This is a genomic window from Allomesorhizobium camelthorni, assembly GCF_011045125.1.
Classification (GTDB): Bacteria; Pseudomonadota; Alphaproteobacteria; order Rhizobiales; family Rhizobiaceae; genus Allomesorhizobium; species Allomesorhizobium camelthorni.
Map to the genome: position 1 here is coordinate 1 of NZ_JAAKZF010000047.1, position 42,492 is coordinate 42,492.

Sequence of the window (42,492 nt, forward strand, 5' to 3'; positions counted from 1 at the left end):
GGCTCCGGATTTGCAATGCTAACGATTGCGTCATATTTTATTTTTGGAGAACCGTTCCAGCTGTCCAAATGGATTGGCCTCGGCCTTGTCTTGACCGGTATGATTTTTCTGGGGCGAGGGGGCTGAAACGGGCTTGCAGGCACCCGCTTTCATATTCGTTTGGCGGCTCAAAGCGTTTCGATCTCCGCAAGCCTTTGCATGGTCTTGATTTAGCGGGCGCGGGCGGTCCGTTGGCAAGCGCGCTCCGCGCAGACAGGCAGGTACCATCAGGTTCCGTCGTGTGCCTCTGTCGATCGATGACGCCGGTTGCATTCTACGGACAGACGGTCCTGGCGGCAGGCTGCGCGGAATCAAAAGGCTCGAACGTGAACGCAGTTTTCATCTGAGCAACGCACTGCAGCTGGAGGCGCATCTCATGATTGTGGGCTCCGGTGCGGCCGGTGCCACCAGGAAGCGCGTCAGCGGCAGTCACCTCATAATGACGCGCGGATCTGCCATCAAAAGGATCTGCCATCAAAATCTAACTGTTAGATCTGCCTTGATGCCGTTATCGCTCACGTCGCCCAAAAACTGGCCGGTGTAGGACAGGCCGAGCTTCGCGTTGGCACCGATGCCGACGTCGAAGCCTGCCTCGACGACAAGTGCATCCTTGTGATCGGCAAGCCTTCGACCATGAACGCCCGGCCGCCGGCGAAGGCGAGGATCTGTTCCGCCGTGACATCGCCGAAGGCATGACCCCATCCGCGGCGTCTTGCGCGGCTTGGGCCTGAAGATTGGCCCGACGACACCGAAGACGTTCGAGCAGCGGGCTGGCGAGCGTTGGCCCATCACCACACGCTGCAGCAGATTGCAGAGGCTCTTCTTCAAGGTCCGCGCGGTGCTGCTGGGTGACGATCGAGAAGCTTATTGTCGACCTGGCGCGGGGTAATGGGCCGGTGCGCATTCTGATGAGCGTGCCGGGTAACCGAGGCGTGCGTGTGGCGCTCTATGAGGCGGCCAAAGTAAGGCCGAGCCATTCACCGGGCGCGTCAGCATCAAACCCTACAAGTGGACCAAGTCCGCCGACGAGGTCCTCTCATCAGTCAAACGCTTCTGCCAAAGAACAGAACAGACCTCGTGGCGACCTTTAGATTCACGTGACAAGGCCAGATCACAGGTTGGCTAGCTCGATGAGCTTTCGAATGGCGTGCTTAGCGAAGTATCGTGCGCCGCTCGGGGTTAGGTGAGCCGCATCATAGAAGAGGGGGTTCTGCTTTTCATCTAGCACAACGCACTTATATTGGTCGGGGCAAACTGACGAAAAGATGTCCAGATAGCGATTGCCAAATTGCTTAGCCAGCATCTTGTTTATGGAGAGAGTTTCCGAAGGCTTGTACTGCGCAGCCAAGCTCCCGAGCCCATCCAACTTCCCGTTCATGTTAACGAAATCGATGCTGCTCTTGAGAAGGTTCTTTCTACCTAGGACATATACGCGAGATGGGCTGATTGACTCAATTTTGTCGGCGGCGGCACGCATGCGCCTCGCACCGAATCGTTCCCATAGGAACGCGACGATAACCACATCCGCCTGTTTGAGTGCGGGGCTGGAAAGGAACGCGTCGATTCTCTCTTTGCATTTCTGCTCAAGGGAAGGGTCTGATGATGTGTAGATATTTTCTTGGTTCCAATACTGCGGATTATCGGCGTATGGAGTGTTGCAGCCATAGTTGAACGCATAGGTGACTATGTCGACGTTCCGCTCATGGTTTCCTTCCAACAGGATGTTCGTAAAATCAGCTGACTGGCTGTCTCCTACGATAAGGATATGTTTTCTGCCAGGCTTAAAGGTGTTGCCGCTCAGGCGGATGTGATTCGCCCATACGTATTTCGTGAGAACATCTATATCGTAGCTGTTCACTCTGCGAAGCGTTTTTGGCAATCGCCAGGTCCAGCCTTTTGTAGCCCAGCTTTGCCATGACGGCGCAACAATCAGGGCGGCGGCCAAAGCGGATATCGTCACCAGCCGCTGGCCCTGCAAGGCATGGGAGTATCTTAGCGGACGTTCGATGAAACTATGCAGCAAATAGCCAAGGAGTATCGAAAGAGCGATGGCGGCAACGCCTTGGAACGTGTCGAGGTCGCGTCCGGTTGTATGGAGCCAAAAGACGACAATGGGCCAGTGCACGAGATAGATCGAATAGCTTGCTCGGCCAAGCAATTGCGCCGGTGCCGTTTTAAACGGCAAGGCAGCGACGGCTTTGCGCCCGCCGTAGATCATCATCGCGGCGCCTAGAGTTGGGAGCGCCGCATGCCATCCTGGGAACGACGTGCCGGCATCGAACTGAAGAACGGCGTAAAGGACTGCCAAGCCGCCGGTCGTGTACGCAATGTCGGAAGACAGACGCCTTGGCGTCTTGGCCCATACGAGGGCGGCTCCGCAGGCAAACTCAAATATGCGAAACGGTGTCAGGAAGAACGCTGCCGTCAAGTCAAAGCGCATAGCCAAAAGGCATGCCGTGAAACTGATGAGACCCAACACGGCGACGGCCAGAAGGGCCAATCGTCCCTTCCGCATCAAGGCGGAGATTATGGCCGGCCAGATCAAATAGAATTGTTCTTCAACTCCAAGCGACCAAGTGTGCAAGAGTGGCTTGGTCGTTGCGGCAGCATCGAAATAGCCGCTTTGCATCCAGAAATAGATGTTCGACAGCGACAAGATCGCCATAGCGGAAGAGCCGGAAAACCCGCGAAAGTCCTCTGGCCCTTGGATGAATGCTGCACAAACGAACGTGACAAAGATCGTGGAAAATAGCGCTGGAAAGAGCCGGCGTGCGCGTCGGGCGTAAAAGTCGGAAAAGCTGAATGTTCCGGCGCGCACCTGTTCAACAATCAGCTTTGTAATCAGATAGCCACTGATCACAAAGAAGACGTCGACGCCGACATAGCCACCGGAAAGCGTTGAGAACCCTGCGTGGAATAGGACAACAGCAGAAACCGCAAAGGCGCGAAGCCCATCAATATCGGGCCGGTAGTCGAATCGATTCATTCGTGCGTCTATGCCCGGCCTCGGTTGTGGGATCAAGGCGTTCCGCTAGCGGCCTTTGAGCAGCCTTTTTCCAGAGATTTCCTGAACTTGCCCGCTAGAGCACGTCCGGGGATTGATGAATCGATTGTGATGTGACGCGAAGCGGTTTGGCTGATTCAACGTCCACTTTCATGGAGGTGGACGATGGCGAGAGCACTTGGTGAGGATCTGCGGTCACGTGTCGTGAAGGCTGCGGGTGAAGGAGCATCGGCCCGGCAGGCAGCGGCTCGGTTCGGTGTCGGAATATCGAGCGCGATCCGCTGGATCGGCAGAGCCCGGATGGGCGAGACGACACCACGACCGCAGGGACGACGGCGCGGCTCGCGTCTCGACGCCCATGCCGACCTCATCGTCGGGATGATCGAGGAGCGCAAGGACATCACGCTGAACGAGATGGTGGAGCGGCTCTTGTCCGACAGCGGCTTGACCTGTGCTCGCAGCCGACATGCTCGCGGCCGGAGAACCTGCCCGAGCTCAAGACGGCCGCCCGGCTCGGCGATGTACTGTCGACATGTGGCTGTCGACCTAATCCCCGCGAGCGCGGCGACTTCATCCGCCTGGTGTTGATCAAGCCGCGATGGCCCCCCATGCAACCGCTGTCGCAGTCCTCCTCTCGGTTGCGGCCTCCAACGGGGTGCATGGGCTCGGCTCAGCCATCTCCGTTTTTGCCGTCAACCGACGGACCCGTTCAATTGGATTGAGGCTTAACAAAAAGACCCGGCACAATCTGGCGGGATGGGGTGCCGGGTCTTTAAGGTCACATTCGATTGGGCAGGTGCAGTGACGCTTCCCGCCTACGCCCCGCATGATTGACGAGCGGTTAACTGCGGGCATATTCTCAGCTTCTATTCGGCGATAAAGGGGCGGAAGGAGCGGGGATCCTGCGGCGTGCCTACTCACGCTTGCCCGCATCGAAGAGTGTTTCGACCAGATACTCGCAACAGCCGCGGCGATCACCGATCAGTTCGAGCAGGCGTTCCTTCTCATGGTGCAGCGTCCATATTTGCAGCCGTTCGATGACGTGAACAAACGCGTGTCGCGGCTCTCGGCGAATATCCCCCTGATCAAAGGCATTCTCTCGCCGCTCTCCTTCGAGGGCGTGTCGTGCGGCGCCTGTGCTGACGCAGTTCTGCATCAATGAACTCAACAAGACGGAGCGGCTGCGCGACGTATTTATCTGGGCGTACGAGCGTTTCGCCGCGCGTTATGCCGCCGTCCGGCAGTCGCTCGGCGAACCCGACCGCTTCAGGTTGCGGCACAGGGCGGCGCTGCGTGAAGTCGTCGGCGCGGTTGTTCGTCAAGCGGGGCCAATGCGCGGCGCCGTCATGGTCCGGACCCTGATGGACGGCCATCGGCCCGACGTCTGGTGTTCCGATCGCTATGCCGCGCAACAAGGGCACGCACATGCGCATCAGACCTGCCTGGCCCATCTGGGCCCGCGACGTCGCCTATGCTATGCGCAGACGAGGCAAGTTAGGACATGCTGCCCTCACGGCTTCTCCACCACAACGTCGTGCGATCTGGCCCGCGACACCCAAAACAAGTGCAGGCGAGCTCGCGATCAACTTTTGACCTTTGCCCAATGGCCAGGAATGGTCGACGCGACGAACAACCGATGCGAAAGGGCGCTCAGACCCGCCGTCGTTCAGCGAAGGGTCACCAACGGCTCTCGCGCCAGTGGGCCGCACAGGGCGAAGCCGACATTCGGACGTCGTCGATACCGCGCGTCCCATCCCGGGCGCGAATGTCTTCAAAATCATCCTTCAAACCGTCAGCGGCTGATATCGTGATGAGTGAACCGGCCACCCTGATCTTCCGGGTCTCTCTTCGGGCACGGCTTTATCGGGACATCGAGGTGTCGAGTTCGAGCACCCTAGCGGATCTGGCCGAGGCCATCGTAGTGGCATTTGGCTTCGACATGGACCACGCCTACGGCTTCTATTCAAAGCTGACGGGAAAGCTGTTCGATTCGCCCCGGCGGTTCGAACTCTTCGCCGACATGGAGGGGAGCGGCTCTCGCAGCGTGACAGGCACACGTGTCACCACAGCCTTCCAGAAGGTGGGCTCGGCAATGACCTTCTTGTACGACTACGGTGACGAGTGGCGCTTCCGCGCTGAAGTTATTGGAACAGGGCAGGCGCTGCCCGATGCCAATTACCCGAGGATCGTCAGCAAGATCGGCAAGGCTCCCCGGCAGTACCCGGATATCGACGACGCGTAACGACGCGCCGTGTCGCATCGAGAGGGCGAGGGGGTGGGCAATTACCTATGATGCGTCGACTGCTGTCGACCCCAGACGATCCTGCACCGGCATACGCGTCTCAGCTTGGTTGCGATTGGACGAGCCTAACAGGGCCCGGTTGCGTTGTCCGATGTCGGACATACGACATAGCAGTGTTAATGTCATCGTATTGTTTATACGCGATTTTTTCCTTTGGCACAGGGCGTGCTTGGTTATCCGCAAACGTGTCATGGACTGAGGAGAAAGGCCTTGTCGCAAAATGATCGGCAACGTCTATCCGGCATGGGTGTGCTCTCGTTTCAGGGAGCTTGCCAGTCGAAGTAGTGCATTTAAGACCTGCCGACTACCTCAGCCGGAATACTGCGATGATCACCAGGCCTGGGCTGCGGCGATATCTGCGATTCACGGTATTCTTTTCTCGTGCGACCTGCTCGGCACGAACGGGGCATTGTCCCTGCACTTCAAGAAATACGTGGATTTCACCGCTCTCGAGGCCGAATTGGAGAAAGCGCACAGCCGCGTTTCGGGCGTTTTCCGAGGATGTCGCCATGGGTGCCTATCCGGGAGCCAATCACTAGGCGGGATATGGATGATGCCGTTGGAGCGCTTCCTCACCCGTAAATATTTCGAGGTGACCTACGGCGACGGCCTCATCCCCTTCGACACGTGGTTTGGCACCTCCCACGACGGATCGGCTGAGAGCGAAACCGGATGCAGGCCCACTACGAGAAGAAGAAAACCCGCATGTACGCCAAGACGAAAGCAAAGGCGCGGACCTGGCCCCCTGCCCACAAAGAAGGGCAATCTAAATTCCCGAAAAAGGGAAGTTCCGTGCACGGCGCAGGGAGATCATTAATGAAAATCCTATTCAGTACGATGGCTGTCCCCTTGCTGGCAGCCACCGCTTTTGCTGCGGATTCGATCCCCGCAGACCTCAGAGAAACGGCATTGGCCACTTTCAAGGCTTTGCCATCCACCACGCCGGCAGTCGCTAACAACCCGATCACACTGGAGAAGATCGCCCTCGGCAAGGCACTGTTCTTCGATCCACGCGTCTCGGCGTCAGGCGTCGTCTCGTGCAACTCGTGCCACAACTTGGCCACCGGGGGCGACGACAATCTTGAAACCTCGATAGGCCATGGTTGGCAGAAGGGACCGCGCAACGCGCCGACGGTACTGAACGCCATCTTCAACATCGCGCAGTTCTGGGATGGTCGCGCCGAAGACCTGAAGGCACAGGCCAAGGGACCGGTCCAAGCGGGTGTCGAAATGGCCAACACACCGGGTCAACTCGTCGCCACGCTCAAGTCGATGCCGCAATATGTCGGCTGGTTCAATGCAGCTTTCCCGGGTGAAGCCGATCGCGTCACCTTCGACAACTTCGCCAAGGCAATTGAAGCCTTTGAGGCGACACTGGTCACGCCGGCCCCCTTCGATGCCTTCCTCAATGGCGATGACGCCGCCATGACCTCCGAACAGAAACAGGGCCTGACGCTTTTCATGGACAAAGGCTGCTCGTCCTGCCATGGCGGAACCAACGTTGGTGGGGAAGGCTATCACCCATTCGGCATTGTCAAGAAGCCCAACGCCGACATCCTGCCGGAAAAAGACAAGGGCCGCTTTGCCGTCACCCATGCAGCCGAGGATTCTTATGTTTTCCGCGCCGCGCCGCTGCGCAACGTCGCACTCACCGCGCCTTACTTTCATTCGGGCAAGGTTCGGAATCTGAAACAGGCCGTCGCCATCATGGGGACCACCCAGCTCGGCGAAGAATTGAAGGAAGAAGAAGTGGACCTGCTCGTTGCCTTCCTTAACTCGCTGACCGGAAAGCTACCGGAAGTCGCCTATCCGGTCTTACCCGCCGAAACGGCGACAACGCCTCGACCTGTGTCGCAGATATTAGGAAAATAGATGGCCGGAGCTGGTTACGGAAGGTCGCGATCAAGAATGATTGCGACGATGCCGACAAGATCTTGCCGCAGGCAGGCCTATGCATTTCCAACGGCGGTGGCAGGTGCGTCGAGCTCGGGGGATCGAGGCTTCTGTCTCCCATTTACCTGGAGCAATTCGTCACCGCGCACACGTAGGCCCTTTTTGCCGAGGCTATTTCCCGCTCCGCGGTGACTTCGCGCCTTCTGCAGGAGATTCAGGTTCAAGATCCCGCATCAGCACCGCAGAACCTCCTTTTTTCCTAGATCGGGCGCAACGAAATACATTTCGCTGCACGTGTCGCGAAAACAGAACGGACCACGCACGGCTCCCCATCCAGAGGTGGCTTAAAACGGTTCGTGTCGATCTTCTCAGCCTCGCCAAGTCACTTTGTTCGGACTGATTGCCGGTGAGCTGGTTGCTATGGAGGCTTCCGATCTCAAGCTGCGCTCCAGATGGCATATGCACCTGGATGGATGTCTGCTTTTCCGCGGATTGCGTCAACGCTGCGTGCCGCCTCGGAGGTAAGATTCATGTTTCACCACAAGCGGCACTCTACTGGGAGGTCCCGACTACATCCCCTGGTCGAGCAGCCTGTGTCGACCGGTGCTCCGCCTCAGCAAGCGGATGGCGTGGGTGGCCGCTAAGCCCTGCGGTCAACAAGGACTTACAGAACGCAGGGGTGAGCTTGCCGCGGTGGATTACGACGTTCTCATGACCGATCGCAGCCCGGGCGTCCTGCCACTGCCGATTGTGGCCGCGCTGTTCATTGGATTTGACGTGGCAAGCGGCGAAGGCGGCGTCATCCAGCGTTGCCAACTGCCCCGCATGTACCGGCCGCTTCGTATGGATGTGCACCCACATCGGATTCGGCATTGCACCATTGCGCAGCGCCTTGGGTTGCAGCCTGATCTCGAACAGCGCCCCTGGCTCCCCCTTCAACGCGCGCGGTCGATCCGCAGGCGTCAACTCCTTGGCCTCCCGCAAGTGTTCCAGGTACTTCTGCGACGGAAATGCGTAGGTCTTCATGCAATCGATCGCAACAGTGACCTTTCCCTCATTCAAAGCCTTGGCCAGTCCCCGCGCCTCGGACAACATCACCGTGAGCCGGACTGATTTGTCGTGCACTTCGCGCACCTGCGCAGGCGTGAGCAGGCCGCGTCGACGAGGCTCCTCCAACGCGTCTAGACAGGCCTGCATCTCGGCGGCCTGGGCCTGCAGGCGATCGACCACAGTGCCCACTACGTGATCGGCGTCCTCGGGTTTCATCTGGCGCGCTTGCGAGACGGTCCTTTGCTGACCAGCCAGATCGAACCGCAAAAGTTCGTCCAACCGCTTGAGCAGTGGCGTCAACGCCTGCATCGACGGCGGTGCCTGCCAGATTGCCAAGTGTGCCGCCGCCGCCGAAGCACTCGCATGCGCCTCATTCGCGCTCACGAGCTTCTTCGTACCCAGATCCGAGCGCACGAGAACCTTGGCTGCGGGCGCCGTGTCGCCGTCGTTCGCAGCGACTTGCGGCGCGGGCTGCCCGGCGGCCGAAGCCCCGGCGCCAGCGGCCGGCTTGCTCTTGCCTTTCCCTTTCCTGCGCGCTGCGGTGCCTTCGGCCATTGCAGCCTTGCCGGCAGTGTTGGCCGTTATCGCAGCGCCCGCGTCGGCCGGCGTTGCAATGATTGCGGGCGTCTTCGGCTGCAGCGCCAGGAGGCGCATGACATCGTGCGCAGTGATCCACGCGTCGTCCACGGTCTGGCCCAACAGTTCCAGTGGGAGGCCGGCACCTGTTCGGTCATCGCCTAGCTTGGCAAGCATGTCATGCAACGCCAATCCAAATTCCGAAAGCCGCTCCATGACTCCTTCCAGAACGGCGCAGTGCTCCGCGTCGAGTGGGCGCCCTTCGCGGCGAAGAACAGCGTCATACGTCGAGATAAATGCCGGAAAAACGTCGCCGATGAAGGTTCCCAGCAGACGCACCCGCCCGTTCTCACCGATGAGGGTCTCTCTCACGGCTGCTTCGAACGTGCTCGCCAGCGGCTCAATCTCGACCTCCGCGAGAGCGACACGCGATTGCAGCTGCATGACCTTCGTGTACAGTGCCCAGCCGGTGTGCAGCCGCAGCGTGGCCTCGTCGCGGCGCCGCATCTCTGCCGTTGTACTTGGTATGTTGACAGTGGCGGCGCAGGCCGACCGCGTCCATTCGCAGCGCCGAGCTTTTTTTTCCCACCACTCCATGCAGGCGACATGGTGCTTCGCCACACTGGACACCACCCGTCTCATCTGGTCGGGGGGCGTGTTGGATCGGGGAATGCGGTGGAGCACGATGGCCGCGCGCATCCTGCCCCTTTCCAAGGCGTCGATAGTGTCGGCGGCCAGTTGGTTGCATTGGTCCGCCGCATCGAGCACGACGTCGCGGTATTGACGGGCCTCATCGTCGGACAGAATGCTCCGCGCCACAGCCGGCGGCAGACTCGCGTAGTGGTCCAGAACTGTTAAGCCTGCCTTGACGAACCGATCGGCCAGCTCTTGCCCCTCCTCCGGGGTCCGGGCTTGCGCGGCCGCATCACGGCAAGCGTCAAGTTCCTCAAGCAGGCCGTGCATTCGTCGCTTGGCTACGTTGTTTTCTTCGCCTGTCAAGGAAATGGGGACTGCCACACCCGAGGTTGGCGGCTGGCTGGCGACCGGCGCCGCGTCTCCACCTTCCGACACTGAGGGAGAACCGCGCCTCCGCGCAGTGACTGCACGTGGCGCAGCGGCTGCACGTGGTGCAGCGCCCAGGTTTCGGTCTGCGCCAACGGAGGGACTGGAAGACCTGTCGCCAAGGGCATCATCGGCACCGCGCGCAATGTGAGCTGAGGACGCCCCTCTTTCTAGAGCCACAGAGCGCATCCGCTCCACGACGGAATCGAACGATTGACTACCTTCCCCAGGGGCTAGACTTGATTGCGAGCGCGAACTGTTCAGTCCCCACATGCTGTCGGCCCCACCATTCCCAGTACGCGATCTCCCAGATCGGCCAATGCCCGTCATATTCCATCTCCGATATAGGCGAGAATGCGCCGCCTATAGTGTTTGGGGGCGGCAGATGTCGCTCAGCCGTGGTATCAGGGCTTTAGCGCATAAGTGCAGTCGCCCAGATGGCGTATGGCGTCTGAGGACCCGCGGCATGTTTTCGTCAACCGTTCACGGTCGGCCCGGACCCACGACGGCGTGGCCAATCCTGGCCAAAGTACACGTCAGCAGCAGCCCAAGATCGGCCGAGACACTCGCACGCGATCGCATCACGCCGCACTCGCCGTCATCGGTTTTGCAGAGACAAAGGGGAGATTTTATTTGCAAGCTGCCATTCACCGGCACTGTTTTTCGTCCACTTACGCCGAAGATGAGCTGCGTGTGGAACCTCCTCCGGCAAAATGCATCTGGGCAAACATGTTCGCGAACCTTTGGCTTCCTGCATCCGTTTGCCCGGCGGCTCCCGACTGATTCGTATCGTCAGCCTCGCCATTGCGCGTATAGTAGACATCGGACGAGCCACCAATTCGACCATACATGATGATTCGCACTCCTGCGTTTCCATGGGTTCAGGCGGGTGAGGCGCGGCAGGCCTAGATAGACCGCTTGGCTGACGAATAGCTGACGAAGGCGTTCTCCCGGACGCACAAAGAAAATCCGGCCTGGCTCAAACGTTAACGATTAATAAAATCAGGCTGCGGCCTCCACCGACCGGCGACGGCCGCAGGTCAGGCCGCCTGGGCCTGCGGTCGGGCGCTGTCACGTCATCTGTGGAGCGTTTGAGCAAGCTGGGACGAAGAGATTACGGAAGATTGAGAAGATCGAGACGAAGCGCTGCAGGCTTCCCGGCGAACGAAAGCTTGCATCGTCCACTCCCTTTTTCGCAGCGGCACGTGGGAATTCTCGGCCCTGTTGTTGAGGCCCCTGCGCGCGCGGTGCTCGACATCCGGCATGACCTGCCGTTTCGCCGCTCCATAGGAGCGTAGCTTGTCGGTGATGATGCGCTTTGTGCCGGACCATGTTTCTTCAGCAGCCTGGTGAGCAGGCGCCTGGCGTCCTTGGTCTTGCGGCGGCTCCGGACGATCTCTTCGAGAACATATCGGTCCTGATCGCAGCCCGCCAACCAATGTTCCTTGCCGCGATGGTGATGACGACTTCGTCCAGGTGCCAAACATCATCGGGGCTGGGCCGCTTCCTGCGCAGTCGTCGAACGTACGCGGACCGAACTTCTTTCCCCACCGGCGGATCGTTTCATAGGAGACTACGATCCCACGCTCCAGAAGCATTTCCTCGGCCAGGCGCAGGCCCAAAGGGAATCGGTAATAAAGCCACACCGCATGGGCGATGATCTCGGCGCGAAAGCGGTGGCGTTAATAGCTGATGTGCATGAACCGGCGTCTACCCAGAGCCTCCTCACAAGAAGTACCGTGACAACGCCTTTGTTTCAGCGCGAGAGCAGTGCGCTCTTTTGATGCGGTCGGCTGCCGATTCCCGAATAGGCGACCCGGGTCGGCCAATACCGGTCATGATCTACCGCCGACGCAGACGAGGTGCGGTATCCTTAGTGTTGTCGGTCATCCATAGACGCTGGGTCGTCGAGCGCTCCCTGGCCTAGTATGATGAACCGCAACCGCCGCCTCTCCTCGCGGCCACCGTCGATTCCGGCGTGGCCCTCTGCCTGATGTCCACGCTCCCCATCAACGGAGCGTGAGCTTCCGAGCAGCTGACGAGTTTTAGAAGGATGGCAATGATTCATTGGAACCGCGTTTTTCTCCCCGAAGCTTCGTCGGTGCCTTCGCGCAGCTTAGACGACGCCCACCTTTCAAGGTCACGACAGTTGATCCGGCCTGCAGTAGAAGCGCACCGCCTTCACCACACCTCGCGGCGAAAATGACGCCAGGAAAGAATCTGCCTCAACAAGGGAGGTCAGATCGCCGCAACCGTGATTTTGCGACAGCGCCGTTTATTTACTGAGACTCGTCAGCTTGTCGAAAGCTGGCGGCTATAGCTTGAGGATGTGGATGCCTGCACGGCGTCACCGCCCGATGACGAAAATGAAGATAAACGCCGGAGAACCTGATGGTCGCAGCAATTGGAAGTGGAGTTGGCGGCGTCGGCGTTTCCTTGGCCCGTTCGGGGGGGCATGGACATTCGAGTGGACAACCCTCGCACGCATCCGGCAGACCTTCTGATCACAACAAGCCGGCTGATCAGAGCAAGCCGGCTGATCAGAGGAGGCCGGCTGATCAGAACGGGCCGGTTAGCAGGCGGGATCGGGCGGATATTCCGACCAATTCTGGCGATGGCTCGCAAGTCGTGTCTGAAGAAGAATACTTCCAACTGGTTCTCACTGCCGTTGCGTGCACCATTATGAGCGAAGTCATGGCTGAAACCGAGGACGCTATGGCAGAAACTGAAGAGGATGCCTGACGCTGGATGGTCCTCGTCAGGAGGTAGCGTGCCGTTGATGGCGGCACAAGTCGAACAGAAAGGGAAACAATATGCCTAATCTCATCGGTGGAGTTGGTACCGCTGCTAGTGTGGCTGGTACTGCTGCTTCGGTTGCTGGAACCGCAGTCGCCAGAGGCGCCGGGGCTGGTGCGTTCCAGTCGCAGATCGCGGATCTAGCGGCGGTTAGCGCGGAGGCCACGGCTAGGAGTATGCAGCTGCGCACCGTTACGATGCAGCTCCAGACAATCAAGAAGGCGGCCGACGAACGCGTCCAGTAATGTCGGAAGCGGGGCTCAGGTAGCCTCGATCGCGTCCCTTGGCGGCGCGATGTGGAGCCGAAATGAGCCGCACGGCAATTGCCGTGCGGCTTCTCTCCTCTGTCGGAAGATCATCCTTGAATGACGCTGTTTCCCTACATTTCGAAGTTCTGTCGGGGCTCTATTGCGGACTGACCGGTAAGGCTGCTCTAGAAACGAGCGTAATCGGTAGTGGCCTCGATGCCGATATAATTTTCGTGGAGCAAGGACTCGCGCCGCATCATCTTCGTATCACTCTTCTTGGAAATTCGATCGAGGTCGAGGCCCTTACAGCCGGCTTCGGCGTGGAGGGCAACGGCAATATTGCCGCAGGCGAGCGCGTTGTTGTTCCTCTTCCAGTCGCCATACATGTAGGCGCGATGTCCATTCTCTGGTCGGTACAGGGTGCAGCGCCAGCTGGTTCGATCGGCACACCACGTCTCTCTATACCTGTATTAGCCTTCCTGCTGCTCGGCTCTCTCGGGATCGGCGCGCTGTCGGCCATTTTCTCCTACTACGGCAACGCTGGTGCATTGAGCGCCAATTCACCTAGTCCCGAACGTGAGTCCAAGCCGAGCAATAACCGCGCTGACGATCAGGCTGCGGTGGCAGCGGCCAAAGACCTGCAAGAGGAAGTCGATAAGGCGGGCCTGCTCAATATTAAGATCGGCTCCGCAAAGGGTGTTGTGACCGCTGAGGGCACCGTCGCGTCTTCATCGGCCACCAGTTGGCAGAAGGCGCAGCAGTGGTTCGATCATCGCACGGAGGGCGCTCTAACACTGGTCAATGGAGTGGTCATCAAAGAGGAGAAGGCGCCGTCCGCAATCGCGGTTGAAGCGGTTTGGCGTGGGTCCTCGCCGTATGTTGTCATCGATGGCGAGAAGTATTTCGTCGGCGCCCTTTTAGATGATGGATGGACGGTCGATCGGATCGAGGACGGCCGCGTGCTGCTGAGCCGAGATGGCCGCCTCGCTGCTCTCCCTTATTAAAAGTTTCCAGGTTCGCAGGCCATAGTATGGAGAGCTCCATGGTCAATCTGCCCACCTATCCTGTCGCGCGCGCTATCGTTCGACGGTACGTGGAGGCATTGTCGTCCTGCGGAACGAGTTACGGCGGGTGGTCCTGCTCCGGCAGAACCGGAACCAGCTTGATCAAGGCTAGCCGATGGTGGAGCCGGATCGAGCGCAACGCTTCAATATGACCGACGAACGCTTCGGAAACCGGTGATGTCGTGCTGATCCCCGAGCAGGAGTGCGATTTCCTCTGCGCCAGTTCCTACGTCCACCTTGGGCGTCGGCAGAGCGCACGAAACTTGCCCCTGTTGCGGGTCGCTGCCCACGATAGTTTTCGGGATGTTCAATTGCTGCGGCTTCTCGCCTATGCGCCCATCTCAGATGGTTTCGGTGGTGAGGCCCTGACGGTCCTGGACAGACTGGATAGACCCCATGGCCAGCCGTCTTCGCACCTGCCTCTCAGTCTCAAGCGTAGCCATGAGCTGGTGGGTCTTCGAAAGCTGCATGGCAGCAGAGCAATTCTCACTCGATCCCAAAGGGGCCTCCATGGCCAACGTCCTGCGTAACTTCATCGAGCGCGCGCCGGCCAACCCGGACCTAATGGTCGCGTTGATGCTGCTTCTGGCCATAGCTATGATGGTCATCCCAATACCGATCATGGTGATCGATGCGCTGATCGGTTTCAATATGGGATTGGCCATACTGCTGCTGATGGTTGCCCTGTACATCAGCACGCCACTTGATTTTTCCTCTTTGCCCGGCGTCATTTTGATTTCCACGGTATTCCGTCTGGCGCTCACCATCGCAACGACGCGACTGATCCTGGCCGAGGGGGAGGCAGGCAGCATCATCCACACGTTTGGTGATTTCGTAATCTCAGGCAACATCGTCGTAGGTATTGTCATATTTCTGGTCGTGACCATGGTGCAATTCATGGTCCTCGCGAAGGGTGCCGAACGCGTAGCAGAAGTGGCGGCGCGCTTCACGCTAGACGCTCTGCCGGGCAAGCAAATGGCGGTCGACGCAGAGTTACGGAACGGCCACATCGATGCCAACGAATCTCGCACGCGGCGCGCCGCATTGGAGAAGGAGAGCCAACTTTATGGCGCGATGGATGGCGCCATGAAATTTGTGAAGGGCGACGCCATCGCTGGGCTGGTGGTTATCTGCATCAACATGCTGGGTGGGATTTCGATCGGCCTGCTCTCGAAGGGCATGTCCTTCGGCGAGGTCCTGCATCACTATACTCTGCTGACGATAGGTGATGCGCTAATCTCGCAAATTCCGGCCCTGCTGCTCTCAATTACCGCGGCTACCATCGTCACTCGTGTAACTGGGGCTGCGAGCCTCAACCTTGGCACCGACATAGTCAATCAACTCACGGCCAGTAAGCGAGCATTGCGGTTGGCGGCCTGCGTCTTGGTTGCGATGGGGTTCGTTCCCGGTTTCCCTCTGCCCGTCTTTCTGATCTTGGCAGCAGTCTTCGCCACGGCAAGCCTTGTCAAAGGTAAAATCCTGGGCGCCGGCAATGTCGATGCCACCACTGCAACTCCAGTGGACCCTCAAAACCAAACCGTCCCTGCGCAGGCATGTCCGATCGCCCTCTTCCTTGCGCCGACCCTTATGCATGCGATCGACCAAGTCGAATTGCAACAGCACATCGCACGCGTTTCGCAACTAGTCTCAGCCGATCTCGGCATTATCGTTCCCCGTATCCCTGTCGCGGTCGACCAGCAGCTGCCCGAGTCGCAATTCAGGATAGATGTAGAGGGCGTGCCAGTCGAACAGGATTTGATTAATCCGACGCAGCTAACGCTCAAAGACGATCTGGCGGACATTGAATCGAGCGGCATCCCCTTTCGACATGACCCAGAAACGGACAGGATCTGGGTCGAACAAAACCATGCACCGGCTCTCAAGGTCGCCGGCATCGGGCATCACCGTCCCAGCGAACTCCTCGCGTTGCGTATCCATGCGACGTTGACCCGCTATGCACCGCGCTTGGTCGGCATCCAAGAGACCCGCCAATTGCTGGGCCTAATGGAGCAGGAATATGCTGATCTGGTGAAGGAGGTGCTGCGCACGACGCCGATCCCTCGGATTGCCGATGTGCTGCGCCGTCTGCTGGATGAAGGCATCCCGATCCGCAATGCCCGCCTCGTCTTGGAGGCATTGGCCGAATGGAGCGAACGTGAGCAAAACGTCGCCCTGCTCACTGAATACGTTCGTTCTGGTATGAAGCGGCAGATCTGTCACCGCTATGCCAACGGACACGGTATCGTGCCCGCCTTGATCATCGAACGTGAGACTGAGGATGTGGTGCGCAGTGCGGCTCGGGATTCGGCTGCAGGCCCCTACCTCGTACTAGAGAATCGGCAAAGCGAAGCGCTGCTGTCACAGATGCGCCAGATCCTTTCCAGCACAGCACCGGGGCAGACCCGCCCTGTCGTATTAACTTCAATGGATGTTCGACGCTTCGTCCGCGGTTTTCTTACCCGAAACGGGATCGATCTTGCTGTGCTGTCTTATCAGGACCTCGCCTCCGACTTCACGATTCAGCCCGCCGGATCCGTCAAGCTTCCGCCTGGACCAATAGTGGAACGTCAGGGGAATCTCGCAATATCCGCGTTGCCGCCAACCGATACCCAAAGCACTCGTTGATAGGTGAGAACCAAGCATGAATTCACATGATAATACAGGCGCAGCGCCGTTACTTTCATTTCGTCTTAACACAGTTCTCTTCGCAGTACTCGCCATTCTGCCTCTCGGCGGTTGCGCTAGCTGGGATAAGCCAGTTCTTTCAGTGAAGGAGACGTCGCCCCCAGAGTTGCTCGGCGCCAATCACATCGATCCGGCCATGCGCGAACGCATTTTGCGCGCAGTCGGTCAGGATTCTCAAGAGCGGGCTTTGCGGGATGAACTGAAGCAGCATCCGGACAATGTCGATGCGGCGATCCATCTTACGAAGGCCTTGCTGGCGCAGGAACGCCCGCATGAGGCGCTTCAGGTACTCGACAACGTCTTAGTTGCGGTCCCAGGTAATTTGCGTGCATTGAATGCGAAGGGGGTTGTCTTGGATGTTGAGGGGCGGCATGACGCGGCACAAGCGCTGTATCGGCAAGCTCTCGAATCAGAGCCTGGGAATCAGATGTTGCACCACAATCTCAACCTGTCGCTTGCGTTTGACCGGAAGTCCGAACGGAATGCGTTGGCACAATCGCGATAGAGGCATAGCGGGAACGCTGTGCGCGAGCTGCGACGACGGCCATTAGACCTATAAGAAGCAAACACAGCAGGTTTGCATTGCTGACGATGAGAGTGGCATTTGATCTGCACCATCCGAAGTCCATAAGGACCACGAAATCGAAAAAAGCCGACAGACGGAGCGGTGCAGCAATGATGAGACCGCGATGTGCCCGCAATGGTGCGGTCGACACGCGCCTCGTCCAGTGCGTCAGGACCGGTGGGCCAAGATTCAGCACACTGCTAAACGCGTATGCGGCAAACAACAACAACAACAAAGGAACGGCAGCGTCGGTCGTTGCGGGAGGGGCGAAATCCTTTGCTAAGCGGCCCCTTCGGCGAATTTTGCCCGCACCTCTACCGATAACCACCGCGCTGCGGGTCCGGGCGGAGTGGCGACATTGCCGATAGCGTAGATGGGGTATTCCGGCTGGTTGAAAGCCGGGAAATGCAGCGCGACAAGGCGCCCGCTGGCGATATCCTCCTGCACCAGTGACACTGGAAGCCCGCCCCAGCCAAGGCTGCCGCGGATGAAAAGATGCTTGGTCGCATTGTCGCTGACCCGCCAAGTCTTGAGCGAGAATACGTTGAAATTGCGCCCCCGTGTGAGGCCCGAGGCGTCATAGACAATAAGTTGTGTCTCGTCGCGCACATCGGCCGGCGATAGGGGGCGACCCAGCTTTGCCAGCGGATGATCCGGTGCGGCGACGGGAACCATTGCGGTATGACCAATCCGCTCGAACCGGATCTGGTCGGGGCTATCCGCCATCATGCCGCCAAAGCCGATCACGGCCTTCCCCGAAATGACCGCATCGACAACGGTCCCCAGCGTGCCAACCGTCACGTTCAGCGATACGGTCGGAAAATGGCTGCGAAAGGCGCTCAGCGCCTCGACGACGATGCCCGATGGCATGATGCTGCTGATAGCGACGCTCAACTCTCCTTCCAGACCTTCATTCAGCGCCCGCACCCGCGCGCGCATGACGTCAAGATCGCCAAGCAACCGCCGCGCATCTTCCAGCACGGATTTCCCCGCCGGGGTCAGTTGCGGCCGCTTTGTGACCGTCCGGTCGAAAAGCGCCAGGCCCAACTGTTCCTCCAGATTGGCAATCGCATAGCTGACCACGGATTGCGCGCGATTCAGAGCCCGCGCCGCGCCTGAGAAACTGCCGCTTTCGGTCACGGCAAGGAAAACCTGGAGCTGATCGAGGGTCGGGTTCGGCTGCATGATGTATCCATTTAGTGGATCATTATCTTCGATATTATCCAGCTTTTTTCGATCGATATCGAGGGCTATTTCCCGGCGATGATCCATCGCTCGCCAAAGGAAATGCCCATGGCTTCCATCCTGCTCCTGACTTCCAGTCCGCGCCCGCGCTCATTGTCGACCCAGATTGCGGTCGAACTTGCCGAGCGTCTGTGCACGCCGGCCCCGGCAGGTAAGCTTGTCCACCGCGATCTCGCCGCCAACCCGCTCCCGCATATGGAAGGTGGCTTCGCCACCGGTATCCACAAATCGGCGGAGGCCCTGAACGCTGCGGAAAGCGCCGCAATCGGCCTGTCAAACGAGTTGGTGGCCGAACTTCTGGCAGCGGATACGCTGGTAATCGGCACCGCCTTCATCAATTTCAACATCACCTCGAACCTGAAATCCTGGATCGACCATATCGGCCGGGCGGGCAAGACCTTCAGATACACTGCCACCGGCCCCGAGGGCCTGGCCAAAGGCAAGAAGGCCTACATTGTGCTGGCCTCGGGCGGGGTCTATTCCGAAGGCCCGGCGGCAGCGCTCGATCATGCCACGCCTTACCTGAAAGCGGTGCTTGGCTTCATCGGCATCACGGATGTTGAGGTGATCCGTATCGAAGGTGTGAACCGCGGTCCTGATGGCGCCGCGAATGCCGTTACTGCCGCGCGGACGCAGATCGCCCGGATTGCCGCCTGACGCCGCCCCCAAATTCTCGTATTATCAGGAGTTCCCATGCAAGGCTTCGCCTCTCCCTCCGCCAACCCACAGGCGGGCAAGTTCCTGCGGATCAGCCTCTGGACCGCCCAGGTGCTAATTTTCGCCGCCTTCATCCTGTTCGGTCTCCAAAAGCTCTTCATGCCCGCCGAGGCCCTGACCGCGATGTGGCAGACTCCGTGGCCCGTGGAATATCCGGGGCTGTTGCGCTTTACCGGTCTCATCGACGCGGCAGGCGGGATCGGCATCCTCTTGCCCGCTCTCACCCGCATTCAGCCGCGCCTGACCATACTTGCGGCGCTTGGCTGCGCCCTGCTGCAAATCTCCGCCATAATCTTCCATTCCACGCGCGGCGAATTCGCAGCCCTGCCACTCAACTTTATCCTGCTTACCTTCGTGAGCTTCATTCTTTGGGGCCGCCGCAAAAGAGCACCGATCCTGCCGCGCATGTGACGATCAACGAAATCTGCCGCATTGCAATCGCAGGTGATCAATCTGGTATTCATGCCATCGCCATCCAGCCAAGACTGATCGGCGGTTAGCGCAACGCCGCCCGCGTAAGCCTGACATTGGCGAATACAAGTTTCGCGGCGATAGCGGAACGGACTGACATAGCGCAAAGACACGGGAGAACGCAGCAGTAAGGGTGAAATTATCAGCATGGGACGGTAACTGTTGCAGACCTCAATCCTGACAAAATATCGCCAGGCCCGTCTGCCTTGGTACACCATCTATCCGACGGTGCCGGAGTTCTCCGCGACAATCGGTGCCGAGACTTATGAGGAATGGCTCCGGGACCTACCGGCTGACGATCCGGTGTCGCTCTATCTGCACGTTCCATTCTGCCGATCGATGTGCTGGTATTGCGGCTTCCCGACCACCATCACCCGCCATGATGCGCCGATCCTCAATTATCTGGCGCTGCTGCGCGACGAGATCCGGCTGGTCTCGAAGCAAGCGCCGCAGGAGCTGCCCGTGAGCGACGTGCATTTCGGCGGCGGAACACCGACCCTCATCGGATCCGCTGAGTTCCTCGCTCTGATGGGATTCCTGCGCCGCCGATACGCGTTCAGGAAAACAGCTACGATCGCCGTCGAGATTGATCCGCGCACGTTCACGGCCGAGATGGCCGAAACGCTAGCGGCTGCCGGCGTGAACCGCGCGAGCCTCGGCGTGCAGACCTTCGATCCCATTGTTCAAAAAGCGATCAACCGGGTCCAGAGTGAGGCCCAAACGGAGGCTGCCGTCGAAATGCTGCGCCGGCATGGGGTAAGCCGCATCAACTTCGACCTCATCTTCGGTCTCCCGCATCAAACGGTGCAGTCCTGTGTCAATACCGTGACGGCGGCCACCGCCATGCGCCCCAACCGGCTTGCGGTGTTCATCTACGCGCACATTCCGTCCGTTATAAAGAATCAGCGCCTGATCGAGGAGACAGCGCTGCCGGACAGCGCTGCCCGCGCCCAACAGGCTGCGGCCGTGGCCCAGACGCTGGTTGTCGCCGGCTACCGAGAGATCGGGCTCGACCATTTCGCCTTGCCAGACGACGACCTCTCGCTGGCGCAGACTGCCGGGCGCCTGCGGCGTAACTCGCTGGGCTACTCGGCCGACACCTCCAAAACCCTGATCGGTTTCGGCGCGTCGGCCATCGGGCGTGTCGGCGGGGGTTACGTCCAGAACGAGGTAACACGGGATTGCTACAGCCGGCACATCGCAGCTGGCCGTCTGGCGACGTCAAAGGGTTACCGTCTCACCGACGAAGACCGCGCGCGAGCCGCAATCATCGAGCGGCTGATGTGCGATTTGGAGGCCGATGTGCCGGCAATCTGTGCCGCCCACGGGTTTGATCCGATCCGTTTTATCGATTCGGCTGAAGGCTTGGCAATGCTGGCCGAGGACGGGATAGTGGACATCGAAAAGGGTTTCATCCGCGCGCGGCAAGAGCATCGCTTTGTCATTCGCGCTGTTGCTGCCGCTTTCGATGCTTTTCTCGACCGAGTGGCCCCATAAGCACGGCGAATTCAGCACAAGCAGAGGCCGAGCGACGCCGAAGCGGAATTTGACACCGATGGCGGCAGCCTGTCATGTAGCGCCACCATTGCCTGGCGAGGGTCGAGATCGCCACGCCGCGGAAAAGCAAACGCGGCGGAAGCGGCCGGCGAGGTCGGGCTGGAGCAGCGCGATTTCGTCTCCATCGACACCCCGACAGGTGCGGCTGGCGAAACGGTCGACCTCAGCCGCCGCCGATCGGGCGACCAACCTGCGGCCCAAATCTTGGCTGCTGATATCAGAGCGTCGTCCTCAGGCCACAGCCTTGAAATCCTGCTTGGCAATGTAGGCTCGCCCAGGGCAGGGGGTTGTCGATCTGGCTGTTCAGGTGGCGGATTGACTGGCGAGCACGTCGGTCAAGTAGCCGAGCGACTCGGCGTCGCTCAGCTTGCAAGTCTCGATACGATTGGCTCGATCTGGGCCTTTGGCGAAGACGCGTCAACGCGTTCACCGACTCCGGCATCAGAAACCGATCGACGCTACGCAGTTCTATAGGGAAACCCTTGCGCAGCCTCAGGCGATAGCTGCTCCGCCTGAGGCTGCGCCGAATGGATGCTGCTCGTTGCGCGCACTACAGTTTCCGACGAGCCTTTCGCCCACCGCGCATTACCGTGGACACCGCACATAGTCAGAAGCGGCCCGCACCGTCGCGACTATCTCCCACGAGAGTCCGGTCACATGAAATCATCCTCGGACGAGTACCGGGGGGAACTTGGTGCGCTCTCGGTATCACTGCTTTCGCTGTCCTCCGTTTTGCTGAGATAGAGTGGAGGTTTGTTTGCACGCTGCCATTCACCGGCACTGTTTTTCGTCCACTTTTCGGGATGCTGGGTAGGGTCAAGTACCATATTGCAATCGTCCAATTCAGCGAACCCCATCATCGCTGCGCGGGCTTGTGCTTCTGGATTAGCCGGACGCCAATTCAGCAACGGTCGTTCGCCATCCATCCGAAGTTGATGCTCCAGCAGAATATCGCCTGCGTTCTCGACAAGCGGATGAACAACCTGCAGATCCACGGTGGAGGTGATCTCAGTTCGACCAGGAAATCGTTCCCGCCAATTTTCGGATTCGAACTCAGTCATGCTGAACCCGCCTTCCGTTCTCAGCAGTCCGGCACTCTGGTTTCCTAATTGGTAGCTGAAATACCGTGCGTGCTCCGTATCTCGAGTCGTGCCGTATTGCTCAGCAACATCCGCGGTGCGCCTGGCTCTTGCGGATACGAAATCCGAATACTCTTGTGGATTATCGGCGATGTGCGTGATTTCATCGCCATGAAAATGCTTCACTTCCCTCCTGAAAGAAGACCTGTCGATCTCCACCACTGGAGGTCTGGAGCGGAGGGAATACGCCGGTGTTGCCGCCGAAGATGAGCTGCCGGTGGAATCTCCTCCGGCTAAATGCATCCGGGCAAACATGTTCGCGAACCTTTGGCTTCCTGCATCCGTTTGCCCAGCGGCTCCCGACTGATTCGTTTCGTCAACTTCGCCACTGCGCGTGTAGTGGACATCGGACGAGCCACCAATTCGACCATACATGATGATTCGCACTCCTGTGTTTCCATTGGGTTCAGGCTGGCTAGGCGCAGCAGGCCTAGCTTAGCTAGATAGACCGCCTGGTTGACGATTAGCTGACGAAGGCGTTCTCCCGGACGCACAAAAGAAAAACCGACCTGGCTTTAAGCGTCAGCGATTGCGGGTCTTGCCAGGGCTGCCAGTTCCAAGGGAGCAGTTACGTAGAAGCAGGCCATGGCAGTGCTGTTCCGAGCTCGCCAGCGCCTCGTCCATCAGCGCACCGATCTGGTGAATGCATTGCGTGCCATTCTCTACGAATACGGCCCCGTCGTCGCGCAAGGTATCCACCACCTCACTCGCATTGAGGGGATCGTCGAGGACCCAAAGAGCAATCTGCCCTCGGAATCCGGCGTCGGCTGAGGCTGATGATCGACCTGCGGCAAACAGCCCGGCGCCGGAAAAAGGGAGGTTGAGAAGGCGACGACCCGAATGGGCGCAAGGATCGAACACATCTGGATCAGGAAAACCAGCCGGAGCCAAAGCCAATGCGCTCGTTGTTGAGACTTGGACCTGATCTGCAGATCACCAAACGGCCAGCGGCTCCTGGAATGCCGCACATGAAGGCCTGACAGAAGACCGCACTCGATCACATGTCGAAAAGGGCCAGAAGCCTCTTGTATTGCGGGCAGCAACCGCAGAAGGCTCCACAACTAGGCTAAGCCTGCGGCGAAGAGTGCTTTCGCGACAGGCTCGAAATGTTGCGCAGGAACGGCGTCACCCAGCTTCGTTGTGCTGATGAGCTGATGCGCAAGAACATGATCATCGACAATGTGGACACGTAGCGCCCGCGCCTGAATCAACATGTCTGAAGCAGCCTTGCCCTCGGCGCGGCAAACCAAGACCGGCACCCCGACCTCGTCACGAACATAACGCAGACCGACCAGTATCGCCCTCCCTCTCAAGACCAACGTGGCGCGGTGCACCCCAAGCGGAGGCTCGCCAGCAGCCTCGTCGCGGAGGCGACGTCGTTCACTCTTCAACTCCGGCGTACCTTGCTGTTCCTTCAACTCGCGCGTCACTTCGGTCTTAGTCATGCGCATTTCGCGCAGAAACAACGCATGCTGCACCAGGAGATCGATCAGTCCGCCGACCAGAAGTGCACCGGCGCCGATCGCGCACAGCAGTTTCGCCTCCGTAAAGACGAGGCCGATACAGCCCATGCCGCAGACCGGCAGGTAGACCATCGTCTTCCACGTACCGAGAAGGAAGAGGAGAAAGGTTGAGCTGAGGACCATTACCTTAAACAGCGTCTTCCCAACCTCGACTAAAGAGCGCGCAGACGCCATGCGCTTCAGCCCTTGAAAAGGGTCTATTTTCTCAAGGTTGGGCTTCATCGACTCGAGAGAGAAGATAAATCCACCATTGGCTATTAACCCGGCCAAAATGACCGCGGCCACGAGAGTTCCAAGCAGCGGGCCAACGGTTGCCAGGGTGAGTTCGATTAGCAGGACCAGTGCCTGCCGGACCGCGATATTGAAAGGCAGGTTCTGCAGCTTGTCGGTTAAGAGTAGCGCTTCGTGGCATTTGTCCAATATCACGCTCCCTCTTAGCCAAAGATAGGCGAGTCCAGCGCAAGTGCCAGCCGCGCGGACGAAGTCGGAGCTGCGTGGAATCTGGCCTTTTTTACGCGCGTCACTTAGCTTCTTCGGGGTGGCGGCGTGGTTCTTCTCTTCACTCGTGTTGCTCATTTCAGCAGCTTGTCGAACCACTCAAGCGCGCCATTCGCTTGTGTGATCTCCAGGTTCATCCCCTCGATGAGATAGGCAGTGTAGGTAATCATGATAATCGGAAAGCCGATATTCTTGATCGTCGGGGACAGTTGGCTCGACTTGAATTGGGGCGCAAAGCGCCGCAGTATCATCATTGACACGTCAACCAGCACCAGGAAGGACACTACAGGCCCGGAGACCAACAATGTCGTACGCATGATGTGGTCGAGGAGCCTTAATAACTCCATTGCTCCTTGCGCGGTCAATATGGGGTGAAACCGATACACGGGCCAGATCTGGAAGCTGCCATAAAGGGCGCTGATCACAGCCTCCAGGCCTCCTGATGCGACAAAGATCGTAATTGCAGTGATCCCGAGAAAAACCGCCATAGCGGAAGCCTGACTGTTCGTCGCGGGGTCGGACGGAGCGGTCGGGCTGGTGATGCCGCGTTGGTTGTCGATAAACTCGCCGGCCGCCTGAAGGCTCCACAACGGGATGCCGAGAAAAGTGCCAAGTAGCAGGCCGACAAAAACCTCCTTTAATCCGAGCAGAGTTACTTGGATCAGACGTGTTTCAGGATCCAGCGCCTGCAACCCGTCACTGACGTGTGCCAAGCATGGTAGTCCGAAGGCAACAGCAAGGCAGCTGCGAATCAGCCCGCCGATCTGAGCCCGCGTAAACACAGGAAGGACCATCATGATGCCTATCGCGCGGGCCGCGCCAAGGCCGGCTGCAACGACGAGTTCGATAGCCGCATGGATCAGGATTTGAATCTCGGCCGATGACGCATACATGGCGGAGGCTAGTAGCTAGGTGTCATTGCGGGAAACTCCGTAAAGATCTGGTCGGCCAGCCCAATGAGCGGGGCGCTCAGCACAGGGGCAAACAGGCCAATCACCGCCACAACGACCAGAAGCTTTACGGTGAGGGGCAAGCTTTCATCCTGGATCTGCGTTGCCGCCTGGATGATACCAATGACTAGGCCAACAATCACCGATGCAATGAGCGGTGGCAGAATCCAGATCATGAAAACCACCAACGACTGGCTCATAAGAGTGACAATACTGGATTGAGTAATAATCAACCTCCTGGCTGGGTGTAACTCAACACAAGTCCGTGCATTAATCTTGACCAACCATCAATAGCGACAAACAAAAATAGTTTGAAAGGGACAGATATGACTGTCGGCGATACCATAGACATGCCCATCGCCATCAAAATTGTCGTTACAATAAGATCGATGACGATAAAGGGAAGATAGAGAAGGAAACCTATTTCGAATGCACGCTTGAGTTCTGAAATTAGGAAAGATGGTACGAGAATGGCGAAATCGTCAGGTGTGGTTCTGGCGCGCATTTCCTCTGGCCAGAGTTTTTCGGTCGACGATAGAAAAAAACGGCGCTGCTCTTCATTTGTGAACTTCTTGAGATAACCGTGCATGGGCTCACGCCCCTCTTTAGCGGCGCTTATCCAGTCATCCAACGTTTCATAGCGGTGCTTTGGATCGGTCATCCGATCATAGGTCTGTTCAATAACAGGCGCGCTAACGAAAATGGTGAGGATGAACGCCGCAGCGTACAGCACTATGTTCGGCGGTATCGTCTGGGTCCCGAGCGCGTTGCGGACGAGGAATAGAACAACTGAGACTTTTATAAACGCCGTGGTTGTGACGACTGCTAAAACCAGCAGACCGAGTCCGGCTGTAACCGCAAGAAGCGACAGAATTGCCGGCTGAATCTCAGTCATTGGATGCCAAGCTGCCGCGGAGTCTGACGCCCAGCTCATCTCCGATCCGCACGATGTCGCCACGCCCGATACGCCGACCGTTGGCAAGTATGTCGACCGGACCGTCGATCGGCCGACCGAGTTCGAAAACATGCCCTTCGCCGGCACTCCTCAATTCCGCTAGAGGCATAGGCCAGCGGCCGCATTCAAAGACAAGCACGATCTCGACATCGTCGAGATCGGCTTCCGACGATTCTTGCTGCGATTCGGATTGTGTCGTCATATGCACATTCTCCAAGAGGCACGATCGCGGGCGGAAAGGCCCCCGCAGGATGAGGTGGTCGCGCTCAATATCTGCCCCGGCCCATAACCGGCCGACGGATAGAGTGATCTGGCCGCGGCCGAACGGCGATATGTCTGGCAACAGAGCATCACCGACACATGCTTTGCGAAGAACCGCTGCCGGAACGCAAAGCGTGCCGATCTCTCCTGCAACTATGATCGGCAGCTCTGGGGATAGCTCGCGCGGCTGTCGCGGCAACTGGCCAAGCAGTTCGCCTAGCGCGCGGAAGGCAGACGGCACCAAGCCATCAAGAGGCGAGAACAGGAACAGACGGCCCTTGCCATTGACTGGGCCGAAGCCGATATCAAGTTCCAGATAAGGAGCCAGTGTCATGGCTTCACGCACGTGCAGAAGCTGCACGTTCAGCTGCGTCATATCCTCCAGTCGAGCGATAAGCGGCTCGAGTGCAAGTTCGAGAATGAGCGAAGCAGTTGGCTCGGAAGGGAAAGCAAGGCCGCTCTGCACTGTCGACACGAGCGCCTCGACAAGCCGTCGTGACAGCGACAAGACGATCGTTTCAGCCCCCACGCGCCAAACGCAGTCAAGCATCGGAATGGCAGAAGGTTGCTGATGCCAGACAAGCCCTTCCATCCGCACCGATAGCGGCTTGTCGCTGATCCGGCTCTGAAACGGCCTGCGGGAGGTCGCTATATCATTGAGCCACGAGACAACCACGTGGGACAGTGTTAGCGCTGGTTCGAATATAACGGGTCTGACCACAGTTGTTACCAAAGCGGCTCTAAGCTGCACGATCGCGTCATTCAGAGAACCTGCGGTTATCGGATCTGGTTATCCGACATCAGGGCGAGCGAAACCCTCCCATACCGAAGCAATATCTCATCATCGGCCTCAATTTCGCCTGCGGCTTCCGAATGAATATCGACGGCGCGCCGGACGTCGTCCTCGATTTGTTGCCATTTGTGCCTTGCCGCCGAACGTCTGACCCATAGGGCCCTCGTCTCAGACGCCGCTGTCTCTGCCTTTTCTTGAGCGATGCGTGCATCATCAAGCATCTGGCGTCTGGAAGTGACCTCAGCCGCAAGCCGCTCAATGTGAAGGTTGTGATGGTCGAGTGCTGCGCTGGACAAGGTGTCGAGCGACATCAGCTCCTGGTAGAGCGCCGCTTCGGCGCCTGCGCAGTGTTGCCGTGCGATTGCAAGCCCCTGGGAGGCGTTCTGTACGGCTAAGGTGGCCATATGGCGCTGGGCTTCCTTTGTGGACAGCTCCCTAAGGGCACTACGCTCTTGCATTTCCTTCAGAAGCCGTAGCCTCGAAGCGTGAACACGATTCACGCGGTCAGACGCGACATCCATGCTACCGTTTCCTCAAAATCCGACGCCTCGCCTTCGCCCTGGCGCAAAAATTCCCTCAGGTCGCCAATCGAGGCGACAGCCCGGTCAGTTAGGGGATCGCCGCCTTGCTTGTATTCGCCGACGTTGATCAAAAACTCGGACTCGGCGTAGCGCGAGAGGAGATCCCTGAAGAAGGATGCTGCCTTGCTATGTGTCCTGGAAACGACCGCATCCATGACGCGGCTGCGACTCTGCAGCACATCGATGGCGGGGAAATGCGATCGCGCCGCGATAGCGCGTGAGAGGACGACATGGCCGTCGAGAATGCCGCGCGATTCCTCGGCGATTGGATCGCCTGTGCCATCACCTTCGACAAGTACAGTATAGAAGGCCGTGATTGAGCCGCGCTCACCCATGCCGGCACGTTCCAGCAGCCCTGGCAGCATGGCAAAAACGGAAGGAGGAAAGCCCCGCCGGGTCGGCGGCTCGCCCGCAGCAAGACCAATTTCGCGCATGGCGCGGCAGAAGCGCGTCAGCGAGTCCAACATGAGGGCGACGCGTAGCCCTTGTTCGCGAAAGTATTCCGCGAGCGCGGTCGCCATAGGAGCACATTGCGCTCGCTCCACTGCCGAGCGGTCGGAGGTTTCAACGACAACGACCGTACGGCGCAGGCCCTCCTCCCCGAGATGCCGCTCGATGAATTCACGAACCTCACGTCCACGCTCGCCTATGAGCGCGACTATGATAACGTCGGCGGCGGCGCCTTTTACGATCTGCGACAACAACGTCGACTTGCCACAACCAGGCTCGCCGTAAATCCCAATCCGCTGGCCCTCGCCGCATGTGAGGAGACCATCCAGTGCACGGACCCCGAGCGGGAATGGCAGCTCAACCATGCGCCTTGTCATTGGATTGGGCGCCCTGCCGTGCAGCGGACGAGCTTCGGCGGTTTTGACTTCGCCTTTGCCGTCGAGTGGGCGGCAACGGCTGTCAATCACACGGCCAAGCAAATCGGGGCCGACTGGCACTTCACGCATTCGTCCAGTGGACACGACTTCTGCGCGGCTGGACAGGCCCACCAAGTCACCGATCGGCGTGAGCAACACGCCATTGTCCAACAAACCGATCACCTCGGCTTCGAGCGACAGGCCGGTTCGCGTATCCTGCAGCAGACAAAGTTCTCCAATCCGAGTATCTGGCAAGATGGCATGGACCAGTGTACCGACAGCCCGCGTGATCCGTCCGCGCACGACACGCGTGTCGATTCGCTTTGCTGTGGACCTCAAAGACGAGATCGCCGGATCGGGAGCCCGGCTGCCAGCGAGATTATTCTGCTGTGGTACCGGCGTGATCACAGTATGCCTTCTTCAGAATGCGACCCGAAGCCGAGGCTCAGCGCGCGCATCTGTGCATCAAGTCCAAGATCGACATTGCCGTACTCGCTCCACAGCACGCACTGTTGCGGCGACAACGTCGGATCCGGCTCAATCCGAACCCTCGGGCGGCCTTCCCGTCCGTCGCAGCCAGCAAACTCGCGCTCGATCATATCGACTTGCGTGGGACACACATGAAGGCAAACTTCCGCGCCGTTATATTTGCGGTCAATCGCGTGACGAACAGCCCTCACCAACAGCTCGCCCGGATCGAACGCACCCAGAAGATCGCTTAGGATCTCTATCACGAGCTGTGGCAATTCCTGCTCCAGAACCGCCTTTCGTCGCGCAACTTCGGAGACTGCCCGTGCAATCAGCCGCGCCATTTCCTCGGCGCCTGCATTCAAGCCCTCGGTATGGCCGCGCGCCCGTTCACGCTGATAAGCGGCACGTACCCAGTTGCGAACCCGCTGCCGATGCCGTTCTACTGCGTCACGCGCTTCTGCGGCGCTGTACCAGATATCGAGCTCACTCGCTGGTACCAGTGGCCCCACTGGACGCATCTGCGGCGCGACGGGCGCTGCGGAAACATCGGCTGTCATATCACCGGGATCTCCGTCTCAAAATGGGCTACGACAAGCGAAAACAACTTTCCCGAGGCATTGCTGTGTTCGGGCGCTGGGGTCTCGGCGGCGGTCCCGACGGGCAACCGTAGAAGCACGCGGTTGCGCTCAAGCGCTGAACTGTCATTGAGCCAAGCACCAAGGCAGGCATGTCCATCGTGTTCAATTTGCTGTGCGAGTTCTTCCGGATCAGCGATCAAGCTGTTTGCGATCGCATGCGCCAGATGTCGGATGCCAAACGCGTGGGCATCAGCGCCGATATGTCCAACAAGCGCGGTGAGGTGAGGCTTTGAAACAAGCTTCAGCAGCGAACGGGCATGCCAGATACTGCCGGCAAGGAGAGCAGCCCGACGCGGATCATGTCCGCGCAGAAGATCTGGCCCCCAGCCGCTTCCGTTCGAATTCATTTCATTGTCAAGCAGCAATTCTGCCAGTCTTGGCTGCAGCCTGGGACTCTTCTGCAACTGCGCCAATGTCGCAGCGGACAACGCCGGATCAAGACGTGCGGCAAGACGAGTCGGGTGGGCCGAAGCGGCAAGATCGTTCAGGCACACGGAACGCAATTGGAACGACTGATCGCGTTCGGCAGACTGTATCGTTATCGGCATGGGAATCTTACCTACGCCGTATCGCCGATGATCTTTTTGCGAGTGACCGCGACAGCGGAAACACCCGAGGGGCCCTCGACCTTGGATAGTTCGCCCGATGATTGCCTGCGCCGATGCCTGAGAACATTGGCTAAGAGATAGCACGCTACTGCGAATACAGCTGCGGCAACACCCATCACCATCGCCAGAAGTGGCGATGGAACGGACCCAGCTTGGGCCGAAACAGTCGCCGGTACGGACCGTTGCTCCTGTGCGGACCGTTCCACTGGCACCAAAACCACTTCGACCTTTTCGTAGGACAGGCCTTCGATGCTGTCGGCGACGAGCATCTTTATCTTCGGCAGCAGAACTGAGAGATTTGCTTTGGCGTCGTGCCGGATAAAAACCGAGGCCGAGGATGGCGTGCCTCCCGCTCGTAACAGGTCGTTATTGGGCAGAACGACATGAACACGTACTGAGAAGACGCCATCGATATCGCTGATCGTACGCGACAACTCTTCGCTCAGCGCATAGACGTAACGAGCACGCTCCTCGGTCGGCGAGGCAATCAGGCCCGATCCATTGAATATCTCGCCGAGGTTCTTGAAAGACTGGCGCGGCAGCCCCTTGGCATTCAGGAGGTTGATTGAGAAAGCAAGCAGCTTTTCGTCGACCTGGATCGTGCTGGTCCCATCCTTAGCGGCAATCCGGACCGCTTCAACCCCGTTGTCGATCAGAAGCGCGAGCATCTCATTCGCCTCGCGCTCCTGCAATTGCGTGTAGAGATCGACCTTGCAACCACTCAGGGCAAGGAGAAGTGGCAGCACGATAAAATGAAGCAATCGCCGACCAGTCTGGCGACTATGCATGATTTCGCCATGGGCTAAGCCAATCATGCGCGCCGTTCATCCTTCTTTCAATAGTTTGTTCACAGATGAGGTGATGCCGCTGACACCTTTGGAAATAAGAGCAACTTGGGTGGCGCCGTTGTAGAGATCCCGCAGATCAGCAATCATCGATTCGAAATCATGTCCTGCTTGCGGAACGCCCGACATCTGCGCTCCCGCTGCGCCACCTTCGACAGGGAGCTTCTGCGCCGGCCCAGGTAGACCGTCCTTCGCAAGGCCTACCTGGTGGTCAAGCGCGGCAGAAGTAACTGCATTGTCCCGGTACATGGAAGAAATCGTCTGGAGCACGCGGTCGCCCAGCGGGCTAGACTGCGCAGTCGCGCGTTGAACATCCAACTGCGGAGGAACTGGCGCCGATGTCGCTGGCCCCGACGCGGTATCGTTTTTCATCGAGGCGGCCGCCTGCGCTAGCGCGCGCTCAAACTGGGCCTGCTCGCCGAATGAAGGTGACCCGACTCCGGGAAGAGAGTCTGTCAGACTGGCAGAGATCGACGGGACAGGCATCATCATGCAAGGACTCGATTGCTCTTTGACGTGGGATGAGTCCAGCCGGTTGTCACCCGCTGTTGGGTCAACACCTAGAGAGGCGAGCTGACGGCAGGCTGACGAGGGCGTCGTTTAGTCATTTAAAAAGTCACATTGCCGACTTTAGTGACTTGTGAGAGTTTCTGCCTTTGGTTTATCAGGACGAGATGTCAAGAACGCTCATCCGATCCATCATCCTGCACAGCTTGAAGGGACTTCTCTGTGTCGGGTTTTTTCTCTCCACCGGGATCCACGCAACTCTCGGCGTCCCTCTGTCGCTCCCCTCGACACCCTATACGTATACGGTTCTAGATCAGGATCTCTCTGCCGCGTTACAGGAATTCGGCAGCAACCTGAATATCAGGGTCAACATCAGCGCCGAGGTGAAGGGGCGGATTCGCGGGCGTATGCCGGATTTGCCACCGCGCGAGTTCCTCGACCGCTTGACCAAGCTGTACGATCTCCAATGGTACTATGATGGGCTTGTGCTCTATGTATCTGCTGCAAAAGAAGCGCAAACTCGGATGCTTGTGTTGACTTCGATTCGCTTCGATGCGTTCAAGGCGGCTCTCGATGAGCTCAACATCTCCGATGATCGCTATGTCGTGAGACCCGCGCCGGGAAATGGCCTCGTCTTGGTTTCCGGTCCGCCGCGCTTCATCGCGCTCGTGGAGCAGACGTTCAACGGCCTCGTTGCGGAGGCGCAGGCGCGGCCTCACGTCGCGGCGGCGCCGACGAGGGAATCCGTGCTGATATTGTTTCGGGGCTCCTCCACCATGGTCGTCCGCGATGGACGACCGGAAGCCTCTTATTCTTCTGACGTGCCGCAACAGGACGGCGTTGGCGGGAAGCCTGAGCTGAGTCAGAAATGACATCTATGGATACGCCGCAGCTTCCGGAGAAAACACTACCGGCGGCCGCCTCCTGATTATGAATTCTTTTGAATTCGTCAGCTTCTCGAAAGCTGAACCGCTCATGATGAGATTCAGGATCTTCAACGATCGCCGGCGATTGTGCTGGAGTTGAACCCTGGAGCTACTAAGGAGCGGAGCAATTGAAGCGCGGCCAAGGGCAATTTGGTACCCGGCCAATGCTCGGAATTGTCAACGTTCGTGAACACACATTGGCGTCACCCTTGCGGGGATTGCAATTTCACGTCTGAGGAGCCACAAATGTTAATTACTAACGTCAGTAACGCCACTAACGTTTACAACAGCGCGAACCTCCCACAGTACAACAGCCCGAACCCGCAGTCCGCACAGGTCTGGTCGGGCCCGATACCATCTGGGCATACGTTTGACAGGAGGACTCCGGAAAGCACGCCGTCCTTTGATGCGATGATGGCCATTTACATGCTCGAGGACAGGGCCGGTTCCTTCGCGCTCCGGGACCCGCTGCCGCGGAATTTCGAGTCGTCGATGGAAGAGTTTTTCCGGAACCCATTGGAACTGCTGTCGCCGGATGTCGGGGCGTCGTTGGACGAATTGTGCCGGAACCCCTTGAGCCTGCTGCCGCCAAATATGAGGGCAGCAATCGAAGCGATGGATCAGGGCCCGCAGCCCTCTGGGGTCGCCTCCGGTTCCGTCGCGCCGGCGCCCGTAAAAAGCTCGAGAATCACGTGGAACGGCGGCTCGCTGACCGAGCCCGAGTTGCAGATTGTGGCGGTGCTGAACCGTCACAAGGACCAATGCCCGCTCAGTTGGAAATCGTTGGGGGACAAAGCCAATGATCCCTCTACGCCACCGGATCTGAAGGCGGCGATCGAGGGATTGCAGCAGGACCCGGAGCTTTTTTATGCGATCGGCTCGCAGGGCGATGGCCGCTGTGGCGGCAAGATCACGGCGAAGGATTTGTCCGGATTCTCCCGCCATCACTCACAAGTTGCCGAATTTCAGGACCGCCAGGCGCAAAGCTACGCGCAGAACTACATTCCATCCGACAGCGCTGGAAATCCGCAGCCGTCGGTCATGACCTTGAGCGATGCATTGCGCGAGCTTTACCGGTACTCCGAAAACCTGCCCAAGAACCTGAGTCTGGCTGACTTCAAGCAGATCGTCGAAGGCGAAGCGAAAACCGGCAAATGTCCGCCCCAGGTCATTGCGGCTGCTCAGTACTTCGTCAGTCACCCGGATGAGTGGAAGCAGTTGTACGGTGGCGCGATAGACAAGGTCCACAAAGAGGATTTCCTGCAAGTCGCTTCATCGTCGATGAGCCTCACGCGACCCGAGCTGGACACGATCGAAACGATTAAGCACAATCAGGATGCCTTCTTTGGGAGCGGTGTCCTGACTCGTGACAAGCTCGCGAGCATGGCACAAGACAAGAGTCTCGATCCGAAAGTGCAGCAGGCGGCCGCGCAGCTACTCTCAGATCCTTTATTGTTCAGTCTGCTAAACAATTCGATCACAGGCTATAAGACCCACAATAAGTTCTTCGACTTCGGCGGCGGACATACGGTCGACTCTGGTGATGTCAGCAAAAAAGACTTTGCCCGCTTCTACGACGGCATGTCGTCTGCGAACCGCACCGTTCAGCAGCCAAAAACCAGTGTGCCCGAAACCACTGCGGGGCAGGACGCCGCCTCGGACATGATGATGGGCCGGGCGGACCAGCCTGATACCAAATCACCCAAAAAGAACGGCGGGGCTTTCATCCACACGGTCGGCGACGTGCTCAAGGTGGCCGCGCCAGTGCTTGATTGGGCTGCGACGGCGGTGGGTGTATTCAGCTTCGTTCCAGTCCTGGGCCAAGTGGCCGATGCCGTATCGATGACGCTTGCCTGCGAAGCGCAAGCGGCAAATCTTCTCCGTACAGCCATTACCGGAGGCAATATGAAGCAGGCGTTGCAAGAAGCTGGCATCAGTATCGGAGCGCAGGCGGCCAGCCTTGTCGCGGGCCCCGGGGTCAAGCTGGCAATTCGCAACGGGCTCGTGAAACAGGCGATGGAAGAGGCCGTTACGGCCGGGATCAATCTGCCGGTTTCCATGGCGCAAACCTATGCAGATGGCTATTTGAACAACCTGCAAGCACGTCTTGCAGCCGAGCCTGTGCAAGCCGCTGGCGTTTCCAACCAGATCGGCACAATGCCATTATCCCAGAACGTGGCCTGACCAGCGAATGTGCGCTGCCTCCGCGTGCTTCGTCCATTCTATCAACCAGCTGCCGCTCAAGCTTTGCCTACACCAGCAGGTCTGAGCGGCGCTCGGAAGATCGGAAGGTCGCGTCCAGTCCAGAGTCGGTCCAGCTTGGCCCGGCTTATATCCTGCGGCCTTGAAGTGCTTTCACCCTTGGCCGCTGAGAAGGTGAGAACAGCTCGACAGTGGAACCCGGCAGAGGGAATTCTACGCGCCAAAGCAGAGCGAACCAGCAAGGCCCTATGCGATGTGGGTTTTGAGAACGCGTTCTCGATTGCGGCAGAAATTTAAGCGTCGCGACGGCCAGTTCGATCGCGCCGCCGAATAGCCTAGCGAATGCACGCCGCACGCGCCTGGTGTTCGTGCCGGCGAGATAAACAGAGCGATCAGCGCGTCGACGGCCATCGTGCGCCGCTGATAGGCGCGCAGGGCCTTGCTCTTCCATTCCACCGTCTTGTCCTCGCCGGCATCGAGGCGCGCCCGCGAAACCGTGATCTCGGTGATGCCGAAGGTCCCTGTCAGCGTGCGCGTCCGGCGGCCGTGGCGGTGGCCGGTGACACCAGTGGTCTCATCACTGCGCGCCGCCGGCTGCCGGCCATAACGGGGACGGGCAAGCACCGCGTCCAGCTCGGTCTCGAGCATCGTCTCGATGAAGCCGCGCACCCGCTCGCGCAGACCAGCTTCGATCGGATCAAACCAGTTGTCGAAAAGATAGCTCGCCGCCTCATCCTCCGGATGAACGGCTTCCGCATTCACGGTAGTCCTTGTCATGGCGTAGTCTCCTGTCCGGCGCTCTAACGCCGGATGATTCGAGGTTTGACACCCCGGAGACTACGCCAACTCACAATTCCAACCACTCCCGCGACGGCACCCGTCCCGGCTCCAATGGGGCGCTTGGAGTGGGATCCGTCCCGGCTCCGTTCACACTTTCAGCGTGATAGTAGCCGCCGTCTCACCAAGCAAAGTCTTGAGCGCAGCGCCCACACAAGAGCGCCGTAGTTTGGTGAGGGCAGCCTGTTGCCCATCTGGGTTGTCGAAGGTCAATGACCTCGATGAGGCGACGATCGTGCGCCAAATCCGATGGATCCGCAATGTTAGTGCTGGAGCAGGTGCCGGGATCTACGAAGACGAGGGACCTGACATCAGCCATCTTTGCCCGTCGCGAATGTCCTGTATGTGGCAGCTGGTATGGCCGCACGATCACCATTGCTTGGCTTGACAGCCCTATTGTCGAGCAAATCGTGCGGATCGTTAACCATTACCGCCAGATTATGGCGTATCGAACAGCCAAGCGTCTGGTCGAAGGACTTTTCGTTAGGCAAAGGGCTGGAAAACGAGGGACAGACAGGAGGGTCGGCATGGAAGACGATCGCCTCTATTCGCGCTGCGCGGCCGTCGTCTTGGTCAAATAAGTGGATGTTGTAAACGTCGATGCCCATCTCCTTGGCCTGATGGACTGTCTCTGCGCTGAGCCGGCGCGACCCGCTGATAAGGAGATGAAGCGCATCGCGCCGACCGCGACTGGCCCTCTCAAGGAAAACACGCAAACGCTGCCGTTCGGAAGCGCGAAGGCTCTCGAACATTAGTACGGTGGTCTCCTGCCGGATAAGGATCGGTGTCAATGGTTCGACATTCGGCGCGGTGCTTGTGCAGCCACTTACGCTTGCCGTCAGAGCGATCAGGAGACCTGTGATCCGCAACGTCATTCGGCACCGCTATTCGATGATAAAGCCGAGACCGCCCTTGGCGCCTGGCGCGCCGACGCGGTCTCGTGGCGGACTTGCCAACGAATTCGTCAGCGTGGCCCCCCCGTCCAAAGGCTGCCCCATCCGGTCCGTGGGTGCGCTCATCTGGTTGGGGGTCGATCCTGGTCTTACGATGTAAGGCGTAACCAGAATAACCAATTCCGACTCCTCCTTTTGAAATGAGGACGAACGGAACAGGGCGCCAAGGATCGGCACCTCGCCGAGCCAAGGAAAAGCTCTGATGTTATTGCTGACGTTACGCCTGATGAGCCCACCGATTGCAAAGCTCTGCCCGCTGGCGAGTTCGACGACTGTGTCGGCACGGCGCGTGGAAATCGCCGGCACGGAGATACCGTTGATTTGAACGGCACCTTGTGACGTGAGTTCACTGACTTCCGGCTTTACGCGAATGTTGATTTGGTTGTTGTTGAGAACGGTGGGTACGAATTCCAGACTGACGCCGAAGCGACGGAATTCAATCGAGACTTGCCCATTTTCCTGCGGGACAGGAATGGGGAATTCGCCGCCGGCGAGGAAGCTGGCGGTTTCACCGGACATCGCAGTGAGATTCGGCTCAGCCAAGACGGAAGCGATTTGCTCCTTGGCGAGCGCGTCGAGAACCGCGCCGACGCTGATATTGCCATCGTCGAATCCGACTTCTGCTGTACCGCCCCCGTTCGCCGCACCAGAGCCGGCACCTCTGCCGCCGCGTAACAAGCCCACTTTGAAATTGCCGATTTGACCGGCGGCGGACAAGTTAATACCGAGTTCCTTCATGGCGCTACGGGAGACCTCCGCTACGCGCACACTCAGATTGACCTGCAAGGACCCGGCGACCTTGACGTTGTTGACGACCTGCGCACCGTCACCGAGAAATTGCTCAGTGACTCTTTTCGCGGTGTCGACGACCTCGGCATCGGGCGCTGTACCGCTAAGGATTGCGCCGCGCGGCGTGTAGCTGACGTGGATCGGATAGTCGCCGACCTGGTCCCTCAACATGGCGCGCAGGTCCCCGATCGGTTGTGTGACGACAATACGCAACTGGGCAAGAGCCTCCCCGTTGTCGTTCAAGGCGAATAGGCTGGTCTGCCCGGATTTCTTCCCAAAGACGAAGATGGTTTTGTTCGAGGGCGCCTGATAATCTGCGATCGTCGGGTCGGCAACAAAGATGGTCGCGGCTGGCGCAGACAAATGAACTGTCTTGCCGAGCGAAGAGGAAAGGTTCAGCGTGGCGTTGATGCTATTGGAAGCGGCACGCGTCGCCCCATCATCCCCGCTGTTTTGGGCCGTGGCAGAATGTGGAGAGAACAGAATGAGCGCGCAGAGGAGATGGCCCAAGTAGGGGGAAACCGTCGGTCTCGGACCGTCGATGAGGATCGGCTGCCGATTGGCGCCAGGATGGCGAGTTGGAACGATTTTCAAGGCAGTCTTTCTTTCAATTCGACCAACTATGCGGATGCCGCCTCAGTCAATTCAAGAATGTAACCAATGCCGCGCACGGTCTTGATCCGTGGCGTTGCACCCGACCTACACAGGTGTCCACGTAACCGATAGATTCCGACTTCGAGCGCGTTGGCAGATACCTCGTCGTTGAACGAATAGAGGTGATCTTCCAACTGCGCACGCGGCACGATGCGGCCTGCACGGATAAGCAGATGCTCTAGAATACAGAGTTCGCGGCGTGCGATCTTCAGCGGATGACCCGCAACGGAAACCTGTCGGCCGATAGGATCGAAACTGAGATTGCCAAATAAAACGATGGGGTCGGTCACCTGTGTCGACCGGCGCAGAATGGCTCTCATTCTGGCGATGAGCTCATCGGTAGAGACGGGCTTGAGCAGAAAGTCGTCCGCGCCACCGTTGAAAATCGCAATTCGCTTCTCAAGATCGTTGAGGCTACTCATGATGAGGGCAGGAACTGAATGCCCGTCGCTCCTTAGCTGCCTCAGCCAGCCCAAGCCATCACCATCTGGCAGAGCCAACTCCAGCAGGAGAATTTCATAGCTCGCGCAGCAAAAAGCACTCGACGCCTGTTCCAGGGTCCCAACGACATCAACGGCGAAACCGCTATCCCCGAGCGCAGCTCGCACGGCGCGCGTAAGATCCGCATGATGATCAACGAGCAGCGTTCGCATTTCATCTCCTATCAAGGTAGGACAGGCCACCGTCCGCTATGAGACCGGGGCGACAGCAGAAGTCGCGCAACTCGTCGCAGTGTTCGTAACCCTCTTTCCGACGGGTAGTCGCAGGAGCATGCAAGCCGCACGCCTGCAATAGTTGGAGATGGAGCATGTAAAGACCTGTTGACGGGCCGAAACCGCCGGTTGGCCAGCCCAAAATGCCACCAACTCTGCTTACCATTTCTCTGCGCATCGATCCTCCTTCGTACGGCCCCCTGCATTCGTTAAACCAGAGTCGCCTTCCAGAGCCCCATGATTCCATGACTAGGAGGGTTAGCTTTCGAGAAGTGAATTGAGCAAATCGATTGTTCGGATGGTAAGCAATCCATATGACGGATGTATCCGCATACTCACCTCAGGTCGCGCTGCTCGTTCGCACTCTGCCCTACCGGTGGCATGAAGTGTTCGCACCGAAGGGCGGGCCGCCATCAAATTCATCTATGGCCGACATGCTGCGGCTGCCGGTTAATATCGACCTCACCGATCTTTCGGTCGAGGATCGCGGGACGACACTGAAGGGCATCGACAACACGCTGGAGCGACTCAGGTAAGCTCAAAGGATCTGCCGACGCGAGCGGATTGGGAAACATCAGGGGAGGACTGCGACCGCGGTTGCGGGGGAGGCGCGTAGCCGCGCAATGGCCGTGCACATGGCCGGCTGACTAAGGTTGATGCTTCTTGCCGCGACCGTGAGGTTGCGTTCGATCATCAGGGTCGAGCGCAACGAGGAGATTTAGATCGGGGCCTTTGAACGCATCTCGATTCCATCCATAAGGCGGATGCTGGTTATCCCAATAATCAATTTTACCAATCTTACCGGATGCTATTAGAAGGTCCTGAACGAAAGCGCGCCGGGCGGGTGTCTGTCCCCGTGATTGCTCCGTCGACTAAGGCGGCCGGTAAGAATTCGGAGACGAACATGTGCGGGATTGTTGGCATCGTTGGACAACAGCCGGTGTCGGAGCGGTTGATCGACGCTTTGAAACGTCTGGAATATCGCGGCTATGATTCAGCCGGCGTTGCGACGATCACCGAGGGCGCCTTGCACCGCCGGCGCGCTGAGGGCAAGCTCGTCAATTTAGAGACGAGACTGAAGGAAGAGCCGCTGAGCGGCACCATCGGCATCGCCCACACGCGCTGGGCCACCCATGGAGCACCGACGGAACGCAATGCGCACCCGCACTTCACCGACGGTGTGGCCGTCGTCCATAACGGCATCATCGAGAATTTCGCAGAGCTGAAGGACGAATTGGCGGCGGCAGGAGCCGAGTTCCAGACGGACACCGACACCGAGGTCGTCGCGCATCTCTTGGCAAGACACCGCCGGGAGGGCATGAGGGCGCGTGAGGCGATGCACGCCACGCTGAAACGCGTCAGGGGTGCCTACGCGCTTGCCATCCTGTTCGAGGATGATCCGTCGACCATCATGGCGGCGCGCAATGGACCACCGCTGGCGATCGGCCACGGCGACGGCGAGATGTTCCTGGGCTCCGACGCGATCGCGCTTGCTCCCTTTACCAATGAAGTCACCTATCTCATCGACGGCGACTGGGCCGTTATTGGCAAGACGGGCGCCCATATCTTCGATTTCGACGGCCGTCCCGTCGAGCGTCCGCGCCAGACCTCCATGGCTGCGGCCTTTCTGGCCAACAAGGGCAATCATCGCCACTTCATGGAGAAGGAAATCTACGAGCAGCCCGAAGTCATCACCCATGCGCTCGGCCATTATATCAACTTCATAGAGAATCGCGCCGATGCGGTTTCCAGCATCGATTTCGCCAGGATCCCCAGCCTGGCGATCTCTGCCTGCGGCACCGCCTATCTTGCCGGACTGATCGGAAAATACTGGTTCGAGCGCTATGCGCGCCTGCCGGTCGAAATCGACGTTGCGTCCGAATTCCGCTACCGCGAGATCCCGTTGTCGCCGCAGTCGGCGGCTCTTTTCATTTCGCAGTCGGGCGAAACCGCCGATACGCTGGCATCGCTGAGGTACTGCAAGGAGCTTGGGCTGAAAATTGGCGCCGTCGTCAATGTCCGCGAATCGACCATCGCTCGAGAGGCCGATGCAGTCTTTCCGATCCTTGCCGGCCCGGAGATCGGCGTCGCCTCCACCAAGGCTTTCACCTGCCAGTTAGCCGTTCTTGCCGCACTCGCCATCGGCGCCGCCAGGGCCCGCGGAACCATAAGCGAAGATGAGATGCAGGCGCTCGCCGGAAGCCTCGCCGAAATGCCGCGCCTCATGAGCCAGGTACTGAACAGCATCCAGCCGAAGATCGAGATTCTGTCGCGCGAACTGTCAAAGTGTCATGACGTCCTGTATCTCGGCCGTGGCACCAGTTTCCCACTGGCGATGGAAGGTGCGCTGAAGCTCAAGGAGATTTCCTACATCCACGCCGAGGGCTATGCGGCAGGTGAATTGAAGCATGGTCCGATCGCATTGATAGACGAGAACATGCCAGTGATCGTCATCGCCCCGCATGATCGCTTTTTCGACAAGACTGTCTCCAATATGCAGGAAGTGGCCGCCCGTGGAGGACGGATTATCCTCATCACCGACGAAAAAGGAGCAGCCGCATCGAAACTCGACACGACGGACACGATCGTGCTACCGACCGCCGACGAGATCATCGCGCCGATGATCTTCTCACTGCCGATACAGCTTCTTGCCTACCACACGGCGGTCTTCATGGGCACAGATGTCGACCAGCCGCGCAATCTCGCAAAATCAGTCACCGTCGAATGATTGTGACGCTTTCATAGGTGGCAACGCTCGTCCATCGGAAGACGCCAACACCTTCGTGTACGTCGCAGCACCCGCGCGAAGGAACGTGATGAACGGCATCCGCCAATTCCAACCAGACCGAGTGACCGGTCATGTTCCCGCTCGGATCTTCCCGCAGGACACGCGTGGCAAGGCCGTCCAACTCTCATCCCTGCGGACGCAGAGGCTTTTGATCCCGCAACAGAAATGGAATGAAAGAACGACATGCAACGGCGCAATTTAATTAAAGGATTCATAGCATTGGGGGCATGCGCAATCTGCGCGCGGGCAGGTATTGCCAACGAAGGCGTCCATTGGAGTTATGGTGGGAAAAACGGTCCGGAGCACTGGGGCGCGCTCGATGGCGCCAACGCCGCGTGCTCGGCCGGGGCGCAGCAGTCGCCGCTGAACCTGACGGGCGCCATCAACGCGGATATCCCGCAAATCGGCATCGACTGGAAGGCAGGCGGCGGCACGGTCGTCAATAACGGCCACACGATCCAAATCAACGTGCCGGAAGGCAGCACGCTCGCCCGGGGCGGCAAGACCTACGATTTGCTGCAATTTCATTTCCACGCGCCGAGCGAACATCTGGTGGAAGGAAAGACCTTCCCCATGGAGGTGCATTTCGTCCATAAGAATCGCGAAAGCGGAGCGCTTGGCGTGCTGGGCGTGTTCATGACACCAGGTGCGAAGAACGAGACGTTTGCAAGCCTCGCCGCGGTTTTCCCGACGGAGACTGGCGGCAAAGCCTCGGTCGGGA

The 42,492-nt window shown here is 58.8% G+C and carries 34 protein-coding genes and 6 pseudogenes; 17 read left to right on the forward strand and 23 right to left on the reverse strand.

Features of this window, described 5'->3' with window-relative positions:
* Positions 1–1,150: 1,150 nt before the first annotated feature.
* The gene (locus G6N73_RS24365) at positions 1,151–3,025 is read right to left on the reverse strand and encodes an acyltransferase family protein (RefSeq protein WP_165032372.1); all 1,875 of its coding nucleotides are present in this window, start codon (positions 3,023–3,025) and stop codon (positions 1,151–1,153) included.
* Between the two features lie 183 nt (positions 3,026–3,208).
* On the opposite strand from G6N73_RS24365, the pseudogene G6N73_RS24370 reads away from it, so the two are divergent.
* A pseudogene (locus tag G6N73_RS24370) lies at positions 3,209–3,505 on the forward strand (IS630 transposase-related protein); the annotation flags it as partial.
* Positions 3,506–3,956: 451 nt separating this feature from the next.
* Here G6N73_RS24370 and G6N73_RS24375 read toward each other — a convergent pair.
* Complete coding sequence (locus G6N73_RS24375; RefSeq protein WP_165032374.1) at positions 3,957–4,199, reverse strand: hypothetical protein; 243 nt, start codon at positions 4,197–4,199, stop codon at positions 3,957–3,959.
* 151 nt (positions 4,200–4,350) lie between these two features.
* Between G6N73_RS24375 and G6N73_RS24380 the strand changes: the two are divergent.
* The 3 genes and pseudogenes from G6N73_RS24380 to G6N73_RS24390 all read left to right on the forward strand — a co-directional run.
* A pseudogene (locus tag G6N73_RS24380) lies at positions 4,351–4,846 on the forward strand (IS66 family transposase); the annotation flags it as partial.
* Positions 4,847–4,853: 7 nt separating this feature from the next.
* Positions 4,854–5,285: a plasmid pRiA4b ORF-3 family protein gene (locus tag G6N73_RS24385; RefSeq protein WP_165032378.1), complete on the forward strand. Its 432-nt coding sequence runs from the start codon at positions 4,854–4,856 to the stop codon at positions 5,283–5,285.
* An 876-nt stretch (positions 5,286–6,161) separates the two neighbouring features.
* Entirely contained in the window at positions 6,162–7,217 is a 1,056-nt protein-coding gene (locus G6N73_RS24390; RefSeq protein WP_165032423.1) for a cytochrome-c peroxidase, read from the forward strand.
* A gap of 573 nt (positions 7,218–7,790) precedes the next feature.
* On the opposite strand, the gene G6N73_RS24395 is transcribed toward G6N73_RS24390, so the two are convergent.
* Together G6N73_RS24395 and G6N73_RS24400 are read right to left on the reverse strand one after the other, a co-directional pair.
* Positions 7,791–10,256 (reverse strand): hypothetical protein, encoded by a 2,466-nt coding sequence (locus G6N73_RS24395; RefSeq protein WP_425484130.1) that lies wholly within the window; start codon positions 10,254–10,256, stop codon positions 7,791–7,793.
* Between the two features lie 771 nt (positions 10,257–11,027).
* Positions 11,028–11,587 (reverse strand): annotated as a pseudogene (locus G6N73_RS24400) (IS6 family transposase); the annotation flags it as partial.
* 730 nt (positions 11,588–12,317) lie between these two features.
* Between G6N73_RS24400 and G6N73_RS24405 the strand changes: the two are divergent.
* The 4 genes from G6N73_RS24405 (at position 12,318) to G6N73_RS24420 (ending at position 17,224) form a co-directional block, all read left to right on the forward strand.
* The gene (locus G6N73_RS24405) at positions 12,318–12,668 is read left to right on the forward strand and encodes a nodulation protein NopC (protein WP_085984034.1); all 351 of its coding nucleotides are present in this window, start codon (positions 12,318–12,320) and stop codon (positions 12,666–12,668) included.
* A 415-nt stretch (positions 12,669–13,083) separates the two neighbouring features.
* Positions 13,084–13,974, forward strand: coding sequence for a SctD/MshK family protein (locus G6N73_RS24410; protein ID WP_165032425.1), 891 nt, complete (start codon positions 13,084–13,086; stop codon positions 13,972–13,974).
* Between the two features lie 570 nt (positions 13,975–14,544).
* Positions 14,545–16,659 (forward strand): type III secretion system export apparatus subunit SctV, encoded by a 2,115-nt coding sequence (sctV, locus tag G6N73_RS24415; RefSeq protein WP_165032427.1) that lies wholly within the window; start codon positions 14,545–14,547, stop codon positions 16,657–16,659.
* A 16-nt stretch (positions 16,660–16,675) separates the two neighbouring features.
* Positions 16,676–17,224: a tetratricopeptide repeat protein gene (locus tag G6N73_RS24420; protein WP_165032382.1), complete on the forward strand. Its 549-nt coding sequence runs from the start codon at positions 16,676–16,678 to the stop codon at positions 17,222–17,224.
* 339 nt (positions 17,225–17,563) lie between these two features.
* On the opposite strand, the gene G6N73_RS24425 is transcribed toward G6N73_RS24420, so the two are convergent.
* Entirely contained in the window at positions 17,564–18,469 is a 906-nt protein-coding gene (locus tag G6N73_RS24425) for a LysR family transcriptional regulator (protein ID WP_246252530.1), read from the reverse strand.
* A 108-nt stretch (positions 18,470–18,577) separates the two neighbouring features.
* On the opposite strand from G6N73_RS24425, the gene G6N73_RS24430 reads away from it, so the two are divergent.
* Positions 18,578–19,186, forward strand: coding sequence for an FMN-dependent NADH-azoreductase (locus tag G6N73_RS24430; protein ID WP_165032386.1), 609 nt, complete (start codon positions 18,578–18,580; stop codon positions 19,184–19,186).
* A gap of 26 nt (positions 19,187–19,212) precedes the next feature.
* Here the strand turns inward: G6N73_RS24430 and G6N73_RS38695 are convergent.
* Positions 19,213–19,371 (reverse strand): annotated as a pseudogene (locus G6N73_RS38695) (hypothetical protein); the annotation flags it as partial.
* On the opposite strand from G6N73_RS38695, the gene G6N73_RS24435 reads away from it, so the two are divergent.
* Both G6N73_RS24435 and hemN read left to right on the forward strand, forming a co-directional pair.
* The gene (locus tag G6N73_RS24435) at positions 19,298–19,657 is read left to right on the forward strand and encodes a DoxX family protein (RefSeq protein WP_425484131.1); all 360 of its coding nucleotides are present in this window, start codon (positions 19,298–19,300) and stop codon (positions 19,655–19,657) included. The pseudogene G6N73_RS38695 and the gene G6N73_RS24435 overlap by 74 nt on opposite strands.
* A 222-nt stretch (positions 19,658–19,879) precedes the next feature.
* The gene (gene hemN / locus G6N73_RS24440; RefSeq protein ID WP_165032390.1) at positions 19,880–21,214 is read left to right on the forward strand and encodes an oxygen-independent coproporphyrinogen III oxidase; all 1,335 of its coding nucleotides are present in this window, start codon (positions 19,880–19,882) and stop codon (positions 21,212–21,214) included.
* Between the two features lie 713 nt (positions 21,215–21,927).
* Here the strand turns inward: hemN and G6N73_RS24450 are convergent.
* Positions 21,928–22,800, reverse strand: a complete 873-nt coding sequence (locus G6N73_RS24450) for an Effector protein NopP (protein ID WP_280113348.1) — start codon at positions 22,798–22,800, stop codon at positions 21,928–21,930.
* 198 nt (positions 22,801–22,998) lie between these two features.
* Here G6N73_RS24450 and G6N73_RS24455 point away from each other — a divergent pair, with 198 nt between their 5' ends.
* Positions 22,999–23,184 (forward strand): hypothetical protein, encoded by a 186-nt coding sequence (locus G6N73_RS24455; protein WP_206079061.1) that lies wholly within the window; start codon positions 22,999–23,001, stop codon positions 23,182–23,184.
* 290 nt (positions 23,185–23,474) lie between these two features.
* Here the strand turns inward: G6N73_RS24455 and G6N73_RS24460 are convergent, their stop codons facing one another.
* Genes G6N73_RS24460 through G6N73_RS24510 form a run of 11 tightly spaced genes read right to left on the reverse strand, consistent with a single transcriptional unit; the run spans position 23,475 to position 31,894 of the window.
* Complete coding sequence (locus G6N73_RS24460; protein WP_165032392.1) at positions 23,475–24,512, reverse strand: EscU/YscU/HrcU family type III secretion system export apparatus switch protein; 1,038 nt, start codon at positions 24,510–24,512, stop codon at positions 23,475–23,477.
* A complete protein-coding gene (gene sctT, locus G6N73_RS24465; RefSeq protein WP_165032394.1) occupies positions 24,509–25,327 on the reverse strand; it encodes a type III secretion system export apparatus subunit SctT in 819 nt (272 codons plus the stop codon). The genes G6N73_RS24460 and sctT overlap by 4 nt, the downstream gene beginning before the upstream one ends.
* A gap of 8 nt (positions 25,328–25,335) precedes the next feature.
* Entirely contained in the window at positions 25,336–25,584 is a 249-nt protein-coding gene (locus G6N73_RS24470; protein ID WP_008838443.1) for an EscS/YscS/HrcS family type III secretion system export apparatus protein, read from the reverse strand.
* A gap of 29 nt (positions 25,585–25,613) precedes the next feature.
* The gene (gene sctR, locus G6N73_RS24475) at positions 25,614–26,279 is read right to left on the reverse strand and encodes a type III secretion system export apparatus subunit SctR (protein ID WP_165032396.1); all 666 of its coding nucleotides are present in this window, start codon (positions 26,277–26,279) and stop codon (positions 25,614–25,616) included.
* Positions 26,272–27,351 (reverse strand): type III secretion system cytoplasmic ring protein SctQ, encoded by a 1,080-nt coding sequence (sctQ, locus tag G6N73_RS24480; protein WP_165032398.1) that lies wholly within the window; start codon positions 27,349–27,351, stop codon positions 26,272–26,274. The genes sctR and sctQ overlap by 8 nt, the downstream gene beginning before the upstream one ends.
* Positions 27,352–27,377: 26 nt before the next feature.
* On the reverse strand, positions 27,378–27,914 hold the full coding sequence (locus G6N73_RS24485; protein WP_165032400.1) for a hypothetical protein: 537 nt from the start codon (positions 27,912–27,914) through the stop codon (positions 27,378–27,380).
* Positions 27,890–29,248, reverse strand: a complete 1,359-nt coding sequence (sctN, locus tag G6N73_RS24490) for a type III secretion system ATPase SctN (RefSeq protein WP_008838447.1) — start codon at positions 29,246–29,248, stop codon at positions 27,890–27,892. The genes G6N73_RS24485 and sctN overlap by 25 nt, the downstream gene beginning before the upstream one ends.
* Positions 29,245–29,868: a type III secretion system stator protein SctL gene (gene sctL, locus G6N73_RS24495; protein ID WP_165032401.1), complete on the reverse strand. Its 624-nt coding sequence runs from the start codon at positions 29,866–29,868 to the stop codon at positions 29,245–29,247. The genes sctN and sctL overlap by 4 nt, the downstream gene beginning before the upstream one ends.
* The gene (locus G6N73_RS24500; protein WP_165032403.1) at positions 29,865–30,497 is read right to left on the reverse strand and encodes a nodulation protein NolU; all 633 of its coding nucleotides are present in this window, start codon (positions 30,495–30,497) and stop codon (positions 29,865–29,867) included. The genes sctL and G6N73_RS24500 overlap by 4 nt, the downstream gene beginning before the upstream one ends.
* A gap of 11 nt (positions 30,498–30,508) precedes the next feature.
* Entirely contained in the window at positions 30,509–31,372 is an 864-nt protein-coding gene (sctJ, locus tag G6N73_RS24505) for a type III secretion system inner membrane ring lipoprotein SctJ (RefSeq protein WP_165032405.1), read from the reverse strand.
* 9 nt (positions 31,373–31,381) lie between these two features.
* Entirely contained in the window at positions 31,382–31,894 is a 513-nt protein-coding gene (locus G6N73_RS24510) for a nodulation protein NolB (protein WP_165032407.1), read from the reverse strand.
* 182 nt (positions 31,895–32,076) lie between these two features.
* Here G6N73_RS24510 and G6N73_RS24515 point away from each other — a divergent pair, with 182 nt between their 5' ends.
* Positions 32,077–32,781 (forward strand): secretin N-terminal domain-containing protein, encoded by a 705-nt coding sequence (locus G6N73_RS24515; protein WP_165032409.1) that lies wholly within the window; start codon positions 32,077–32,079, stop codon positions 32,779–32,781.
* Between the two features lie 465 nt (positions 32,782–33,246).
* The gene (locus G6N73_RS24520; RefSeq protein WP_246252532.1) at positions 33,247–35,019 is read left to right on the forward strand and encodes an HrpF/NolX family T3SS translocon protein; all 1,773 of its coding nucleotides are present in this window, start codon (positions 33,247–33,249) and stop codon (positions 35,017–35,019) included.
* A 334-nt stretch (positions 35,020–35,353) separates the two neighbouring features.
* Here G6N73_RS24520 and G6N73_RS24525 read toward each other — a convergent pair.
* The 4 genes and pseudogenes from G6N73_RS24525 to G6N73_RS24540 all read right to left on the reverse strand — a co-directional run.
* A pseudogene (locus G6N73_RS24525) lies at positions 35,354–35,814 on the reverse strand (transposase); the annotation flags it as partial.
* A 371-nt stretch (positions 35,815–36,185) separates the two neighbouring features.
* A complete protein-coding gene (locus G6N73_RS24530; protein ID WP_165032415.1) occupies positions 36,186–36,749 on the reverse strand; it encodes a CpaD family pilus assembly lipoprotein in 564 nt (187 codons plus the stop codon).
* 9 nt (positions 36,750–36,758) lie between these two features.
* Complete coding sequence (locus G6N73_RS24535; RefSeq protein WP_165032417.1) at positions 36,759–38,210, reverse strand: type II and III secretion system protein family protein; 1,452 nt, start codon at positions 38,208–38,210, stop codon at positions 36,759–36,761.
* 26 nt (positions 38,211–38,236) lie between these two features.
* Positions 38,237–38,923, reverse strand: a complete 687-nt coding sequence (locus tag G6N73_RS24540; RefSeq protein ID WP_008838458.1) for a response regulator — start codon at positions 38,921–38,923, stop codon at positions 38,237–38,239.
* 374 nt (positions 38,924–39,297) lie between these two features.
* Here G6N73_RS24540 and G6N73_RS24545 point away from each other — a divergent pair, with 374 nt between their 5' ends.
* The gene (locus tag G6N73_RS24545; protein ID WP_165032419.1) at positions 39,298–39,519 is read left to right on the forward strand and encodes a hypothetical protein; all 222 of its coding nucleotides are present in this window, start codon (positions 39,298–39,300) and stop codon (positions 39,517–39,519) included.
* Between the two features lie 71 nt (positions 39,520–39,590).
* On the opposite strand, the pseudogene G6N73_RS38700 reads toward G6N73_RS24545, so the two are convergent.
* A pseudogene (locus G6N73_RS38700) lies at positions 39,591–39,771 on the reverse strand (hypothetical protein); the annotation flags it as partial.
* Positions 39,772–39,887: 116 nt separating this feature from the next.
* Here G6N73_RS38700 and glmS point away from each other — a divergent pair.
* Both glmS and G6N73_RS24560 read left to right on the forward strand, forming a co-directional pair.
* Positions 39,888–41,711, forward strand: a complete 1,824-nt coding sequence (gene glmS / locus G6N73_RS24555; protein ID WP_165032421.1) for a glutamine--fructose-6-phosphate transaminase (isomerizing) — start codon at positions 39,888–39,890, stop codon at positions 41,709–41,711.
* Positions 41,712–41,954: 243 nt separating this feature from the next.
* The coding region (locus tag G6N73_RS24560) for a carbonic anhydrase (protein WP_246252526.1) at positions 41,955–42,492 on the forward strand (538 nt) is incomplete at its 3' end.

What these genes read in the sequence shown, in the direction of transcription:
- G6N73_RS24385 (WP_165032378.1), top strand. Translation starts at nt 4,854, where the DNA reads ATGAGTGAACCGGCCACCCTGATCTTCCGGGTCTCTCTTCGGGCACGG.
- sctR (WP_165032396.1), bottom strand. Translation starts at nt 26,279, where the DNA reads ATGACTGAGATTCAGCCGGCAATTCTGTCGCTTCTTGCGGTTACAGCC.
- G6N73_RS24515 (WP_165032409.1), top strand. Translation starts at nt 32,077, where the DNA reads ATGTCAAGAACGCTCATCCGATCCATCATCCTGCACAGCTTGAAGGGA.
- G6N73_RS24375 (WP_165032374.1), bottom strand. Translation starts at nt 4,199, where the DNA reads ATGCAGAACTGCGTCAGCACAGGCGCCGCACGACACGCCCTCGAAGGA.
- sctL (WP_165032401.1), bottom strand. Translation starts at nt 29,868, where the DNA reads ATGACAGCCGATGTTTCCGCAGCGCCCGTCGCGCCGCAGATGCGTCCA.
- glmS (WP_165032421.1), top strand. Translation starts at nt 39,888, where the DNA reads ATGTGCGGGATTGTTGGCATCGTTGGACAACAGCCGGTGTCGGAGCGG.
- sctT (WP_165032394.1), bottom strand. Translation starts at nt 25,327, where the DNA reads ATGTATGCGTCATCGGCCGAGATTCAAATCCTGATCCATGCGGCTATC.
- G6N73_RS24365 (WP_165032372.1), bottom strand. Translation starts at nt 3,025, where the DNA reads ATGAATCGATTCGACTACCGGCCCGATATTGATGGGCTTCGCGCCTTT.
- G6N73_RS24520 (WP_246252532.1), top strand. Translation starts at nt 33,247, where the DNA reads ATGATGGCCATTTACATGCTCGAGGACAGGGCCGGTTCCTTCGCGCTC.
- G6N73_RS24500 (WP_165032403.1), bottom strand. Translation starts at nt 30,497, where the DNA reads ATGCCGATAACGATACAGTCTGCCGAACGCGATCAGTCGTTCCAATTG.
- G6N73_RS24545 (WP_165032419.1), top strand. Translation starts at nt 39,298, where the DNA reads ATGACGGATGTATCCGCATACTCACCTCAGGTCGCGCTGCTCGTTCGC.
- G6N73_RS24540 (WP_008838458.1), bottom strand. Translation starts at nt 38,923, where the DNA reads ATGCGAACGCTGCTCGTTGATCATCATGCGGATCTTACGCGCGCCGTG.
- sctV (WP_165032427.1), top strand. Translation starts at nt 14,545, where the DNA reads ATGGCCAACGTCCTGCGTAACTTCATCGAGCGCGCGCCGGCCAACCCG.
- G6N73_RS24460 (WP_165032392.1), bottom strand. Translation starts at nt 24,512, where the DNA reads ATGAGCAACACGAGTGAAGAGAAGAACCACGCCGCCACCCCGAAGAAG.
- G6N73_RS24485 (WP_165032400.1), bottom strand. Translation starts at nt 27,914, where the DNA reads ATGGATGTCGCGTCTGACCGCGTGAATCGTGTTCACGCTTCGAGGCTA.
- G6N73_RS24405 (WP_085984034.1), top strand. Translation starts at nt 12,318, where the DNA reads ATGGTCGCAGCAATTGGAAGTGGAGTTGGCGGCGTCGGCGTTTCCTTG.
- G6N73_RS24430 (WP_165032386.1), top strand. Translation starts at nt 18,578, where the DNA reads ATGGCTTCCATCCTGCTCCTGACTTCCAGTCCGCGCCCGCGCTCATTG.
- G6N73_RS24425 (WP_246252530.1), bottom strand. Translation starts at nt 18,469, where the DNA reads ATGCAGCCGAACCCGACCCTCGATCAGCTCCAGGTTTTCCTTGCCGTG.
- G6N73_RS24395 (WP_425484130.1), bottom strand. Translation starts at nt 10,256, where the DNA reads ATGACGGGCATTGGCCGATCTGGGAGATCGCGTACTGGGAATGGTGGG.
- G6N73_RS24470 (WP_008838443.1), bottom strand. Translation starts at nt 25,584, where the DNA reads ATGAGCCAGTCGTTGGTGGTTTTCATGATCTGGATTCTGCCACCGCTC.
- G6N73_RS24390 (WP_165032423.1), top strand. Translation starts at nt 6,162, where the DNA reads ATGAAAATCCTATTCAGTACGATGGCTGTCCCCTTGCTGGCAGCCACC.
- G6N73_RS24420 (WP_165032382.1), top strand. Translation starts at nt 16,676, where the DNA reads ATGAATTCACATGATAATACAGGCGCAGCGCCGTTACTTTCATTTCGT.
- G6N73_RS24510 (WP_165032407.1), bottom strand. Translation starts at nt 31,894, where the DNA reads ATGATGATGCCTGTCCCGTCGATCTCTGCCAGTCTGACAGACTCTCTT.
- G6N73_RS24530 (WP_165032415.1), bottom strand. Translation starts at nt 36,749, where the DNA reads ATGACGTTGCGGATCACAGGTCTCCTGATCGCTCTGACGGCAAGCGTA.
- G6N73_RS24455 (WP_206079061.1), top strand. Translation starts at nt 22,999, where the DNA reads ATGGCAGTGCTGTTCCGAGCTCGCCAGCGCCTCGTCCATCAGCGCACC.
- sctJ (WP_165032405.1), bottom strand. Translation starts at nt 31,372, where the DNA reads ATGATTGGCTTAGCCCATGGCGAAATCATGCATAGTCGCCAGACTGGT.